54 protein-coding genes and 1 pseudogene (1 of these 55 running past the window's edge) are annotated in these 57,671 nt (G+C 66.7%); 33 read left to right on the forward strand and 22 right to left on the reverse strand.

The genetic code is table 11. The features are described 5' to 3' along the window. Positions 1-468, forward strand: a pseudogene (locus tag ABLE92_RS17160) (transposase); the annotation flags it as partial. A gap of 246 nt (positions 469-714) precedes the next feature. Here ABLE92_RS17160 and ABLE92_RS17165 read toward each other — a convergent pair. After that, the gene (locus ABLE92_RS17165) at positions 715-1,677 is read right to left on the reverse strand and encodes a GlxA family transcriptional regulator (protein ID WP_348805956.1); all 963 of its coding nucleotides are present in this window, start codon (positions 1,675-1,677) and stop codon (positions 715-717) included. A gap of 82 nt (positions 1,678-1,759) precedes the next feature. Here ABLE92_RS17165 and ABLE92_RS17170 point away from each other — a divergent pair, with 82 nt between their 5' ends. The 8 genes from ABLE92_RS17170 to ABLE92_RS17205 all read left to right on the forward strand — a co-directional run bounded on the left by ABLE92_RS17170 (position 1,760) and on the right by ABLE92_RS17205 (position 10,912). Further along, positions 1,760-1,978 (forward strand): hypothetical protein, encoded by a 219-nt coding sequence (locus ABLE92_RS17170; protein ID WP_348805958.1) that lies wholly within the window; start codon positions 1,760-1,762, stop codon positions 1,976-1,978. 43 nt (positions 1,979-2,021) lie between these two features. Further along, a complete protein-coding gene (locus ABLE92_RS17175) occupies positions 2,022-2,696 on the forward strand; it encodes a FadR/GntR family transcriptional regulator (protein ID WP_348805959.1) in 675 nt (224 codons plus the stop codon). Beyond that, positions 2,693-3,934 carry a CynX/NimT family MFS transporter gene (locus tag ABLE92_RS17180; RefSeq protein WP_348805960.1) on the forward strand — a complete coding sequence of 414 codons (1,242 nt, stop codon included), beginning with the start codon at positions 2,693-2,695 and terminating at the stop codon, positions 3,932-3,934. Before ABLE92_RS17175 ends, ABLE92_RS17180 begins: the two co-directional genes overlap by 4 nt. 96 nt (positions 3,935-4,030) lie before the next feature. Next, positions 4,031-6,202: an RNA polymerase recycling motor ATPase HelR gene (gene helR / locus ABLE92_RS17185; RefSeq protein WP_348805961.1), complete on the forward strand. Its 2,172-nt coding sequence runs from the start codon at positions 4,031-4,033 to the stop codon at positions 6,200-6,202. A gap of 131 nt (positions 6,203-6,333) precedes the next feature. Further along, entirely contained in the window at positions 6,334-7,797 is a 1,464-nt protein-coding gene (locus tag ABLE92_RS17190) for an MFS transporter (protein ID WP_348805962.1), read from the forward strand. Between the two features lie 64 nt (positions 7,798-7,861). Continuing rightward, positions 7,862-8,560 carry a response regulator transcription factor gene (locus ABLE92_RS17195; protein WP_348805963.1) on the forward strand — a complete coding sequence of 233 codons (699 nt, stop codon included), beginning with the start codon at positions 7,862-7,864 and terminating at the stop codon, positions 8,558-8,560. After that, complete coding sequence (locus ABLE92_RS17200) at positions 8,553-9,998, forward strand: sensor histidine kinase (RefSeq protein ID WP_348805964.1); 1,446 nt, start codon at positions 8,553-8,555, stop codon at positions 9,996-9,998. Before ABLE92_RS17195 ends, ABLE92_RS17200 begins: the two co-directional genes overlap by 8 nt. Next, the gene (locus ABLE92_RS17205; RefSeq protein WP_348805965.1) at positions 9,995-10,912 is read left to right on the forward strand and encodes a TAXI family TRAP transporter solute-binding subunit; all 918 of its coding nucleotides are present in this window, start codon (positions 9,995-9,997) and stop codon (positions 10,910-10,912) included. The genes ABLE92_RS17200 and ABLE92_RS17205 overlap by 4 nt, the downstream gene beginning before the upstream one ends. 46 nt (positions 10,913-10,958) lie before the next feature. Here the strand turns inward: ABLE92_RS17205 and ABLE92_RS17210 are convergent, their stop codons facing one another. Genes ABLE92_RS17210 through ABLE92_RS17220 form a run of 3 tightly spaced genes read right to left on the reverse strand, consistent with a single transcriptional unit; the run spans position 10,959 to position 13,618 of the window. Next, positions 10,959-12,437: an aldehyde dehydrogenase gene (locus tag ABLE92_RS17210; protein WP_348805966.1), complete on the reverse strand. Its 1,479-nt coding sequence runs from the start codon at positions 12,435-12,437 to the stop codon at positions 10,959-10,961. A 28-nt stretch (positions 12,438-12,465) separates the two neighbouring features. After that, a complete protein-coding gene (locus ABLE92_RS17215; RefSeq protein ID WP_348805967.1) occupies positions 12,466-13,062 on the reverse strand; it encodes a thiamine pyrophosphate-dependent enzyme in 597 nt (198 codons plus the stop codon). Position 13,063: 1 nt separating this feature from the next. Further along, on the reverse strand, positions 13,064-13,618 hold the full coding sequence (locus ABLE92_RS17220; protein ID WP_348805968.1) for a phosphonopyruvate decarboxylase: 555 nt from the start codon (positions 13,616-13,618) through the stop codon (positions 13,064-13,066). An 81-nt stretch (positions 13,619-13,699) separates the two neighbouring features. On the opposite strand from ABLE92_RS17220, the gene ABLE92_RS17225 reads away from it, so the two are divergent. Next, positions 13,700-14,656 carry a LysR substrate-binding domain-containing protein gene (locus ABLE92_RS17225; protein WP_348805969.1) on the forward strand — a complete coding sequence of 319 codons (957 nt, stop codon included), beginning with the start codon at positions 13,700-13,702 and terminating at the stop codon, positions 14,654-14,656. A gap of 962 nt (positions 14,657-15,618) precedes the next feature. Here ABLE92_RS17225 and ABLE92_RS17230 read toward each other — a convergent pair. Then, positions 15,619-15,903: a GIY-YIG nuclease family protein gene (locus tag ABLE92_RS17230; RefSeq protein WP_348805970.1), complete on the reverse strand. Its 285-nt coding sequence runs from the start codon at positions 15,901-15,903 to the stop codon at positions 15,619-15,621. Positions 15,904-15,982: 79 nt separating this feature from the next. Further along, positions 15,983-16,111: a hypothetical protein gene (locus ABLE92_RS17235; protein ID WP_348805971.1), complete on the reverse strand. Its 129-nt coding sequence runs from the start codon at positions 16,109-16,111 to the stop codon at positions 15,983-15,985. Positions 16,112-16,154: 43 nt separating this feature from the next. Between ABLE92_RS17235 and ABLE92_RS17240 the strand changes: the two genes are divergently transcribed. From ABLE92_RS17240 to ABLE92_RS17270, 7 genes are all read left to right on the forward strand, one after another. Next, complete coding sequence (locus ABLE92_RS17240) at positions 16,155-17,315, forward strand: acyl-CoA dehydrogenase family protein (RefSeq protein WP_348805972.1); 1,161 nt, start codon at positions 16,155-16,157, stop codon at positions 17,313-17,315. Positions 17,316-17,362: 47 nt separating this feature from the next. After that, a complete protein-coding gene (locus tag ABLE92_RS17245) occupies positions 17,363-18,571 on the forward strand; it encodes a CaiB/BaiF CoA transferase family protein (RefSeq protein ID WP_348805973.1) in 1,209 nt (402 codons plus the stop codon). Positions 18,572-18,579: 8 nt separating this feature from the next. Then, positions 18,580-19,362, forward strand: a complete 783-nt coding sequence (locus tag ABLE92_RS17250; protein WP_348805974.1) for an alpha/beta fold hydrolase — start codon at positions 18,580-18,582, stop codon at positions 19,360-19,362. Positions 19,363-19,564: 202 nt separating this feature from the next. Further along, complete coding sequence (locus ABLE92_RS17255; RefSeq protein WP_348805975.1) at positions 19,565-20,824, forward strand: HNH endonuclease; 1,260 nt, start codon at positions 19,565-19,567, stop codon at positions 20,822-20,824. A gap of 185 nt (positions 20,825-21,009) precedes the next feature. Beyond that, positions 21,010-21,870, forward strand: coding sequence for an LLM class flavin-dependent oxidoreductase (locus ABLE92_RS17260; protein ID WP_348805976.1), 861 nt, complete (start codon positions 21,010-21,012; stop codon positions 21,868-21,870). A 50-nt stretch (positions 21,871-21,920) separates the two neighbouring features. Then, positions 21,921-22,808 carry an SDR family oxidoreductase gene (locus ABLE92_RS17265; protein WP_348805977.1) on the forward strand — a complete coding sequence of 296 codons (888 nt, stop codon included), beginning with the start codon at positions 21,921-21,923 and terminating at the stop codon, positions 22,806-22,808. Next, a complete protein-coding gene (locus tag ABLE92_RS17270; RefSeq protein WP_348805978.1) occupies positions 22,805-23,224 on the forward strand; it encodes an HIT family protein in 420 nt (139 codons plus the stop codon). The genes ABLE92_RS17265 and ABLE92_RS17270 overlap by 4 nt, the downstream gene beginning before the upstream one ends. A gap of 10 nt (positions 23,225-23,234) precedes the next feature. On the opposite strand, the gene ABLE92_RS17275 is transcribed toward ABLE92_RS17270, so the two are convergent. From ABLE92_RS17275 to ABLE92_RS17315, 9 genes are all read right to left on the reverse strand, one after another. Further along, entirely contained in the window at positions 23,235-23,843 is a 609-nt protein-coding gene (locus ABLE92_RS17275; RefSeq protein ID WP_348805979.1) for a TetR/AcrR family transcriptional regulator, read from the reverse strand. A gap of 14 nt (positions 23,844-23,857) precedes the next feature. Then, the gene (locus tag ABLE92_RS17280; protein WP_348805980.1) at positions 23,858-26,026 is read right to left on the reverse strand and encodes a 3-hydroxyacyl-CoA dehydrogenase NAD-binding domain-containing protein; all 2,169 of its coding nucleotides are present in this window, start codon (positions 26,024-26,026) and stop codon (positions 23,858-23,860) included. Positions 26,027-26,042: 16 nt separating this feature from the next. Then, the gene (locus ABLE92_RS17285) at positions 26,043-27,182 is read right to left on the reverse strand and encodes an acyl-CoA dehydrogenase family protein (RefSeq protein ID WP_348805981.1); all 1,140 of its coding nucleotides are present in this window, start codon (positions 27,180-27,182) and stop codon (positions 26,043-26,045) included. Between the two features lie 105 nt (positions 27,183-27,287). Then, positions 27,288-29,072 (reverse strand): AMP-dependent synthetase/ligase, encoded by a 1,785-nt coding sequence (locus ABLE92_RS17290; protein WP_348805982.1) that lies wholly within the window; start codon positions 29,070-29,072, stop codon positions 27,288-27,290. 88 nt (positions 29,073-29,160) lie between these two features. Next, positions 29,161-29,640, reverse strand: a complete 480-nt coding sequence (locus ABLE92_RS17295) for an SRPBCC family protein (RefSeq protein WP_348805983.1) — start codon at positions 29,638-29,640, stop codon at positions 29,161-29,163. Next, entirely contained in the window at positions 29,637-30,488 is an 852-nt protein-coding gene (locus ABLE92_RS17300; RefSeq protein ID WP_348805984.1) for a short-chain dehydrogenase/reductase, read from the reverse strand. Before ABLE92_RS17300 ends, ABLE92_RS17295 begins: the two co-directional genes overlap by 4 nt. After that, positions 30,485-32,008, reverse strand: a complete 1,524-nt coding sequence (locus ABLE92_RS17305; RefSeq protein ID WP_348805985.1) for a flavin-containing monooxygenase — start codon at positions 32,006-32,008, stop codon at positions 30,485-30,487. The genes ABLE92_RS17300 and ABLE92_RS17305 overlap by 4 nt, the downstream gene beginning before the upstream one ends. Positions 32,009-32,016: 8 nt before the next feature. Beyond that, positions 32,017-33,069 carry a PDR/VanB family oxidoreductase gene (locus tag ABLE92_RS17310; protein WP_348805986.1) on the reverse strand — a complete coding sequence of 351 codons (1,053 nt, stop codon included), beginning with the start codon at positions 33,067-33,069 and terminating at the stop codon, positions 32,017-32,019. Positions 33,070-33,086: 17 nt separating this feature from the next. After that, a complete protein-coding gene (locus ABLE92_RS17315) occupies positions 33,087-33,983 on the reverse strand; it encodes a metal-dependent hydrolase (RefSeq protein ID WP_348805987.1) in 897 nt (298 codons plus the stop codon). Between the two features lie 120 nt (positions 33,984-34,103). On the opposite strand from ABLE92_RS17315, the gene ABLE92_RS17320 reads away from it, so the two are divergent. Together ABLE92_RS17320 and ABLE92_RS17325 are read left to right on the forward strand one after the other, a co-directional pair. Then, positions 34,104-34,703, forward strand: a complete 600-nt coding sequence (locus ABLE92_RS17320) for a TetR/AcrR family transcriptional regulator (protein ID WP_348805988.1) — start codon at positions 34,104-34,106, stop codon at positions 34,701-34,703. A gap of 49 nt (positions 34,704-34,752) precedes the next feature. Next, positions 34,753-35,226, forward strand: coding sequence for a DUF2231 domain-containing protein (locus tag ABLE92_RS17325; protein WP_348805989.1), 474 nt, complete (start codon positions 34,753-34,755; stop codon positions 35,224-35,226). A 17-nt stretch (positions 35,227-35,243) separates the two neighbouring features. Here ABLE92_RS17325 and ABLE92_RS17330 read toward each other — a convergent pair whose 3' ends face one another. Further along, positions 35,244-36,509 (reverse strand): cytochrome P450, encoded by a 1,266-nt coding sequence (locus tag ABLE92_RS17330; protein ID WP_348805990.1) that lies wholly within the window; start codon positions 36,507-36,509, stop codon positions 35,244-35,246. 136 nt (positions 36,510-36,645) lie between these two features. Between ABLE92_RS17330 and ABLE92_RS17335 the strand changes: the two genes are divergently transcribed. Next, entirely contained in the window at positions 36,646-37,317 is a 672-nt protein-coding gene (locus tag ABLE92_RS17335) for a response regulator transcription factor (RefSeq protein WP_348806087.1), read from the forward strand. On the opposite strand, the gene ABLE92_RS17340 is transcribed toward ABLE92_RS17335, so the two are convergent. Beyond that, entirely contained in the window at positions 37,234-38,799 is a 1,566-nt protein-coding gene (locus ABLE92_RS17340; protein WP_348805991.1) for an ATP-binding protein, read from the reverse strand. The genes ABLE92_RS17335 and ABLE92_RS17340 overlap by 84 nt on opposite strands. 147 nt (positions 38,800-38,946) lie before the next feature. Here ABLE92_RS17340 and ABLE92_RS17345 point away from each other — a divergent pair, with 147 nt between their 5' ends. Genes ABLE92_RS17345 through ABLE92_RS17360 form a run of 4 tightly spaced genes read left to right on the forward strand, consistent with a single transcriptional unit; the run spans position 38,947 to position 43,392 of the window. Continuing rightward, entirely contained in the window at positions 38,947-40,653 is a 1,707-nt protein-coding gene (locus tag ABLE92_RS17345) for a thiamine pyrophosphate-binding protein (RefSeq protein ID WP_348805992.1), read from the forward strand. Continuing rightward, complete coding sequence (locus ABLE92_RS17350; protein WP_348805993.1) at positions 40,653-41,318, forward strand: SRPBCC family protein; 666 nt, start codon at positions 40,653-40,655, stop codon at positions 41,316-41,318. The genes ABLE92_RS17345 and ABLE92_RS17350 overlap by 1 nt, the downstream gene beginning before the upstream one ends. Further along, positions 41,315-42,349, forward strand: a complete 1,035-nt coding sequence (locus ABLE92_RS17355) for a 3-oxoacyl-ACP synthase III family protein (protein ID WP_348805994.1) — start codon at positions 41,315-41,317, stop codon at positions 42,347-42,349. Before ABLE92_RS17350 ends, ABLE92_RS17355 begins: the two co-directional genes overlap by 4 nt. Continuing rightward, positions 42,346-43,392 (forward strand): pyridoxal phosphate-dependent aminotransferase, encoded by a 1,047-nt coding sequence (locus ABLE92_RS17360; protein WP_348805995.1) that lies wholly within the window; start codon positions 42,346-42,348, stop codon positions 43,390-43,392. The genes ABLE92_RS17355 and ABLE92_RS17360 overlap by 4 nt, the downstream gene beginning before the upstream one ends. 154 nt (positions 43,393-43,546) lie before the next feature. Here ABLE92_RS17360 and ABLE92_RS17365 read toward each other — a convergent pair whose 3' ends face one another. Together ABLE92_RS17365 and ABLE92_RS17370 are read right to left on the reverse strand one after the other, a co-directional pair. After that, on the reverse strand, positions 43,547-44,800 hold the full coding sequence (locus ABLE92_RS17365; protein WP_348805996.1) for an APC family permease: 1,254 nt from the start codon (positions 44,798-44,800) through the stop codon (positions 43,547-43,549). Positions 44,801-44,837: 37 nt separating this feature from the next. Then, positions 44,838-45,143, reverse strand: a complete 306-nt coding sequence (locus tag ABLE92_RS17370; protein WP_348805997.1) for an ArsR/SmtB family transcription factor — start codon at positions 45,141-45,143, stop codon at positions 44,838-44,840. Between the two features lie 129 nt (positions 45,144-45,272). On the opposite strand from ABLE92_RS17370, the gene ABLE92_RS17375 reads away from it, so the two are divergent. The 6 genes from ABLE92_RS17375 to ABLE92_RS17400 all read left to right on the forward strand — a co-directional run bounded on the left by ABLE92_RS17375 (position 45,273) and on the right by ABLE92_RS17400 (position 51,755). Next, positions 45,273-46,115 carry an NAD-dependent epimerase/dehydratase family protein gene (locus ABLE92_RS17375; RefSeq protein ID WP_348805998.1) on the forward strand — a complete coding sequence of 281 codons (843 nt, stop codon included), beginning with the start codon at positions 45,273-45,275 and terminating at the stop codon, positions 46,113-46,115. Between the two features lie 75 nt (positions 46,116-46,190). Continuing rightward, positions 46,191-46,943 (forward strand): hypothetical protein, encoded by a 753-nt coding sequence (locus ABLE92_RS17380; RefSeq protein ID WP_348805999.1) that lies wholly within the window; start codon positions 46,191-46,193, stop codon positions 46,941-46,943. 119 nt (positions 46,944-47,062) lie between these two features. Continuing rightward, the gene (locus tag ABLE92_RS17385; RefSeq protein WP_348806089.1) at positions 47,063-48,208 is read left to right on the forward strand and encodes an acyl-CoA dehydrogenase family protein; all 1,146 of its coding nucleotides are present in this window, start codon (positions 47,063-47,065) and stop codon (positions 48,206-48,208) included. Continuing rightward, positions 48,205-49,230 (forward strand): acyl-CoA dehydrogenase family protein, encoded by a 1,026-nt coding sequence (locus tag ABLE92_RS17390; RefSeq protein ID WP_348806000.1) that lies wholly within the window; start codon positions 48,205-48,207, stop codon positions 49,228-49,230. Before ABLE92_RS17385 ends, ABLE92_RS17390 begins: the two co-directional genes overlap by 4 nt. Positions 49,231-49,304: 74 nt before the next feature. Next, a complete protein-coding gene (locus ABLE92_RS17395) occupies positions 49,305-50,081 on the forward strand; it encodes a crotonase/enoyl-CoA hydratase family protein (RefSeq protein WP_348806001.1) in 777 nt (258 codons plus the stop codon). Between the two features lie 147 nt (positions 50,082-50,228). Beyond that, positions 50,229-51,755 carry an acyl-CoA synthetase gene (locus ABLE92_RS17400; protein ID WP_348806002.1) on the forward strand — a complete coding sequence of 509 codons (1,527 nt, stop codon included), beginning with the start codon at positions 50,229-50,231 and terminating at the stop codon, positions 51,753-51,755. 5 nt (positions 51,756-51,760) lie between these two features. Here the strand turns inward: ABLE92_RS17400 and ABLE92_RS17405 are convergent, their stop codons facing one another. Further along, positions 51,761-52,207: a MarR family winged helix-turn-helix transcriptional regulator gene (locus ABLE92_RS17405; RefSeq protein WP_348806003.1), complete on the reverse strand. Its 447-nt coding sequence runs from the start codon at positions 52,205-52,207 to the stop codon at positions 51,761-51,763. Positions 52,208-52,311: 104 nt separating this feature from the next. On the opposite strand from ABLE92_RS17405, the gene ABLE92_RS17410 reads away from it, so the two are divergent. The 3 genes from ABLE92_RS17410 to ABLE92_RS17420 are packed head-to-tail and all read left to right on the forward strand — an operon-like array spanning position 52,312 to position 54,635. Beyond that, on the forward strand, positions 52,312-53,229 hold the full coding sequence (locus ABLE92_RS17410) for an SDR family oxidoreductase (protein WP_348806004.1): 918 nt from the start codon (positions 52,312-52,314) through the stop codon (positions 53,227-53,229). Next, entirely contained in the window at positions 53,226-54,122 is an 897-nt protein-coding gene (couO, locus tag ABLE92_RS17415; RefSeq protein WP_348806005.1) for a 4-hydroxyphenyl-beta-ketoacyl-CoA hydrolase, read from the forward strand. The genes ABLE92_RS17410 and couO overlap by 4 nt, the downstream gene beginning before the upstream one ends. Positions 54,123-54,152: 30 nt before the next feature. Further along, positions 54,153-54,635, forward strand: a complete 483-nt coding sequence (locus ABLE92_RS17420) for a MaoC family dehydratase (RefSeq protein ID WP_348806006.1) — start codon at positions 54,153-54,155, stop codon at positions 54,633-54,635. A 405-nt stretch (positions 54,636-55,040) separates the two neighbouring features. On the opposite strand, the gene ABLE92_RS17425 is transcribed toward ABLE92_RS17420, so the two are convergent. Then, on the reverse strand, positions 55,041-55,343 hold the full coding sequence (locus ABLE92_RS17425; RefSeq protein ID WP_348806007.1) for a GIY-YIG nuclease family protein: 303 nt from the start codon (positions 55,341-55,343) through the stop codon (positions 55,041-55,043). Between the two features lie 651 nt (positions 55,344-55,994). Beyond that, positions 55,995-57,671, reverse strand: the end of a protein-coding gene (locus ABLE92_RS17430; protein WP_348806008.1) for a protein kinase domain-containing protein. It continues 1,680 nt past the right edge of the window; 1,677 of the gene's 3,357 nt are visible here — the last part of the coding sequence; its start codon lies off the right edge, out of view; its stop codon occupies positions 55,995-55,997.

Here is a 57,671-nt window from a genome sequence, read left to right on the forward strand (position 1 = left end):
GGTCGACAAGGTGCGGCGCCGTACCGTGGCCACCCACGGAGGCCGGAAGGGTGCGATGTGGGCGGTCCGCAAGACCCATACCGATCAGTCACCCGAGCAGCGTGGCATCGTCGAGCAGCTCCGTGAGGACAACCGCGAGCTGTACGAGGCGTACATGCTCAAAGAGCAACTGCGCGATGCGATCCGCGCCACCGAAGGAAGGCGGTTCGTGTTGCTGACTGGGGCACAGGCATGGGCCCGAGACAGTGACGTCCCGGAAATCGCAGTTCTGGAAGAACGTTGGAGCGTTACAATGCTCGTATCCGGAACGCGTTGCGTCACAACCTGACCAACGCGCGCACTGAGGCCACCAACACCCATCTACGCGCACTGACCAAGCGGGCCTACGGATTCCACACGCCAGAAGCGCTGATAGCGATGGCCGAACTCACCCGCGGCGGCGCCTGCCCCGAACTGCCCTGGCCGTAACCCACCCACAAGAACGTCAGGAGATCCCGAAGCTTCGAATCGATAGTAGGAGCGAATTTCGCGAACTTCACTTTTCCTAGATATCGTGCCACTAATTCGCGATATTAGGAGTGCGTTAGCAAACGCGGCCATTACTGGTTCCAGTGACATTGCTTTGTACCTCCTCCGTCACCTTAGTTCAGTAGTGCGTGGACGATTCCGTGCCACCGGGTCGGATCAACTGATCTCGTGCGGACTGACGGCCGCTCACTCCGACCCGGACGCACCGGCAAATCGTCGACGATAAACCAGCGGCGCCACCCCGACGGCCGAGGTGAAGTGGTGGCGCAGCAACGTCGCCGAGGCGAACCCCGAGCGCCGGGCCACCTCCTCGACGCCGAGATCGGTGGACTCGAGCAGGTTCTTCGAGTGCAGCACCCGTTGTTCGGTGAGCCAGCGTCGCGGTGACATGCCCACCTCGTCGACGAAGCGGCGCGCAAATGTGCGGCCGGACATGTGCATTCGCATCGCGAGGTCGTCGACGGAGACGTCCTCGTCGAGGTGGACGATCATCCAGTCGAGGAGTTCACCGAAGCCCCGGTCGGCGCAGGTGGGTACCGGTGCGTCGACGAACTGGCGTTGCCCGCCGTCGCGGTGCGGCGGGACCACCATGCGTCGGGCGATCGTGTTGGCCACCCGCGGACCCCACGATTCGCGGACCAGGTGCAGCGACGCGTCGATTCCGGCCGCGGTGCCGGCGCTGGTGGTGATCGGCCCGTCGTCGACGAACAGGACGTCGGTGTCGACGCGGGCCTCGGGGAACATTCGGGCCAGCTTGTCCCCGTACCGCCAGTGGGTGGTGCAGCGTCGTCCGTCGAGCAGGCCCGCGGCGCCCGCGGCAAAAGCGCCGGAGCAGACGGTGAGTACCCGGCCGCCGTTGTCGACGACGGCACGCAGCGTCTCGAGGACCTCCTCGGGATAGTCGCCGGAGGTGCTGCCACCGGGGACGGCGACGAGGTCGACGTCTCGGCACTCGTCGAGTGAGTGCGGCGCGACCACCGACACTCCGTGGTCGACGCTCAGTGGGGCGCCGGGCGTCGGCGAGGCGACCCGGAAGTCGAAGGCGGGGACTCCGTCGTCGGTGCGGTCGAGGCCGAAGACCTCGTTGACGACGCCGAACTCGAAGAGCGCCACGCGCCCATAGAGGAGTACACCGACGGATTTCAGCACCGCCCCAGTATGGCAGATTCTTTGTGTACATTGTCCGCACTGCCACTGTTGGCAGGAATCTTACGGGCGCATGCTTTCTGACATGACCATCTTCATCATCGCCCTCGCCCTCCTCGTCACCGTCCCGATCGCCGTCCTCACCTATCGCACACACCGCAAAGTCGATGGCTCACACCGCTTTCCGCTGAGTCACCTCGTCGACTCCCTCACCCGTGACCCGTTTCGGCCCTACGGTCCGGACTCCGACCGGATCGCCGACGAGCTGAGCATCCTGACCCGCTATCACCACGACGGAGCCTGAGCGCTCCGCGCGAGCGTCAAACATGGGATGTTAGCCTGTTTGAGTGTCCCCGCTGATCACGCCACCACCCCGCACCAGCTCGTTGGTCGTCGACCGCATGCACGAACTGATCCGGGACGGCCGGTGGCCGGTGGGTGCCCGCATCCCCGCCGAACCCGAACTCGTCGAGCAATTCGGCGTGGGCCGCAACACCATTCGCGAAGCGGTCCGCGCCCTCGAACACTCCGGACTGCTGATGCCCCGACGCGGCGACGGCACCTATGTGCGCAGCCGCAACGTCCTCGTCGGCGCCCTGGCCCGGTGCGTACCCGGTTCGGAGGCCGACGACCTCCTCTCCACCCGCCGCGCCCTGGAAACCGAGGCGGCCGCGCTCGCCGCCGAACACGCCACCGACGAACAGATCGCGCTCCTGCGTGACCAGCTGACCCGCGCCGTCGACGCCCTGGAATCCGGCCACCTCGACGACTACGCCCGCATCGACATCGACTTCCACGCCACTCTCGTCGCCGCGTCGGGCAACCGGCTGCTCATCGACCTCTACGACGGCATCGGCGAGGTGATGGCACGTAACCACGCCACCATCGCCGGGGCGTCCGGCCTCGACGCACACCCCGCGGGCCACCACGACGTGGTCGACGCGATCGTCGCCCACGACCCGGTCGCGGCCCGCGCGGCCGTGCTCAGCTACCTCGACGTCGCCTTCCGGGGGATCACATGACCGCCGACGGCGGGACCCGCGTCGCATCGACGTCGACGCCGAGCGACCGCGGCGGCCGGCCACTGCTCACCGTCCTGACCGCGGTCGGCATCATGCTGGTCGCCGCGAACCTGCGCCCGGTGGTGGTCGCCGTCGCACCGCTGATCGACGAGATCTCCGCCGAGGAGGGATTCACCAGTGCCACAGCCGGTCTGCTCACCACCCTGCCGGTGCTGTTCTTCGGTCTCAGCGCACCGGTCGCACCCCGCCTCGCGGCACGATTCGGCATCGAACGCACCATCTTCGCCGCACTGCTCGTGCTCATCGTCGGGACGTTGCTGCGCCTCATCCCGGGCGCGCCCGCCCTGTTCGCGGGTTCGGCGGTGATCGGCGCCGCGATCGGCGTCTGCAACGTAGTGCTCCCCGCGCTGATCAAACGCGACTTCGCTCATCGTTCGGGGTTGATGACCGGCCTCTACTCGATGACCCTCTCCGGGGGCGCCGCGGTGGCCGCCGCCATCACCGTGCCGGTGGATACCGCACTCGACGGGAACTGGCGGCTGACACTGGGGTCCTGGGCGGTGCTGACGGCGATCACTGTGATCGTCTGGGCACCCCAGGTCACCCGCCATCGTCCGGAGACCGCGGTGACGGTGGGATCGTTGCGCCGCAACCCGATTGCATGGGCGATCACCGCGTTCATGGGGGCGCAGTCGCTGGTGTTCTACACCTTCACCGCGTGGTTGCCCGCATTCCTGATGAGTGAGGGGTACTCCCGTGCCACCGCCGGAAACGTTCTGGCCGTCGGTCAGGTGGTCGCATTGCTTGCCTCACTCATCATCCCGATCATCGCGGGCCGGTTCACTGACCAACGCGGCATCACCTTCGCGGTCATCGCGGTCTGCGGAATCGGGCTCGTCGGACTGCTGACCGTCGATCACGCTGCCGCGCTGTGGGTTTCGCTGGTGATGTTCGGTCCCGGCGCATCGATCAGTCTCGCCCTGCTGTTCATGGTGCTGCGCAGTTCGTCGCCCGCACAAACCGGTCAGGTCTCCGGCATGGCCCAGTTCGTCGGCTACGTACTGGCCGCCGTCGGCCCGATAGCGGTGGGTGCACTGCATGATTCGACGGGATCGTGGACGGTGGCACTGTCCGTCCTCGCCGTCCCGCTCGTCCTGCAGGCGGCGTCGACGGCGCTCGCGGCACGAAACGTGAAGATGGACCGCTCGGATTCTCCGAGACACGTCACGCGAGGCTGATCGCGGAAAGGTGGGACCGATTCTCTCTCCCACTTCACTGTATAGCGCAGATGGGGCCTTGCGGCAAGACCCCATGGCGCCTTCACAATGGCGCACATGGATTTTCGCGTCACCTCACCCCGTCGTGTCCCGAGCGCCTTTGCACTGTCGAATCCGAACTCCGCCAAGGCCGAGTATCGGCTCCTCGCCGAGGACGAGACGCACCTGGCCGCCATCGCCACACACCTCGATCAAACGATCGGCATGCTCACCGACCGGATCGCGGCACTACGCCGCTCCGCCGGTGGCGGTGGCCGGCGAGCGGTCGATCGCGATATGGAGATCCACGACGCCGAGTTCCGACTTCGCCGGCTGCGTCGATTCCGCGTCGACCTGTGCCTGGGGCGGATGGTGCATTCCGACGGCTCGATCACCTACATCGGGCGCATCGGACTGACCGACAACGAGGGCGCACAACTTCTCATCGACTGGCGCACCCCGGCCGCCCGACCCTTTTTCGCCGCCACACTCGCCGAGCCGATGGGTGTGGCGAGCAGACGCCGATACCGTTGGGGGCGAGGCCACATCGTCGACTACTGGGATGAGGCTCTCGGTACCGACCCGGGCCGGCGACCACTCGCACTGGACGCCGATTCGTCGTTCATCGCAAGCCTCGGGGCCGGTCGCACGTCAAGCATGCGCGACGTACTGGGCACCATCGCCACCGACCAGGACACCATCATCCGGGCCGGCAGCCATGGCGCGCTCGTCGTCGACGGCGGCCCGGGAACGGGGAAAACCGTTGTCGCCCTGCACCGTGCCGCATACCTGCTCTACTCGGACCCGCGACTGGGTGGCCATCGCGGCGGTCTCCTGGTCATCGGTCCGCACGATCCTTACCTGGGCTACGTCGCCGATGTACTGCCCGATCTCGGAGAGGAGGGGGTGCACACCTGCACCCTCCGCGATCTGGTGCCCGCCGGGTCCGAGGCCGTACCGGAAACCGACCCCGCCGTCCGGGCACTGAAATCCTCGATCGATCCCATCCTCACCATCGACCGCGCGGTCCGGTTCTACGAGACGCCTCCCACCGACCCGGCCGAGATCGACACCCCCTGGGGTACGGCCATTCTCGGGCCGCGCGACTGGGCGGAAGCGTTCGACACCCCCGATGCCGCGACTCCACACAACGAAGCGCGGGAGGACATCTGGGAGTCGCTGGTCGCGATCATCCGGGACCTGCTGCCCGACGGCGGTGACATTCCGGAGAACCACCTGCGCACTGCGTTGGCACACAACCACGATCTGAGGGCGGCGGTGACAACCGCGTGGCCGGTGATCGACGCCGCGACACTCGTCGGTGACCTCTGGTCGGTGCCAGCCTATCTGCGGCTGGCCGCGCCGTCACTGGGCTCCGAGGAGATCGGCACGCTGCGACGGGGCACCGTCGACCGCTGGACCATGTCCGATCTCCCCTTCCTCGACGCCGCTCGTCGGCGCCTCGGTGATCCGGAGTTCTCGCAACGACGCCGCCGACGCGAGAGGACCCTGGCCGCCGATCGTGTGCAGATGGACCGGGTGGTCGATGATCTGCTGGCGGCACACAGCCTTGACGACGGCGAGGGATTGACCACCCAACTCCGCAATGACGATCTTCGCGACGCCCTCGTCGACGACCGCGCCGTCGAGGTGGCGCAGATCGACCCGTTGGCCGGGCCGTTCGCGCACATCGTCGTCGACGAGGCCCAGGAACTCACCGATGCCGAATGGTCGATGCTGTTGTCCCGCTGCCCCTCTCGGAGCTTCACGATCGTCGGTGATCGGGCCCAGGCCCGGCGTGGGTTCATCGAGACGTGGACCGAAAGGCTGCAGCGGGTGGGGTTGATCGACGTCACCGTCGCCGGACTGACGGTCAACTACCGCACCCCGGAAGAGATCATGGAGGCGGCCGAACCGGTGATCCGTTCCGCGATCCCCGACGCCAACGTCCCGATCTCCATTCGGGGCAGCGGGATTCCGGTGCGGCTCGGCGACCGCCGGGACCTCGACGAGATCCTGAGTGCCTGGTCGGCCACACACCCGGAGGGCACCGCCTGCGTCATCGGCGATGACACCGCCACGGTCGCCGGGGATCGCATTCGTGCGCTGCCTGCGGTCGACGTCAAAGGTCTGGAGTTCGACCTGGTGGTCCTCGTCGATCCGGAGAACCTCGGATCAGGTGTCACCGGCGCGGTGGACCGTTACGTGGCGATGACCCGCGCCACCTCGGAGCTGGTGATCCTGCGATGAGCTCGACCTGACCTCGCCCGAAGCCGCTTTCCAAAGGGAGTGTTAGGAAGCGCCGATCACGCTTGGCCGCCGCGTGTGATGCCTGCCACTGTCGAAGGTGTTCCCAGCAGCACTTCACAAAGGAGGGCGTGATGGCCAAGCCGTCCGCAGTATCCGACAGGCGCGTCGTCGCCAATGTCTTCCGGGGTTGCATCGGCAACCTCATCGAGTGGTACGACTGGTTCGTCTACGCCGCATTCAGCGTGTTCTTCGCACCCGTGTTCTTCCCGAGCGAGAGCCAGACCGCGCAATTGCTCTCGGCGGCAGTGGTTTTCGCCGTCGGATTCCTGATGCGCCCGCTGGGCGGATACATCCTCGGCCGCTTCGCCGACCGGTATGGCCGGCGCAATGCGTTGAGCCTGTCGGTGATGCTGATGGCCGCCGGATCACTGCTCATCGCGGTCACCCCGGGCTACGCGGCGATCGGGATCGCGGCGCCGGTCATCCTGGTGCTCGCCCGGCTGCTGCAGGGTCTGTCGGTCGGTGGTGAGTTCGGATCGAGCGCCACCTATCTGTCCGAGGTGGCCACCCCCGGCCGTCGCGGCTTCTTCTCCAGCTTCCAGTACGTCTCCATCGTCCTCGGACAACTCTGCGCGCTGGGCATCCAGCTGATCCTGCTGCAGATCCTCACCGCCGAACAGATGGATGCCTGGGGCTGGCGCGTGCCGTTCGTCATCGGCGCGCTGGCCGCGGTCACCGTGATGATCATCCGCCGCGGCATGGACGAGTCCGAGCAGTATCTCGCCGAGAAGGAGCGGGTGGCCCGCCTCGGCACCGACGCCGCGAAGGAGGACGGCGCGCTGCGCACCCTGATGCAGTACCGCAAGCCCTTCGCGATGGTCCTCGCCCTGGCCATCGGTGGCACCGTCTGCTACTACACCTACACCACCTACCTGCAGAAATACATGATCAACACCGCCGGCATGAGCAAGGAGACGGTGGCCTGGATCAGCTTCTGCGCCCTGTTCACCTACATGCTCATGCAGCCGGCCGCCGGCGCCCTGTCCGACCGGATCGGTCGCCGCAAGGTGATGCTGTTCTTCGGCGCCGGCGCCACCCTGCTGACCGTGCCCATCATGACCACCCTCGGCAACGTCACCAACGCATTCGTCGCCTACTGCCTGATGATGGCCGGCCTGACCATCGTCACCGCCTACAGCGCGCTGAGCCCGATCGTGAAGGCGGAACTGTTCCCGACCAAGGTGCGCGCCCTCGGTGTGGGTCTGCCGCACGCCCTGGTCACCGCGTTGTTCGGCGGCACCGCCGAGCCGATCGCCCTGGGACTCAAGCAGGCCGGTCACGAGAGCGCCTTCTTCTACTACGTCTCGGCGTGCGCGGCACTGACCTGGATCGCCGCCTACTTCATGAAGGAGACCCGCGGCGATTCGACCCTCGACTCGAAGGCGCCGACGGGCGAGAGCACCACCGACTTCGCCGTGCCTGCTGATCGTGGCGGCCTCCGCGCCGACGAGGCGCTGATCGACGAGGCGCGGACAGAGGAGGCACTGAGCGGTACCGGCATCTCCGGCCGGGAGGACCCGACCCCGACCCGATGACCCATCCTCATCCGGACCGCCGTTATCCGTCTCCGATCACCATCGGAGGCGGATAATGGCCGTCGTGCGGATAGCGGTGGTCGAAGACGACGACGGGGTGGGATCCGCGATCGTCGCCGGCCTCACCCGATTCGGCCACCACCCGATACGTCTGATCCACGGTGCGGATCTTCTGCTGCGTCACAAGGAGTTCGACTTCGTCCTCCTCGACCTCGGACTGCCCGACCAGGATGGTCTCGACGTCCTGCGGCAGTTGCGCCAGGTCAGCGGGGTACCGGTCATCATCCTCACCGCACGCGGCGACGAACGTTCGGTGGTTCGTGGCCTGCGCCTCGGTGCCGACGACTACCTGGTCAAACCGGCACGTTTCGCCGAACTGACCGCGCGCATCGACACCGTCGCCCGGCGGGCGCCGCGGGCGCGTGAGACACCGCAGCCGCAGACTCTCGCCGGCGGGGGAGTCGCGATCGATCTCGACGCCCGCACCGCGGTCGTCGACGGACGCGACATCGATCTGACCACCAAGGAATTCGACATCCTCGCGGTGCTGGTGCGCAACGCGGGTGCCGCGGTCAGTCGCCAGCAGTTGATGGACCAGGTGTGGGGTGATGCGTTTGTGGCGGTGTCCCGCTCACTGGACGTCCACATGACGGGCCTGCGCTCCAAGCTGAGCCGTCCGGGGCTGATCACCACCGTTCGTGGCTTCGGATACCGTTGGGACGGAATCACTCCCACTGATTCCGAGAACCCCGACGATGCGTAAACGACTGCTCCTGGTGCTGGCGGTCATCGGCGCGATCTCCATCGCCGGTTTCGCCATCCCACTCATCGAGGTGTCCTCCCAGGCACGGACCCGGGAGTTCGTCCAGCAACGCCAAAGTGACACCACCCGACTGGCCGGGCTCGCCAACGAGTATGTGACCACCGGTGATCCGGCCCGCATCGCCGATGAACTACGCGCCTACCACGAGGTCTACGGTGACTCGGTGCTGGTGGTGTCCACCCGCGGCGTGGCCGACACCTCCGTCGGCGATGTCGACCCCGCCATGCGCGCGGCGGTCACCCGGGGACTGCGCAACGAGAAGTCCTCGAGCCTGTCCCGCATCAGCCCGTGGGGCCCGGACGAGGCGATCTTCGTCGCGCCGATCGGCACCGGCGCACAGGTCAACGGCGCCCTTGTCCTGCGATCGTCGACGGCCGTCGCGCGGACCGACGTCGGCCGGTGGTGGTTGATCATCGCCGCCGGCGCTGTCGCCGTGGTCGCCGCCTTCGCCGCGTTGGCACTCGCGTTGAGCCGCTGGGTGTTACGGCCGTTATCGGACCTGTCCGATGCGATGACGGGACTGACCGCCGAGTTGCCGTCGATTCCGGCCTCCGCGGAGCAGATCACCTCCGCCGAGCCGTCCACACCGACCGGACCACCCGAGATCCGTGAGCTGTCGACCACCTTCGATTCCCTCATGTCGACGGTGCTCCGGTCGGTGGAGATGCAGCGACGCCTCGTCGCCGACACGTCGCATCAGCTTCGCAATCCTCTTGCCGCACTTCAGTTCCGTCTCGACATCCTGGAACCGGAGATCCCGGCGTCCGCGGCCGAGGACTTCCGGATGGTCACCGCCGAAACCGAACGGCTGCAGGCGATTCTGGACAAACTGCTCACGCTCGCCAGTGCCGAGACCCCGAGCCTGGCCACCACGCCCGCACAATGGTGCACACTGCACACCGTCCTCACCGAACGCGTCGAGTTCTGGTCGGTCCCCGCCGCCGAACGCGGTGCCACCCTCACCCTGGAGAGCGACGACGACGATCCCGGACTGCAGGTCGCCCTGAGCGACACCGCCCTCTCGGAGGTCATCGATGTGTTGGTGGACAACGCCACCCGGCATGCGGGCGACCGGCCACACATCGTCATCTCGGTCCGTACCCGTGACGCGTCGCCGGCCACGATTGAGATCAGCGTCGCCGACGACGGCCCCGGCGTCACCGAGGAGGACCTTCCCAAGCTCACCGAACGGTTCTTCACCCGTGACCGTGCCCATGGGACCGGGTTGGGACTGGCCATCGTCGACGTGCTGGTCCGCTCCGCCGGTGGTGCTCTGAGCTTCGGTACGTCCCCGTCGGGCGGGCTCGACGTCGGGGTGCGGCTACCCGCGCGATCGGCCGACGCGACGCCGCGGTTGGAGAAGGGCGATCGCTCATGAGACGCCGAGATGTCCTGCGGGCGGCCCTGATACTTCCGTTCGTGGCCACCGCATGCGGGCCGGGCGCGCCGCGCGACTACCGCATCGCCACCGGTGAGCCGGGCGGATTCCAATCGGAGTTCGCCAAGCTCCTCTCGTCGGCGATGGCCGACGGCCCCGTCACCCTGACCCCGATCAACACCGCCGGGTCACTGCGCAACATCGATCTCCTCAAAGTCGGCGAGGTCAATTTCGGTCTGTCCCTGGGGGATGTGGCCGCGGCCACCGGTGACCCGCTGCGCGCGGTCGGCCGGGTCTATGAAAACTACGTTCAGCTCGCGGTGCCCGCCGACAGCACCGTGGCAGGCTTCGCCGATCTGCGCGGCCGACGCGTCAGCCTCGGCGCACGCGGGTCGGGTACCGAATGGACCGGCCTGCGGGTCCTGCAGGCCGCCGGGATGTCGCCCGCCGACATCGAGATCACCCCCGTGTCGCTGACCGATGTGCTGAGTTCCCTGGCCGACGGCACGGTCGCGGCCGCCATGTGGGCCGGTGGCGTGCCCACGCCGTCGGCGGTCCCGCGACCCGGATACGGTCCACCCGAAGGGATTCGGCTCATCCCCCTGACCCGGGAACTCGCGGTCCTGCGCGAACGTTTCGGGCCGCTGTACGAGCCGGTGTCCATTCCGGCCCGCATCTACGGAACGGCCACCGAAACGGCCACCATCGGGGTTCCCAGCGTGCTGTTGACCACGGTGAGCACTCCCGACGAGGCGGTGTCGGCGGTGGTCGACACGCTGATCGACCGGGCCGACGCGCTCATCCCGCCCGGTACCGTCGGAGTGCAGTTCCTCGACACCCAGACCCTGATCCAGACCTACGGCCTCCCACTACATCCCGGTGCGGTGGCGGCCTATCGGCGACACCACCGGTGAGTCGGCCCGGCCTGCCCCTCTGACCCCTGCGGTGGCGGGCCGTAATTCACCTGAGCACAAACGGGTTTCCGGTCGGCGCGCCGATGTTGATCCACACGCTCTTGGTCTCCAGATACTCGCCGACGGCGTCGATGCCGTTCTCCCGGCCCAGGCCCGAGTCCTTGACCCCCCCGAACGGCATCATGTAGCTGACCGCGCGATAGGTGTTGACCCACACGGTGCCCGAGTGGATGGCCTCGGCCATCCGGAACGCACGGCCGATGTCGGAGGTCCACACGCCGGCACCGAGCCCGTACCGCGAGTCGTTGGCGATGGCGATCGCCTCCTTCTCGTCGTCGAACGGGATCACCGCGAGGACCGGACCGAACACTTCCTCCTGCGCCAGCCGGGACGTGTTCTCGACGCCGGTGAACACGGTCGGCTCGACGAACCAGCCGTCCCCGCATTCGGGTCGGGTCGCGGGGACACCACCCAGACGCAACTGCGCCCCTTCGGAGGTGGCGATGTCGATGTAGGACAACACCTTCTGGTACTGGTCGCGCGTGGTCACCGGACCCACCTGGGTGGCCGGGTCGGCGGGATCACCCATCCGGGCGGTGGCTGCCAGCGCGACGACCCGATCAACCACCTCGTCGTGCACCGACGACTGGATCAGCAAACGTGATCCGGCGATGCACGTCTGTCCGGTCGCGGCGAAGATCCCCGACACCGCGCCGTTGACCGCCGCGTCGAGATCGGCGTCGGCGAACACGATATTCGGTGATTTTCCACCGAGTTCCAGACTTACATGCTTGACACCGCGTGCGGCCTGCTCACCGATCCGGCGGCCGGTCGCATCGGAGCCGGTGAAACTGACCTTGCGCACCTGCGGATGATCGACCAGCGGTCCGCCGACCTCGGCACCGAATCCGGTGACCACGTTGACCACTCCGGGCGGGAGTCCGGCATCCTCCAGCAGCGCAACGAATTCCAGAGTCGATGCGCTGGTGTGCTCGGACGGCTTGATCACGACGGTGCACCCGGCGGCCAGTGCGGCGGCCAGCTTCCACGTGAGCAGCAGCAACGGAGAGTTCCACGGTGTGATGATCGCGACCACACCCACCGGTGCGGTTGTGGTGTAGGCGAAGTAGCCCTTCTTGTCGATGGGGACCACGGTGCCCTCGAGTTTGTCGCACAGCCCGCCGTAATAGTGGAACCACTCCGGTATGTAGGCGGTCTGCGCAGACATCTCGGCATACAGTTTTCCGTTGTCGCGCACCTCGGTTCGCGCGAGATCGTCACTGCGCTCGGCGATGGCCTCACCGAGGCATCGAAGCAGTTTGCCCCGCGCACTCGCCGTCATCTCCGGCCAGGGGCCGGTGGTGAGAGCGCGGTGTGCGGCGCCGACCGCGGCGTCGACGTCGTCGGCGTTGCCACGTGCGATCCGTGCCCACGGTTGTCCGACGAACGGATCGTAACTCTCGAAGTACTCACCCGAGGCGGGCTCGCGGCGCGCCCCGTCGATGTGGAGTGGATAGGTCTGCATCGTTGTCTTCTTTCTGGCGGCCGGGGGATCAGAAGGTATCGAAGCCGAGTGCGGCCCGAACCTTGTTCTTGACGGCGACACCATCGCGCGGCGGCAGTGCCCGTGGCGGCTCGGTGACGGTGATGTGCGCCTGAACGAAGGTCAGTTGCTCTCTCCGATTGATCGTCGCCGCAAGGGAATCAACATGATCGAGCGTGTCGATCTCGATGACGTCCGGAATCCCGAAGCCGGCGGCCACCTCCGACAGGCGCGCACCGAGACCGGAGTGGCTGCGCTGCATCCCGGTCTCACCGAAGTGCCCGTTGTCCAGGACCACGATCGTCAGGTTCTCGGGTGCACTCACCGCTGCCGATCCCAATGATCCGATGCCCATCAGCATTTCGCCGTCACCGGTGATGACGACGACCGATTCCTGTGGCTGTGCCAGCGCGAGTCCGAGTCCGACCGGAACCGCGCCGCCCATCGCGCCCCAGAGGTAGAAGTTGCGGTCGCGTTCGCCGGCGGCGAAGACGTCATACGATGCCGACCCGAGTCCGCTGACGATCAGCGCGTCCGGGATGGCATCGATGAGCGCCGAGACGAACTCGCGGCGGTCGAGGCGGGGGTCAATGGTGGTGATGCCCATGTCAGTTGCGCTCCCACTTCTTGCGGCCGATGAGGCTCTGGCCCAACAGGACCGCGGTACGTTCGCCGGCCAGGAAGGTGGCATCGAATGCGGCCTGGACGATTTCGGCGACCTCGTCGGGCCGGTCCGCGCGCAGGACGGTGATGCCACCCAGGCGCAACGCCTGTTCGGTGGTCGAGCCCATCGGGATCTGCCACGGATTGAACTCGGCGTACTCACCGCGCATCGTCACCAGCGTGAGGAAGGGGAAGCGGCACATCTGTAGCAGTGAGAACATGTTGACGCAGTTGCCCACTCCGCTGCTCTGCATCAGCAATGCGGCCCGTTGCCCACCCAGCCATGCACCGCTGACCACGCCGACGCCCTCCTCCTCGGTGGTCAGGACCACGTCGGTGATGTCGGGGTCGGCGATCGCGGCCCGGATCGCATACGAGTGCCCGGCGTCGGGGACATAGGCGATCTGGGAGATGCCACCGGCTTTGAGGACTGTGAAGACGTCCCGCTGCCAGCCCGGCGCGGTCTCGGACTGAGCGCGTTCGGCAAGCGCACTGGACATGGTGTCCACCTTTCGTCGTTGTACTAGCATTCTCATCCGTGATAGATCGAGAGTGGTAATAGCCATTCGCGATGAACCGTCATGCCAGATGGGAATGGAAACGACATGGAGATCCGACAACTCCAAGCACTGATCGCCGTCGCCGACACCGGCAGCGTCACGGCGGCGGCCAAGGTGCTCCACATCGTCCAGCCCGCGGTGACCAAGCAGATCCAGACGCTCGAGTCTGAGCTCGGCGTCGAACTGTTCAGTCGGAGCCGCGCGGGGATGACGATCAACCCCAACGGACAACAGGTTCTCGATCGCGCGCGCCGGGTACTGCGGGAACTGGATCGCGCCCGTGACGATGTGCGCTCGGGCGACAGCAGCGAACTGCGGGGCCAGGTCACCATCGGGCTTCTGCCGTCGACGGCGTTACTGCTCGCCCCACGCCTGGTGGCCGCGGCGGCGGACCGATATCCCGGCATCCGGCTGCGCATCTCGGTCGGCTACGCAGGCCACCTCGCCACGTGGCTCGACGCCGGCGACGTCGACGTGGCACTGCTCTTCGAGCAACCGTCCACCGCGATGTTCCGCATCGACCCGATCCTGCGCGAGGAACTGTGGGCCGTGGCCCCATCATCGGCACACCTACGGTCCGACGATCCGATCGCACTGAAAGATGTTCTCTCGCAACCATTGATCTTGCCCGCACCGCCACATGGGCTTCGCAGCATCATCGAAACAGTAGCCGCGGAGACCGGTCTCACCATCACCATCCCGGTGGAGACCAACGATTCCGCCATTCAACGTCGACTCGTGGCCGACGGCTACGGCTGGACGGTACTACCTCCGACGATGGTGACACCCGAGACCGCACCACACGACGACATCTCCACCGCCCCGATCGTCGGAGCACCCCTCATGCGAACCATCGGCACGGCACTGGCCCGTCAGCCCGACTCATCTCGAGCCGGAGCCGCCATCAACGCCCTGCTACGCGAAACCGTCACCACCGCAGCCACTTCCGGAGCATGGCCGTCCGCCCACCTGCTGTAGGCCACCACCCCCGTCGGCCGAGTGCCGCGAGTTCCCCCGCCGGCCGAGTGCCGCGAGCTTCCTCCGCCGGCCGAGTGCCGCGAGCCTCCCCCGCTGGCCGAGTGCCGCGAGCTTGCGAGCGGTGTATCCGCCGGGCCGAGCTTGTCGAGGTCGAGGCCACCCCACCGCAAGCCGACAGCGCCACCTCACCAAAGTGTCCTCGATACACTCGCTCCTTCGTCGCGAGCACTCGGACAGCGGTGGGAAGCCGGCCGAGTGCCGCGAGCGGTGTATCCGCCGGGCCGAGCGTGTCGAGGTCGAGGCCACCCCACCGCAAGACGACAGCCCCACCCAACCCCCGCTGGCCGAGTGCCGCGAGCTTGCGAGCGGTGTATCCGCCGGGCCGAGCTTGTCGAGGTCGAGGCCACCCCACCGCAAGACGACAGCGCCACCTCACCGAAGTGTCCTCGATACACCCGCTCCTTCGTCGCGAGCACTCGGACAGCGGTGGGAAGCCGGCCGAGTGCCGCGAGCGGTGTATCCGCCGGGCCGAGCGTGTCGAGGTCGAGGCCACCCCACCGCAAGACGACAGCCCCACCCAACCCCCGCTGGCCGAGTGCCGCGAGCTTGCGAGCGGTGTATCCGCCGGGCCGAGCTTGTCGAGGTCGAGGCCACCCCACCGCAAGACGACAGCGCCACCTCACCGAAGTGTCCTCGATACACCCGCTCCTTCGTCGCGAGCACTCGGACAGCGGTGGGAAGCCGGCCGAGTGCCGCGAGCGGTGTATCCGCCGGGCCGAGCTTGTCGAGGTCGAGGCCACCCCACCGCAAGACGACAGCGCCACCTCACCGAAGTGTCCTCGATACACTCGCTCCTTCGTCGCGAGCACTCGGACAGCGGTGGGAACCGCCGCCCCCTGCGTCCGAACCCTGCAAGCACTCGGACAGCGGTGGGAACCTCGCACCCTGACGGCGGAGTGATCTCACCGAAAGCGCTTCCTCGCCAAGCCGGGCAAGAGTTCGAACTGGTTGTTGATCAGCGCGAGCCGCTTTGCTTTTGACCAACCGTGGAGTTTGCGCTCCAACATGTAGGCCTCCCGAACCGATTCGCACTCAAGGCAATACACGAGACGTACCGGCAGGCGGCTGCTCGTGTAGCGCGCCCCCTTACCCGACATGTGCTGCTCCATGCGGTTGGCGATGTTGCGCGTACTGCCGACATACAAAGTGCCGTCCGAGCATTCGAGGATGTAGAGGTATCCGCCCATGCGCCAATGGTGAGCCCTCGCAGACTTGGCGTTGCCACCTCGCCCACAACTCGGCAGTGACGACGACCGGATCCAGCAATCATCCACAGATGAAGGGCAGTTGCGCGTTGATGGGTAGTCCCGCTGCCGGCTTGCGGTAAGTGGCCTCGACCTCGACAAGCCCGGCCACACCGCACGCAGCCTCCCCCAAGGGGTTGCGTCCACTCACCCATCTCTATAGACTATTTTCTACAGACCGAAGGGAAGAGCTCATGGCCATCACGTTGTCCGTAGAAGAAGAAGCCATCGTCAAGACCGTTCGCGACTTCGTGAACAAGCAGGTCCGTCCGGCCGCCCGGGATCTCGAGCATTCGAACACCTACCCCGAAGAGCTCATCGAGACGATGAAGGAGATGGGCATCTACGGGTTGGCCATCCCCGAGCCGTACGGATTCGCCCAGGTCTCGATGCCCTGCTACGCCCAGGTCACCGAGGAGTTGGCGCGCGGCTGGATGAGCCTGGCCGGAGCGATGGGCGGCCACACCGTCGTCGCCAAGCTGCTGCTGACCTTCGGCACCGAGGAGCAGAAGCAGAAGTACCTGCCCCGCATGGCCACCGGCGAACTCCGCGCGACGATGGCACTGACCGAACCGGGCGGCGGCTCTGACCTGCAGAACATGCGCACCGTCGCCAAGAAGGACGGCGACAACTACGTCATCAACGGTTCCAAGACCTGGATCTCCAACGCCCGCAAGTCCGGCCTCGTTGCACTCCTGTGCAAGACCGATCCCGCCGCGGAACCCGCACACAAGGGCGTCTCCATCCTGCTGGTCGAGAAGGTCGACGGATTCACCGTCTCCAAGGACCTGCCGAAACTCGGCTACAAGGGCGTGGAGAGCTGTGAGCTCAACTTCGACAACGCGACCGTCCCCACCGACGCCCTGCTCGGCGGTGTCGAGGGTAAGGGTTTCGCGCAGATGATGAAGGGACTGGAGACCGGCCGCATCCAGGTGGCGGCCCGCGCCACCGGCGTCGCGCGCGCCGCGTTCGACGACGCGCTGCAGTACGCCCAGGACCGCGAAAGCTTCGGGCAACCGATCTGGAAGCATCAGGCCGTCGGCAACATGCTCGCCATGATGGGCACCAAACTCGCTGCCGCACGCGGCCTTCTGCTCGACGCCGCCGAACGGGTCGACACCGGGAAACGCTGCGACATGGAAGCCGGCATGGCCAAACTCTTCTGCTCGGAGACCGCGATGGAGATCGCACTGGACGCCGTTCGCATCCACGGCGGGTACGGCTACTCCACCGAGTACGACGTCGAACGCTACTTCCGCGACGCACCGCTGATGATCGTCGGCGAAGGCACCAACGAGATCCAACAGAACGTCATCGCCAAGCAACTGGTCAAACGGGGCGGCCTCGACATCTGATCTCGCTTCTGCCCCAATCGCATTCCCGGCCACCGGAGGTCACATCCATGCTCCCGCTCCGCGGAGTGACCGTGCTGTCACTCGAGCACGCCGTCGCAGCGCCGTTCGCCACCCGACAACTCGCCGACCTCGGCGCCCGCGTGATCAAGGTCGAACGGCCGGGTTCGGGTGACTTCGCCCGGGCCTACGATCAGTCGGTGAACGGGTTGGCGAGCTACTTCGTCTGGCTCAACCGCTCCAAGGAATCGGTGGCCATCGACGTGAAAACACCTGAGGGACGCGACTTCCTGCACCGCATCGCCGACGAGGCCGACGTCATCGTGCAGAATCTCGGTCCCGGTGCCGCGGCACGTCTGGGTCTGGGCGCCGACGAGATCCGCGCCAAGGACCCCAGCAAGATCGTCCTGTCGATCACCGGGTGGGGCAGCACCGGTCCGTGGGCCGACCGCAAGGCCTACGATCTTCTGGTGCAATGCGAAACCGGATTGGTCTCGTTGACGGGAACTCCCGACGAGATGGCCAAGGTCGGAGTCTCCGTCGCCGACATCGCCGCCGGGATGTACGGGTTCTCCGGAGTCCTGGCCGCGCTCTACCAGCGAGCCACCACCGGTGACGGCGCCACACTCGAGGTCTCCCTGTTCGAGTCGCTGGCCGAATGGGTCGGTCAGCCGATGCATTTCACCGCCGGGGCGGGCCGTCAGCCGGGACGCTTCGGGGCACAACACGCGACGATCGCACCGTACGGGCCGTTCACCGCGGCCGACGACCACGTGTTCCTTCTCGCCATCCAGAACGAACCGGAATGGAAACGGTTGTGCGAGGATGTCTTCGACGATCCGGCATTGGCCACCGACGAGCGGTTCACCTCCAACACACTGCGTGTGGCCCATCGTGACGCCCTCAACGAACGCGTCATCGCCCATGTCGCCGCCCTCGACACCGACACCCTTGCACAGCGACTGACCAAGGCGCGCATCGCCTTTGCCGGGGTGAACACCGTTGCCGAGTTCCTCGACCATCCGGTCCTCGCCGAACGGGACCGATGGCGCACCGTCGATACCGAGGCCGGTCCGATCCGCGCACTCCTGCCACCGATTCAGATGGGCACCGAGTCACGCATGGGTGCGGTGCCGGCACTCGGTGAGCACACCGCAGCGGTGGCACGGGAATTCGGCCTCGATGACGCCGCAGTCGCCGAACTCGGTGGGGATCGAACACATCAGGCCGTCGGGACCGACAGCGCGACAGTGGGATGACGGTGTCCATGCGCGAATACCACGAGGTCACCCGCACCCGTGATCGCGCACGCCTCGACGTCCAGGTTCGCGGCAGCGGTCCCGCACTGCTGCTGCTCCCCGGACAGGCCAACAACCATCACTGGTGGGATCGTGTCCGCGACGATTTCACCGGCGAGTACACCACGGTGACCTTCGACTACCGCGGTACCGGTCACAGCACGTCCGGTGAGAGTCGCTTCACCACAAAACTTTTCGCCGACGATGCGCTGACGGTGATGGATTCGCTGGCGATCAACCGATTCGCGGTCTACGGCACCTCGATGGGTGGCCGCACCGCTCAATGGCTCGCGGCCCGGGCACCCCACCGGGTCCGGGGACTCGTGCTCGGGTGCACCACGCCAGGCGGAACCCACGCCGTCGAACGCAGCGCCGAGGTCCGGGAGGCACTCGCCGGACCCGACGCCGAGAACGCTCTACTCGACTACATGTACACGCCCGGGTGGCGCGACGAACATCCCGGACCATACTTCGTTCTCGGCGACGACTTGATGTCCGAGGCCGACCGGCGTGCGCACCTGTTCGCCAGCAACCGCCACGACGCCTGGGATGTCCTTCCCGATATCGACTGCCCCACAATGATTCTGCACGGCAGCGACGACCTGATGGCACCGGTGGACAACGTCGCACTCCTCGCCGACCGAATCCCGAACGCCCGCAGTCACATCTTCGACGGTGCCCGCCATGCCTACTTCGACGAATGCCGGGACGTCGCAGACCCGTTGGTGTCTGAGTTTCTCGCCTCGACCTGACAGAACCGCCGGTGCCGCGCGGGGTCGTCGACGGTCATCGACGGGTCCGTGTGACTTCTGTTCACCGCAGTGCACCACAGGGGAACCTGTTCACTGAAGGTGCGAAATGCGTTGGAACTGTTATATTCCCACCCGAATTCTCTCTGTATCGAACTGGTGATCGTCTATAGTAGATAGCAGCGACACTCACACAGGGGGACGAATGAGCGACCACGATCTCGCCGAGATTCTCGACGTCATCATCGACAACCTCACCGAACCGAGCATCGACCAGAAGTCGCTGACCGACCGGCACGCCACCGAGGTGATGACCCAACTGCGCCTCATCCGCAACCTCGTCGACCACCTGTGCGTGGTGTTCACCGGACACCTCGAACAACTCCACGTCGCCACCCGCCAAGGACGGAAACTCCGAGAACTGTTGATCTGCATGGGATATCCGCCCGCCGTCGCACAGCGCTACCTCAGACTAGCCGCCGCCACCGACATCCCCCGCGTCACCGCAAGCACCGCACTCGGCTCCCTCAGCTCCGAACACGCCGACGCCATCATCCGCGGACTGACCCACATCGCCCACCGCTCCCCCGAAGACGTCACCTCCGACATGCGGCACGACCACACCATCACCCTGCTCTCCCACGCCGGAGCCGGAATGGCGCCCTCCGAGATTCAGAAGTACGCCCGACAACTCGGCAACCACCTCGCCGCCGACGCCGACGGCGGCCTCCCCGCCGCCGAGGACCGCAGCGTCAACGAACTGTCCCTGCACCATGATGCGGACGGACGACTCGCCGTGAAAGCCGACCTGGATGTCACCGTCGGAGAGAAACTGTGCACCGCGATCGACGTGCTGTCCGCCCCCGTACCCCAACCCGACGGCAGCAACGATCCCCGCTCCACCGAACGCCGCCAAGCCGACGCCCTCGAAACCCTCCTCGACGCCGCCGTCCGCGGCCTGGCCGATGACACCATCCCCACCACCGCCCGCCTCGAGGTCCTCATGATCCGCTCCGCCGACGACCCGGCCGCAGCGTCACTGCCGCACTCCGGGCCCGTCACCGAATCCACCGCCGACATGCTCAGCTGTGACAGTGCCGTCACCGACATCACCACCAACGGTGACGGCGTCCCACTGAACGTCGGCCGCCGCAAACGGTTCTTCACCAACGCCCAACGCAAGGCCTACATCGTCCGTGACGACGGCTGCATCAAATGCGGGGCACCCGCCTCCCGCTGCCACGCCCACCACATCCAGGCGTGGAGCGAGGGCGGCGCCACCGACCTCGACAACGGATGCCTGCTCTGCCCGTCGTGTCACGACGACATCCACCACGGCGGATGGGCCGTCATCATGGGCGCCGACCGACACCCATGGCTCATCCCACCAGCCACCGTCGACCCCAAACAACGACCCCAGCCCGCCTACAACCGCCGCACCATGCGACTCGACGACGCCGCCTGAGAACCACGCAACCATCTCAGCGCGAGAAGTAACCTCGTAACCCGGCCCACGCCAACAGCTTTCGTTCTTTGACAACTCCACAGAGAAACAACGCGGGTTCGCATCCGACGATGAGCAGCACACCACTGCGGCACTCGGATCCGAACCCAGCCGGCCCCGCTGATAGCGCGCCCTAGACTGAGCCCATGCGCGTGGGTATCTGCATTCTTGCCGACCTGACCTGGGCCGAGTCGCGACCGCTGTGGCTTCGCGCCGAAGAGATGGGTTTCGCTCACGCCTGGACCTACGATCACCTGGTCTGGGGCGGACTCGCCGATTCCCGGTGGTTCTCCTGCATGCCGATCCTCAGTGCGGCGGCCGCGGTCACCACCCGGATCGACCTCGGCGCCTTCGTCGTCTCCCCCAATTTCCGCCACCCCGTGTCGTTCAGCCGCGAGGTGCAGACGCTCATCGACATCTCCGACGGCCGATTCCTCCTCGGCCTCGGTGCGGGCGGAACACCGGACGACACCATCCTCGGCGCCGACCGCCTGCCGCCCCGTCAACGTGTCGACCGTCTGCAGGAGTTCACCCGGCTCCTCGGCCGCACTCTGGACGAGGACCACGTCTCTGCCGACGGTGAGTACTACCGGGCCCGCGACATGCGTCTCGTCGGCGGTTCGGTCCGGCGGCGGGTGCCACTGCTCCTCGCCGGCAACGGTCCGCGCTCGGTACGGTTCGCCGCCCGCCACGGCGACGGCTGGGTGACCACCGGTGCGCCGTCGGACTCGCTGGACGACTGGTTCGCCGGGATCTCGAGATCCTGCGCCGTTCTCGAGGACACGCTGAGCGAGGCCGGACGCACCGATTTCCCCCGTTACCTCAGCCTGGATTCCTCGCCCCGCTCCAGCATGGAGAGCGTCGCACTGTTCGACGACATGGTGGGACGCGCCCGAGAGCTCGGGTTCACCGATGTCATCGTCCACTGGCCGCGACCCGAGGCACCCTATCGAGCGTCACCGCACGTCCTCGAGGAGCTCGCCGCCCGCGGATTCACCGGCCGCTGACCGACCAACGTTCCTGTGTGCCTGCGCACCCGTGTGCCAGACTGGCACCCATGGCATCCCCACGCTCGACGTCGCTGTCCGGACAGGTGATCGCGGTGACCGGTGGTGCCGCGGGCATCGGGCGCGAGATCGCCCGGCAACTCGCCGAGGGCGGCGCGCATGTCGCGATCGGCGATCGCGATCTCGATGCGGCCCGCGAGACCGAACGTGAACTGGCCGGAAACGTCACGGCTTTCGAGCTCGACGTCACCGACACGCACTCCTTCGAGACGTTCCTGACTTCCGTCGAATCGGGACTCGGGCCCATCGACGTGCTGGTGAACAATGCGGGCGTGATGTGGGTCGGTCCGTTCGACACCGAGACCGATGCGGCCACCGACCGCATGCTCGCGGTCAACCTGCACGGCGTCATCCGCGGGGTTCGACTCACCGCTCCGATGATGCGGGACCGCGGGCACGGACACATCGTCACCATCGCATCGGCGGCGTCCAAGCTGGCACCCCCGGGTGAGGCCACTTATACCGCAACGAAACACGGCGTGCTCGGTTATCTCACCGCGGTTCGCGAGGAACTGCGGGGCACCGGCGTCACGCTGACGGCGATCATGCCGACCGTCGTCGACACCCCCTTGGCGGCCGGCACCGCGACGGGTTCGGCGTCGATGCTGCAACCGTCGGATGTGGCCGCCGCCGTCTGCTCGGCAATCGAGAAGCCCCGCTTCGAGGTGACCATCCCGTCCTACGTCGGTCCGGCCGTCCGAGCGGCCGGCCTACTGCCCCAACGGATTCGCGATGTGCTGATGCGCCGTATGGTTCCCGATCAGGTGGCCGCGGTCCGCGGGTCGACGAGCCGCGCGGCCTATGAGAACAGGGCCATCGGCCAACCCAAACGCGCGGAGGAACCTGCGAACACCCGCGACCCCGAGGACCGCAAGTGACGTGCATCTTCTGCGCCATCGTGACCGGTGACGCCCCGAGTGCCACCATCGCCGAGGATGACTCGACGCTGGCCTTCCTGGATATCAATCCGGCAACCGAGGGCCATCTGCTCGTCATCCCGAAGCGGCACAGCACCGATTTACTGGATATCAGCACCGACGACCTGACTGCGGTGACACTGACGGCCCAACGAATCGCGCGTGTCGCCATCGAGGTACTCGGTGCCGACGGAGTAAACCTGCTCAATTGCTGTGGCGCCGATGCGTGGCAGACCGTCTTCCATTTTCATCTCCACGTCGTCCCCCGATACGCAGACCCGGCACGTGATCGGTTGACGTTACCGTGGCGACCGGGTCAGGGCAGCGACCCCGATGTACTCGTCACGCTTGGTCGGCGGCTGTCGGCTGCCCTGTAATGCAGCACACTCACATCTCGTCGGCCATCACCATTTCGGCTATCCGAACCAGGGTTTCGGTGAGCAGCACACGGACCTGCTTGTCGCTCAACGCCTCTCGATACAGCCACTCACGTGCCGCGGCCCTCACCAAACCACCGAAGGCGCGGATCGCGGCCATCGCGGCCTCGTGACGCGCACCCTTCCCCTCGAAGCCGATCGCATCCAGCGCCCGCTGTGCCGCCCGGTCGTCGGCCTCGTCGAGGATCGCGCGGATCTCCTCGTCGTCGCCGACGCCGTCGGCGCCGACCGCCAGCCACGTGGCGCCGTGCCTGCCGAGCACCAGCATCAGCCAGTCCACCGACGCCGCGATGCGGGCATCGAGGTCGCCGGTGGGCAGCCGCACATTCTCCAGTTCGGGAACGATCATCATCTCCCGGACCACCGCGAGATACAGGTCACGTTTGGTACCGAAGTAGTGATTCAGCAGACCACGCGCCACACCGGCATCACGCGCCACTTCCGCCATCTGTACCGCGGCGTAGGACTGCTTGCCGAAGGCGGCGATGGCGGATTCCAGGATGGCCTGACGTCGGTCATCGGGATCGAGTCGGCGCCAGCGGGGTTCGGATGCGGTCACAACCCCCGATGATCTCACACCACGTCGAGGCCCTCCGCGGCTCGGGAGCGCAGTGCATCGGGGACGACGAACCGATCACCGTACCGTTCCCGCAGCTCGTCGGCGCGCGCCACGAATCCCGCCACACCCCCGTCGTACTGGTTGATGTACTGCACCGCGCCGCCCGTCCAGGCCGGGTATCCGATACCCATGATCGACCCGATGTTGGCCTCGGCCACCGTGCCGATCACACCTTCGTCGAGGCAGCGGAAGGCCTCGAGCGCTGCGGCGACCAGCATCCGTTCCTTGGCGTCGTCGAAGGGAATCTCGACATCCGGGCGGTGGTACTCCTGCGCCAGCCGGGGCCACAGACCCAAACGTGCCCCCGACGGGCCGTCATAGTCGTAGAAGCCACGCCCCTCCAGGCGGCCCGGCCGATCGAACTCCCCGAGCATCCGGTCGACCAGCGGATACGACGCACTCGGGACGAACTCGACGCCGCGCTCGGCGGCATCGGCGATGAAGCCCGCACGGATCTTGGCGATCGTCTTCATGTTGATCTCATCGAAGAGCGTGAGCGCACCGGCCGGGAACCCGGCCTGCAGCGCGGCCTGTTCAGCGGCGGCCGGCGCCATACCCTCGGCCACCAGCGACAGCGCCTCGTCGACGAACTTGGCGATCACCCGGTTGGCGTAGAACCCGTAGACATCCCGCACGACGATCGGGGTCTTGCGGATCTGGCGCGCGAAATCCAGTGCCCGCGCCAATGTCTCATCGGAGGTGTTCTCGCCGACCACGATCTCCACGAGCGGCATCTTGTCCACCGGGGAGAAGAAGTGCAGGCCGATCACGTCGGCCGGACGCGCCACCGCGGTGGCCATCTCGGCGATCGGGAGTGCGGAGGTGTTCGACGCCAACAGGGCATCGTCGGCGACGTGGCCGGCCACCTCGGCGAGCACCTTCTTCTTGAGTTCCACATCCTCGAAGACGGCCTCGACGACGAGGTCGGCGCCGGCCACATCGGCGATGTCCGCGGTCGCGAGGATCCGGCCGAGCACGGCGTCGCGGCGCGCCTCGTCGATACGTCCCTTGGCCAGCGCCGTGTCGAGGAGGCGTCGGGAGTAGTCCTTGCCGCGTTCGGCGGCCTCGATCGTGACGTCGCGGAGAACGACGTCGACACCGGCTTGTGCTGTGACGTAGGCGATTGCGGCACCCATCATCCCGGCGCCGAGCACCGCGACCCGCTGCGCATTCCGTCGCGGATACCCGGCCGGACGTGACGCACCCTTGTTGACCGCGTTGAGATCGAAGAACATCGCCTTGATCATGTTGGTCGACACCTGACCGCAGATGAGGTTGGCGCAGTATCGGGTTTCGATGACGAACGCGGTATCGATGTCCACCGATGCACCCTCCACCGCAGTGGCGAGCACGGCGATCGGCGCGGGCATCGGTGCACCCTTGGTCTGCTTGCGCAGAGTGGCGGCGAAGGCGGGAAGCTGTGCGGCCAGGGCGGGCGAGGACGGGGTGCCGCCAGGAATGCGGTAGCCCTTGCGATCCCAGGGTTGCACGGCATCCGGATTGGACAGAATCCAGTCACGCGCACCGGCGAGCATGTCCTCGCGGGTGTCGACGACGGAGTCGATCACGCCCGCCGCCAACGCCTTTGCCGGGGACATGCGCTGCCCCTGACCGACAACGTTCATCAGGGCGTTGACCACGCCCAGCATGCGTACGACACGGGTGACACCACCGGCACCGGGCAGCACACCGAGGGTGACCTCGGGAAGTCCGAGCAGTGATCCTCTGCTGTTCAACGCGATCCGATGGTGGGCCGCCAGTGCGACCTCGAAACCTCCGCCGAGGGCGGTGCCGTTGATGGCCGCGACGACCGGCCGCCCGAGGGTTTCCAACCGCCGGAACGACTCCTTGAAATGGTCGAGGCCGGAAGAGATCTCGACGACATCGTCGGGTCCCGCCGACATCAGTTTGTTCAGGTCGCCACCGGCGAAGAAGGTGTCCTTGCCCGAGGTGACGATCACGCCGGTGATCGAATCCTTCTCCCGTTCCAGGCGTTCCACGGTGCTGCGCAACTGTGTGGCCATGTCGTCGGTCATGGTGTTGGTGGGCTGCGACGGGTCGTCGATGGTCAGCGTGACGATGCCGTCGGCGTCGGCGGACCAGCCGAAGATATCTGTGCTCATGGCGGTGTCCCCCTTGTCAGAGATTGCGTGCGATGAGGTCTTTCATGACCTCGTTGGCTCCGGCGTAGATCTTGGCGATACGCCCGTCGACGAACAACTGCGCGATCGGGTACTCCTCCATGTAGCCGTATCCGCCGTGCAGCTGCAGGCAGCGGTCGACCACCTGCGTCTGCTGCTCCGAGCACCACAGCTTGATCATCGCCGCCCGCTTCACATCGAGTTCGCCGCGCACGTGCCGAGCGATCGCGTCGTCGACGAAGGCACGCATCACCTCGAGTGTCGTTGCCACATCGGCGAGTTCGAACTTGGTGTTCTGCAGGGCGAACAACGGCTTGCCGAATGCCTCACGTTCCCGGACGTAGGCCAGGGTGTGCTCGTAGGCGGCCTCGACCACCCCGAGGGCGGCGACTCCGACGATGAGGCGTTCCTGCGGCAACTGCTGCATCAGCTGGACGAAGCCGGCTCCTTCGACGCCACCGAGCAGGTTCGCCGCGGGCACCCGCAGGCCGTCGAAGAACAGTTCGGTGGTGTCCTGCCCCTTCTGCCCGATCTTCTTGAGTTTGCGTCCGCGTTCGAAACCGGCAGGGCCGTCGGCAACCTCGGCGACGAGCAGCGACACCCCCGCGGCCCCCTTGGTGGGGTCGGTCTTGGCAGCGATGATGATGAGGTCACAGGTGGCGCCGTTGGAGATGAAGGTCTTGGCGCCGGTGATGACGTACTCGTCGCCGTCGCGGATCGCGCGGGTGGCGATGGATTGCAGATCCGATCCGGTGCCCGGCTCGGTCATCGCGATGGCACCGATCCACTCACCCGATGCCAACTTCGGCAGCCACCGCTGCTTCTGCTCCTCGGTGGCATACGAATTCAGGTAATGCGGCACGATGCCCGAGTGCACCCCGAGTTGCATCGACAGGTCGCCACATCGGCCCTGCTCCCGGAAGACCACCGACTCGTGTGCGAAAGTTCCACCGCCACCGCCGTATTGCTCCGGGATCGAGATGCTCAGCAACCCCAGTTCGCCGGCGCGGCGGTAGAGTGCACGGTCGGGTTCGCCCGCGGCGGCGAACTCCTCACGTCGCGGCGCCACCTCCTTGGTGAAGAACTCGCGTGCGAGCGCGGTGAGATCTCCGAGTTCGGTGGTCAGATCGTCGGTCATGGAGGCTCTTTCGGGTGGTTGGGGGTGGACTGGTCAGTGGAACGACGCGGGCGCCGGGCACTGAGTGTTGAGTGCTGAGTGCTGACTTACCGCATTCGCCGGTCCCTACCGCTGGTAGAGATCTTCGATCTGCTCGGCGTACTTCTTGGCGATCGGCGACCGCTTGAGTTTCATCGTCGGGGTCAGTTCGTCGCCGCCGGGAATCCAGTAGGTGGGCAGCACCCGCCACGAACGGATGCTCTCCACGCGTGACAGACGGCTGTTGGCCTGATCGACGGCGTCGGAGATCGCCTCGACGAGATCGGGGTGAACCGAGAGGGATTCGGGATCGACGTCGACCCCGCGCTGCGCCGCGAACACCGCGGCGGCATCCGGGTCGAGGGTGATCAGCGCCGAGACGAACGGACGGTTGTCACCGATTGCCGCGACCGAACCGACGAGCGGGCTCACCGCCTTCAGTGCCCCCTCGATGTTGCTGGGCGACATATTCTTTCCGCCGGAGTTGATGATCAGCTCCTTCTTGCGGTCGATGATCTTCAGGTAGCCCCGATCATCAAGGGTCCCGATGTCTCCGGTGTGGATCCAGCCGTCGGCATCGAGGGTGTCGGCGGTCCGCGTCGGGTCGTTGCGGTAGCCGCGCATCACACCACCGCCCCGAACCAGGACTTCGCCGTCGGCGGCGAGGATGACCTCGGTGCCGGGGATCGCGCGACCCACCGAGCCGTACATGGGAGCGGTGATCGGATTCACCGTGGTGACGGCCGAGGTCTCCGACATCCCCCACGCCTCCATCACCGGAACACCGAGTGCCAGCATGAATTCCAGTGCACCCACATCGATCGGTGCTGCCCCCGACACTGCGGCGGTCAGGTCATTCATGCCCAACTTCGCCCGCAGCTTCGACAGCACCAATCGATCGGCGACCTCAGCGGCCACCGTGTCCACCGGATTCAGTTTCGTGCCGGCGACGATGGCGGCGGCCTTCTTCCTGCCCGCCGCCAGCGCCCAGCGCGCCAACGATCCCTTGACACCGGATTCACCGGCAATGGTGACCTCGACGTTGCCCTTGATCTTGTACCAGAGCATCGGCACCGCCACGAAGAAGGTGGGGCGCACCTGACCGAGGGTCTCCACCAACGCCTTCGGGTTGTCCAGATCGGTCACCGTGATGCCGAAATGCATCGGCGCGTACTGACAGATCCAGCGATTGATCAGGTGGGCATCCGGCAGGTAGGAGATCACCCGGCCGTTGGTGAGGTCCCCGATCACGTCGGTGATCACCTCGAGCTGATAGAGCAGATTTGCGTGGGTGAGCTCGACTCCCTTGGGGTTTCCCGTGGTGCCGCTGGTGTAGATGAGTGTCAGCACGTCGTCGCGGGTGCCGACGCGCCACTTCGAGTCGAAGTCGAAGTCGGCGTCCCCGCGCGCGATCAGGTCGGCGAGGGCGATCAGTCCGGGACCACCGTCGGTGGCGTCCGCACCGTCGGTCCCGTCGACGACGACGACCGTCTGCACGGATGTGCCGCGCGCGGCCTCGAGGACCCGTGGCAGGAACTGGGTTTCGGTGATGACGACATGGGGCTCGGCGTTGTTGAACAGGTAGGCGATCTGGGGTGCGGCGTTGGTGTTGTACACCGAGAAGGTCACCGCGCCGAGGTGCATCGCGGCCGCGTCGACGATATGGAACTCGATGCGGTTGGTGAGCATGATGCCCACCACGTCACCGCGGGTCACCCCCTGCGCCGCGAGTCCCGCCGCAACCTCACGGACACGACGTCCGTACTGCGCCCACGTCACGGACTGCGTGCCGTCCGCACTGCGGATGGCCACCTTGTTCGGCACCTCGGTCACCCGACGCTGGAAATGCGAGCAGAGGGTCTCGGTCGTCATCACTGTCCTCCTCGTGGCGCACTGTTGGCGTGCTGCCAATTATTCTGACGTTGTGTTGTCTGGCTGTCAATAAGCGGGTGCCAGCGGGCTACCCAACCACTTTGTGGTGCAATCCTTTTGCGAGTTGTCGCACCGCGGCGCCGAGTCCCGCACTCACGGGACGTCCCGCGGCACGTAGCGGCGCCGGCACGTCGATCGCCACCGTCCAGTCGAGGCGGGTGGAGCCGACCTGCTCGGTCAGCACATAGTCCTCGGCGAACGCCCTGATGCCGGGGCCGGTGGTGCGGGTCGCGGCAAAGGTCATGCGGGAGTTCTCATCCCAGCGGTAGAACCGCTCCTGCACCGACAGCACCTTGGCGATGGCGACGGTCCGGACCGCCCCCACGCCACGCTCCCCGGCCCAGCTCGCGGCGGTCACCAACGGACTCCACGACACCACGGCGTCGTCGGCGGCGAGCACCTCCCACACCTGCTCCGGTGTGGCCTCGATGTCGAGCGTCACCGTGGTGCACACGGGTGCACTGGCGAAGAACGGGTCGCCGACGATGTTGAGTTCCCGCCACTTCATGGCCGGTCCGCCGATTCGAGCGTGGTGATGATCGAGTGAATGGACTTGTCCCGCACCAACTGTGCGTCGAGAACCGGATTGATCAGGCCGCGCAGCAGCGAGTAGGCGGTCCACTGACGCGGCGCGATCGTGCGCGCCTTACGCTCGGCGGAGGCGGTGACGATGACCTCTGCGGCCTGCTCGACGCTGATCCGCTTGTTCAGCGGCCACGGCAGCTGCGCGCCGATCTCCTTGCCGAGCGGATCGTCGTCGAGTGTTGCCCGGGTCATTCCGGTCTCGACGATGCCGAAGTACGCCAGCCCGGCCGACGCACCGTGCGGTGCCAGCTCGATGCGCAGTGCGCGGCCGAGTTGTTCGACCGCGGATTTGCTGATCATGTAGGCCGATCCGCCCATCCCCGGCGCGAAGGCCGCGCAGGAGGCGACGAGTTCGATGTGGCCGCGGCGCTGCGTGATCGGTTCGATGGTGGCCTTGATGGTGTTGAAGGCGCCGATCAGATTGATGTCGATGACGCGCCGGAAGTCCTCGGGTGCGATGTCGCGCAGCGTTGCCGGCGGCGGGGTGACGCCGGCGTTGGCCACCGCGATGTCCAGGTGCCCGAAGCGGCCGATGCCCTTCTCGACGGCGATCTGCAGTGAATCGAGTTCTCGCACATCGGCATGCACCGCGAGGGCGTGCTCATTGCCGAGCTTGTCGACGGCCGCGGACAGCCCGGCCGCGTCGACGTCGGTGAGCACCACGTCGGCACCGGCGGCGACGAAACGCCTCGCTGTCGCGAGTCCGATACCCGCGGCGGCCCCGGTGATCAGGGCGACCGACCCCGGAAGGGCCAGAGGTGAGGCGCTCATCCGATCAACTCCTGTTCGTGCGCGACGGGTTCCACCAGTCGCAACCCGTCGATCCTGCGAATGGTGAAGTCCGCCAACCGGATGTGCTTCATCCGGCGCCGGAAGCCGACGACGAATCCGGGCCAGAAGGTGTAGTTGCGACCGGAGGGGCTGAGGTAGTAGCTCGAGCATCCGCCGGTGTTCCACACCGAGTGCGCCAGCCCTTCGTCGACCTCGCGAACGAACCGTTCCTGCGCCTCCGGCAGCACGTCGATGCTGCGGATGCCTTGGTCTCTCATCTGCTTCAGTGCGTCGACGAGGTAGTCGACCTGTGCCTCGATGGTGACCACCTGAGACGTGTAGACCACCGAGTTCGGTCCCAGGATCTGAAAGAAGTTCGGGAAGCCCGCGACGCTGGTCCCCATGTAGGCGACCATCTCACCGCCCTCCCAGGTCGCAGAAAGGCTACGGTCGTCGGCGCCGTGGATGCGCCGGAACCCCTCGTTGCCGGCGAGTTTGAAGCCGGTGCCCAGCACGATCGTGTCCACCTCGTGCAGGACGCCGTCGGCGGTCTCGATGCCCGTCGGGGTGACCCGGACGATGCCGTCGGTGATGACCTCGGCGTTGGCGGCGGCCAGGGCCGGATAGAACGTGTTGGAGAAGGTGGGACGTTTGCATCCGAAGGCGTATCGCGGCGTCAGCTTGGCGCGCAGTTCCGGGTCGGCGACCTGACGCCGCAGGTGCAGGCGGGCGACCGCGGCCATCGGCGCCAGCAAGCCGGGACGCTTGACGAGTCCGGGCACCATCATCTCCTGCGCCAGGCCGCAACTCTCGCGCAGTGCGCGCATGGTGACCGGGTGGCGCCGGAACATGGTGCGCACCCCCTGACTCACCGGCCGGTCGGGGTGCGGCATGATCCAGGTGGGCGTCCGTTGAAAGAGGCTCAGCTGCTTGACCTTCGGCTGCAACTGCGGCACGAACTGGACCGCCGAGGCACCCGTTCCGATGACGGCGACCCGCTTGCCCTCCGGCGACCAGGAGTGGTCCCACTGCGCCGAATGGAACACCTCACCGGCGAAATCGTCGAGTCCGTCGATGGCGGATACCGACGGTTCGCTGAACGGACCGGTGGCGCCGACCAGCACGTCGGCGGTGAATTCCTGCCCGGCCGCGGTCAGGCGCCACACCTGCGCGAGGTCATCCCAGCCGGCGTGGGTGACGTCATGGCCGAAACGAATGCGTGAGGTGATCCCGAAGTCGTCGGCGCAGCGCGCGATGTAGGCCTGGATCTCCTCCTGCAGCGGATACAGGCGCGTCCAGTCCGGGTTCGGGGCGAAGGAGAACGAGTACAACGCCGACGGGATGTCGCACTGGGCACCGGGATAGGTGTTGGCCTGCCAGGTGCCGCCGACCTCGTCGGCACGTTCGAACAGCAGGAAGTCGTCAAAACCCTCCTGGGTCAGGCGAATTGCGGCACCGATACCACCGAAGCCGGTACCGATGATCGCGACATGGACGTGGTGTGGGGCTGTGTCTGCCACGGTTCCTCCTAGAGATCGACGACCACGTGGTCGTCGGCTGCGCGTGACACGCAGATCATCATCGAGTCGTCTCGTTCGTCGCCGATCAGCACGCGATCGTGGTGGGCGACGGCGCCGTCGAGCACCTTGACGCGGCATGCACCGCAGAATCCCTGCTGGCACGAGTACCGCACGTCAGGTTTGACCCGCCGGATCGCCGCGAGTGCGGTCTCGTCGGCGGCCACCTCGACCGATCCGCCGGAGGCGAAGTCGATCCGGAAGGCGGTGCCGTCGACGACCGGGGGCGGGGCGAATCGTTCACTGTGCAGTTCGCGGCCGGGGGCCTCGGTCACGATGAGCCGGCGGGCGCTCTCGAGCATCGCCGACGGACCGCACAGGTAGATGGGGGCGGCGGGGCCGTCGATGTCGAGGATCTCGCGCATGTCCGGCACACCGTGCTCGTCGTCGGTGCGGATCTGCACGCGGGCGGCGTCGAGGGCCAGCAGTTCGTCGATGAACGGCATGCTGTCCCGGTTGCGCCCGGTGTAGATGAGCGTCCAGTCGAGTCCCTTGGCGTGGGCCTCGCGGAGCATCGGCAGGATCGGGGTGATGCCGATGCCGCCGGCGACGAACCGGCACCCGCGCTGTGCGGCGAAGTTGAAGGCGTTGCGCGGGCCGCGGATGTGCAGGGTGTCCCCGGTTCGCAGCAGATGCATCTCGGCGGAGCCGAGTCCATCGGGGATGCGGCGCACCGCGATTCGGTAGGTGGCGGTGTCGGCAGGATCACCGGTCAACGAGTAGTGCCGTTGGCGGCCGGACGCGGTGAAGACGTCGATGTGGGCGCCCGGCGTCCACCGGGGCAGTGCGGTGCGATCGGGCCGGGCGAGGGTGATCAGCCGCACCCCGTCGGCTGCTCTCCGACTGTCGATGACGTCGAGCCGCAGGTCGAATCCGACGTGACGGGTGGGATTGGGTGGTGAAAGGCGCTCGGCGTATGCACTTTCGGCGAACAGACGTGAGTAGCCGCGGGCGAGCCCACCGATGGCGGCGAGGATCCGGGTCGGATTCTCGACATCGGTCATGGGGGGCGGGAGGTAGTTCACTGTTCTGCCGCCCGCGCCGCCGGGGAGATCGCGAGATACCGCACGGCCTTGTCGATGTCGCCCATCGAGGAGGGATGGAAACCCGGCTGCAGGTAGTAGTAGATCTGCTCGAACAGGAAGCTGATGCCCGGAATGAGGTGGGCCCGTGCGGCCTTCGCGAAGGCGATCGGCCACGGACGGCGGCGCTTGACGGTGGTGTCGTTGCGGTACAGGTAGGCCGCCGTCGAGAACCACAGTGCGGCAAGGCCGGTGCAGGCGATCAGTGCGGTGCGGGCTCGGCGCAGGTAGCCGCCGTCGACGTACTGGAATGCGTCGAAGGCGACATTGCGGTGTTCGAGTTCCTCCGCACCATGCCAGCGGAGGAGGTCGAGCATGGTGGGATCGACTCCGACACGGTCGAATTCGGCGTTGTCGAGCAACCATTCGCCGACCACCGCGGTGAAGTGTTCGGCGGCGGCGTAGACGCCGAGGCGTTCGGACAGCCACGCCCGTTTGGCGCGCTTGTTGGTGATGCCGTGATCGCCGAAGATCTTGGCCACCGCGTACTCGATCCGGCGCATCACCGGGGTGATCTCGACGTCGTTGGCGCGCAGGTAGTTTCGGAAGCCCTCGTGCGATGCGGCGTGGGTGGCCTCCTGCCCGACGAAGCCGACGACCTCCTCACGGAGACGTTCGTCGTCGATCAGCGGCAGTGCCTGCGCGAACACGTCGGCCATGGCCCGCTCCCCCTCGGGCAGCACGAGATGCATGACGTTCCAGAAGTGCGTGGCATAGGGCTCGCCGGGGATGTACTCCAGCGGCACTCCGGTCCAGTCGAACGAGACCGGTCGGGCGTTGATCGCCAGTGCCTCCTCGCCGTACTCCCGGGTCTGTGCGCCCTGCGCGTGTGCCATGAGCGTTCTCCTGTTCGTCACGTCCGTACCGGTGTCGGGGTGGTCCACGTCACCTCGTTGAAATGAAGATACGTTTTGCCACTCATTGTTTCAACCCCCGAGGTCGACTAGACTTCCGACATGTCTGTTTCCGGCCTCTTCACCGCGTCGCCGGGCGCCACCGAGGCCGATCCGATCCTCGACGCGGCGCTGGCGGTCTTCGCCGACATCGGCATCCGACGCGCCACCATCGACGACATCGCCAAGCGCGCAAAGGTCGGACGGGTGACCGTGTACCGCAAGGTCGGCGGCAAGAACGAGATCCTCGTCGCAGTGATGATCCGCGAATCCGGCCGGCTGTTCGACCAGGTCAGAGCCGCAGCCGAGCGGGCCGACAGCTACGCCGACCGCGTCGTCAACGCGTTCGCGACGACGGTGACGGCCATCCGCGAGAACCCGGTCTGGAATCGGATCCTCGAACTCGAACCCGGCAACGTGCTCGACCAACTGACTCTCAACGGCTCGTTCCTCCTCGCCGGTGCGGTCGAGGCCACCGCCGACGTGCTGCGCTCACCGGACGCCGAACTCGACGACGAGGAGGTCCTGGCCCGCGCCGAGATCCTGGTGCGGATCACCCACTCGATCCTGCTGACGCCGAACGTCCGGCTGCCGTTGTCGACCTATGCCGAGGTCGAGGAGTTCGCGCGGAAGCACCTGCTGACCATCGCGCAACCGCGGTAGCCGAGCGCTTCTCAGCGTCCGTTCAGCTCGGTCCGGCGACACTTCCGGGGTGGACACCATCTCCGGCCTGCCGCTGCATCCTCTTCTGGTACATCTCGCCGTCGTCGCGATCCCACTTGCGGCCCTCCTGGGCATCATCGGCGCAGCGTGGCCGTCCGCTCGCCGCGTGCTCGGCGTCGTGCCCCCGATCGTCGCACTCGTCGCCGTCATCATCACGCCCCTCACCACATCGGCCGGCGAAGCGTTGGAGAAGCGGGTACCGGAATCGGCCGAACTGCACCGACACACCGACCTCGGCGGGGAGATGATCGCGTGGGTCGCACCCTTGTTCGTCGCGGTCGTCCTGCTATGGGCCCTGCACTCCGACGCCATCATGCGGCTACTACCGATAACTCTGTCGCCCAATGTATTCCGCGTGATCGACATCGTCCTGCGCGTGGCGGTGATCGTCACCGCGATCGGCTCGATCGTGATGGTCTACCTGGTCGGGGACTCCGGCGCACGGGCGGTGTGGCTCAACTGAGAATCACCCGGCACGGGTCACCGCGGCCGTACGTCGGCGAGGAAGCCGACGTTCTCCGTCAGCGCCACGTCATCACGCTCGTAGGCATCCGACGAGACAGTCCAGTCATAGGCCTCGAGCAGGTGATGCACCACAATCGCCGACTCGAGGTAGGCGAAGTGCATGCCCATACAGTTGTGCCGACCGCCCCCGAACGGCATCCAGGCCATGGGGTGGTCTCGTCGATCCCGCTCTCCGATGAACCGCCCGGGGTCGAAACGTGCCGGATCAGGCCAGATATCGGGCCGGCGATGATTGGCCCCGATGGGAACGATCACGAAAGCCCCTGCAGGGATGAGGTGTCCGCACAGCTCTGTGTCCTTGATCGCGGCACGGGGCACAACCGGGACCGGTGGCCGCAGGCGCACCGACTCGCGAAACACCGCGTCCGTGGCCACCGCGGACCGCAGCTCACCAAGACCCGGACGAGTGCCCAGGTCGATCGCCTCGTCGCGAAGCTCGTCGCGCCACCGCCGATGACGGCCGAGCCGATAGACCATTGATGTCATCGCGATCGTCGCCGTGTCATGGGCGGCGAAGAGCATGAATCGCATATGGTCGACGATCTCGGCATCCGAGAGACGTCCGGCACCGTCGATGTCGGCGCTGCACAACGCCGACATCAGGTCCGCCCCGGGCCGGCGGCGCCGATCGGACACCACATCCGCCATGTAGTCGTCGAGGACGGTCTTCGCCTGCTGGGCGCGGTGCCAGCGCGTGCCCGGTATCGGGAGCCGCACCAATGCGCCGGCCGCCTCGATCAACTCGACGAACGCCCGGTTCATCCGATCGACGTCGGCGCGTGGCAAACGTGCACCCAGGAATATCTCCAGCGCGAGATCCAGCGCGATCGCTTTGAGGGGGATGCGCATGTCCACGCCATCTCCCGTGGGAAAGTTCGCCATCGCCGACGACACGAGGGGGTGCAGTCGCTGCGCGTAACCGTCGAGCCGAGTCCGGGTGAAGGCGGTCTGTAGGATTCGGCGATGCCGGCGATGCTCGTCGGCGTCCATCAGCAGGATTCCCCGCTCGAACAGCGAACCCAGCGCGAAGCCGTAGACCGGCTCGTTCGCGAAGGCTTCATCGCGGTCTCCGACGAGTTCGGCGGCGGCGGCCGGACCCTGAGCTACGACGACATCACGACCGAGCACGGTGACAAACGCGATGTCGCCGTGTGCGCGGCGGAGGTCCTGGGCCAGGCCCGTCGGATCCGAGCGCAGGCGCAACGCACCGAACAGGGGCACAGCGCGTGGGCCGGTGACCGCGCGTAGGGTCGACTGAGGGTCTGGGGATGCGAGAATACGGTGGTGCATGGAGTCCTTCCGGCCGCATGCGACGTCTCACGCGAGGATGCGGTCATGATGGGAGGTGAGCGGGTACGTGCGGGTCTTGGTGGTCGACGACGACACACACGCGGCAGAGACGATCAAGCGCGTGCTCATCAGTGACGGCTGGAGCGTCGTGATCGCCCACGACGGACTCGAGGGATACCGTCGTGCTTCGGACGAGGATTTCGATGCCGTTGTTCTCGACATCATGCTGCCCGGACGGAACGGGTATGAGGTGGTGCGTGACCTGCGTGCGGCCGGGAATTGGGTTCCGGTGGTGATGTTATCGGCCAAGGACGGTGAATACGATCAGGCCGAGGCCCTTGATTTCGGAGCTGATGACTACCTGGTCAAACCATTCTCCGTGGTCGTGCTCAAGGCCCATCTGCGGGCGGTGATGCGTCGTGGCCGCAAGGAACGTCCGGCCATCCTGCGGGCCGGGGGGCTCGCACTCGATCCGGCCGAACGCCGCGTCACGCGGGACGGCACCGACATCGCGCTGACCCCCCGCGAGTACGCGGTTCTGGAGCTACTGATCCGCAACGCGGACACGGTGATATCCAAACAGACCATCCTCCAATCGATCTGGGATGAGAACTACGACGGCGACCACAACATCGTCGAGGTCTACATCGGCTACCTACGAAAACGAATCGATACTCCTTTCGGTGTCGGTTCCATCGAGACCGTTCGAGGGGCCGGGTACTGTCTGCGCAGCGTCTGACGACCCGGCCGCCGCCCGATCCGTGGTCGGGTGTTCACGAGCGCCGTCGTCGTCGTCGCCCGCCGGCGCACGGCGGAACCGCAGTTCGATCGCGGCACCGGTGATGACACCCACCGAGCCGGCATCACCGAGCGCCGACACGTCGGCGTCGTCGAGCACCGACACGCTGCCGCCGTGGGCGACCATGATCTCCTGCACGATCGCCAGGCCCAGACCTGTCCCGGACCCCGAACGACGATCGGTGCCGAGCCGGGCGAAGCGTTCGAACACCCGCCGACGGTCGTCGCCGTCGATTCCCGGGCCGTCGTCGCCCACGACGATGCGTGCCACCTCGTCGTCGGCGAACATCAGGATCCACAGTGTCGACCGCGCATTCCGGATCGCGTTGTCGACGAGGTTGCGCAACGCCCTGGCGACCATGACCGGATCACCGAGGACGCGAGCGGCGATGACGCGGGTGCGGACGTCGACAGACCCCATCGCGCGGACGCGCTGCGCTTCGGACAGGACAGCGTCGTCGAGATCGACATCGACCCGCGTGACGGTGAGACCGTTCTCGTCGGCTCGGGCGAGCAACAGCAGGTCGGAGACAATGCGCTGCATCTGGCGGGCTTCGGGCAACAGGATCGTGCGGACCGTCTCCGGATCCAGGGCTGTCCCGGTCTCGTCGGCCAGGTCGAGCAGTCCGAGCACCGTGGTCAACGGACTGCGCAGCTCATGGGAGGCATCCCCGACGAACCGCAGTTGTGCGCCACGATTGACCTGCAACCGCGCGAGCATGCTGTTCATGGTCGTTGCCAGGGTGCGGATCTCGTCGTCGGCGTCCGGTACCGGCACTCGGCGGTCGAGGCGGCTGGCGTTGATCGCGTTGACCTGCCTGGTGATTCGGGACACCGGTCGCAGAGTGCGGCCGACCAGCAGATAGACCGCCAGCGCCGCCAGCGCCACGATGATCGGCAGCTCTACGCCGATGATCGCGGCGGTGATCCACTCGCTGCGCCGCACGTTGTTGGTGCGGTCGACCGCGATCACCGCGTAGTATCGGCCCCCGAACTCGGCACCGAGAGCCGTCGCGCAATACTCTCCGTCGAATCCCCTGATCGACAGGTCGTCGCGGTAGGAATAGATGCCGTCGTCGAGGAGGAAGTCGGCGACCGGAATATCCGGCGCTCCTGGCGACGCCCGCAACACCCGGCCCTCGCGGTCGACCACCTGCACGAAGTCGACCCCGGCACCGGGGGCCAGATCGTCCGGATCGACCCCGTCCACGCCGGTCCTGGCCACCGCGGTGGCCACCTGATAGGCCTGTCGGCTCGTCGCTCGGTACATCGCCTCGGTGTTGGCGCGATGCAGCATCAGAAGCGACACCACTCCCGCGATGCCCAGCGCCACCGTCACCACGACGGCTGCGGCGACCGTCGAACGCGCTCGAACCCCTCGCCGCGAGCCGAGTCCGTAACGCCGACGACTCTTCTCGCCCACGGACCTCACCTGCCTAGGACGGTGTCATCCCCGCCGAGACGTGACAAGCGCGGACCGCCATGGCACCCATCGTATGGCGCGAGGCCCCGAGCCGACCACCGTCGGGTTTCAGTGGCCCTTCAGGTGCAGGGGAGGACAGTGGTGTACATGGACACCTCCACCATGTCCGTCGCTCATCGGATTCTGCAGGATGCTCGTCAGCGAGGTACTCGGCTGGCCTTCGGAGTGCACGGCGCCAACATCGAGGACATCTACGCCGCCGCCGCGGACATCGACCTGCCGACCGTGGTGGCCAAGCACGAATTCGCCGCAGGTGCGATGGCCGACGGGCTCACACGCGTCACCGGAGTTCCCGGCCTGGTGCTGACCACGTCCGGAGGTGGCGCCATGAACGTGATCGGAGCGCTGGCCGAATGCTATGACAGCCGGGTTCCGATTCTTGCCGTGATTGGCAGTGCACCAACGGCATTGGTGTCCCGAGGTGCGTTTCAGGACATGCTCTCACCACCGGACACGATCGATCTGGAGCGGCTCGTGGGCGCCGTCACCGGCCACTGCAGCGTCATCGATTCCGCCGCAGCGCTGCAACCGGCGCTGAACGCGGCCGCGGCATGTCTGGCCGCAGACCTCCCGGCCGCTCTGGTGATCCCCAAAGACGTTCAGCAACAACCGCTGCCATCGCCCTCGCCTCGTCACACCGACAGTATCGTCACCGTCGCCCCGACAACGACTGCCGGATCCGAACACGCCATGCTCGCCGAATTCGCCGCCGAACTCGCGGACACGGTGCGCCGTGGTGATCGCGTCGTCATCTGGGTTGGCGAGGAGGCCTCCCGTCGCCAGGTCGGCCATCTCGTCCGCACCCTCGCCGACCGACTCGGAGCGAACGTCCTCGCCGCGCCGGGCGGTATGGACGCGACCGGCACCGACGGTACACACGGCCCCGGCATCACCGGGGTCATGGGACACCCGTCCGCGGTGACCGCGATGGCCGGCGCGGCGAGGTGCGTGGCCATCGGGTGCCGGATGAGCATCACCGATCGCGCAGGCCTGGACGACGTACTTGCTCGTATTCCGGTGACACACCTGGGCTCTCACCCTCCTCGTCTGCCGGGATGCACCCATCTCGGTGTCGCGTCGCTACCGGCGGCCCTTCGGACACTGGAGGTCGAGCTGGCCGATCTCGGTGTTGCGGCAACCGCCCCCGCCGCAACCGGCCGTGAGTTCCTCGAGGTCCCGAATCCACCCGCGCCCGACCATGACCGAGCGTCGATGTCGCTGCGTGATGTGGTGGCCTCGGCGTCGGGCGAACTGCCCGACGATGCGCTGATCTTCGCCGACGCCGGCAACATCGGCGCCACCGTCGTCCACCACCTCACACTGCGGGCGCAGCAGCGTTTCGGTGTCGCACTCGGCATGGGTGGCATGGGTCATGCGATCGCCGCCGCCATCGGCGTCGCCGTCGCCGAGGCGGCGGGTTCGCGACGACGCTGCGTCGCGTTCGCCGGTGATGGGGCGTTCTTCATGCACGGCATGGAGTTTCATACCGCCGTCGAACACGGTGCACCGGTGACATTGATCGTCGCCAACAACGACGCACACGGTATGTGCGTCACCCGAGAGGGATTGTTTTTCCCGAACACCATCAGCAGCAATAGATTTCGTCACACCGACATCGGCTCCGGCCTCGCCGCGATGTTCAACGGAATCGATGTCCGATGCCCCACCGACCCCGGCGAGCTGCGAGTGGACTGTAAGCAACTGTTCGCCGCCGATGGGCCCAACTGCCTTGTTGTCGAGACCGATTGCGATGAGGTACCTCCGTTTCTCCCCTTCCTCCCGAAAGGTCCGTGATGACCGCAACCCTTCCCGCCCTGTCCGATCTGGGCGCACGAGCCACCGACCTGGACGGCCTCACCCGAATCGAATCCCACCCACGCGAGGTGGCCACCCCTGTCATCCTCGAGCGACTGCGGTCGGTGTACCCGCACGACACGGTCTACGGGCAGTTCTGTCCCGTTCAGGGTTACGTCGACGCTCCACCACGCGAACTCTACGAATGGCTCGCCGACACCCGATCCCTGGAGGAATGGACATACAGCCTGCGTGGCTTCGCCGAGACCGACGAGCCCGGGCTATGGGTCGCCCAGGATCGCCTCGGAGACGCCACCGACATCTACACGCGCACCGTTGCCAATCCCGACGCGATGACCGTCGACTATCACTGCGCCTGGGATCAAGGGACGCACCTGTGGATGATCTACCTCATGCGGGTCGTCGACGCTCAGGTCGTGCTCAACCGTCCCGGATCGGTGGTGCTGTGGAACAACTGCCACCACCCGTTCTATGACGAGAACCCTTATCCGGAAACAGCTCCCGCGTCACGACCGGTCTGGGTGGGCGACTTCTGGGACATGTTCTCTGCCGGCCATCAGCTCGAACTCGACAACCTCACCGCCATCGCCGAATACCGGCACAACCACGGACTGCCCCTCACCCCCGATTGGATGCGATCATGATGCCGACCTCCATCTCGTCCGTTGTCATGCTGCACGATGTGGCCGGGTACTTGCCCGAGAACCGGGTGCCGGCAAAGTATTTCGCCGAGTTCGCCGAAGACGACTCCCTCGCCCACAACGTGATGTTCGCCGCGCCCGCGTTCCGCCATCACGCCGCCCGGGATGAGACATCTGCGGATATGATGCTCTCCGCAGCACGCGTTCTCACCGATCGCCACGGGGCCGATCACCTCGACGACGTCACCATCGTCCTGACCCACAGTCAACTCCCCGAGGTCCCCGTCCGTGGCTGCGGTGGCGAAGTGGCCCACCGTCTGGGCATTCGCCCGCATACCGTCCTCGATGTGCACAATGGCGGTTGTGCGGCCTTCGTGCACATGCTCGACCTCGCCGGCGCACTGTTGACGGCGGCAGGAGGCGGAAAAGCGTTGCTGGCGTTGGCACAGAACAGCGCATCGCAGATATTCACCCAGGAGCAGGTGCGCGGTACCGCGCAGGCTGCCATCCCGGGTGACGGCGCGGCAGCCGCAGTGGTCTCACTCGACGGCCGTGGTTCACCGGTACTCGCCACCATGTGCCATTCGTATGGCGCCTACGCGGGTGACATGACCTCGGTCGCCCACCCCGAGCGCAAGTACTGGGAGGCCGGTGAAGGCCAGATACACATCGGATTCACCGAGGCCAAGATCGCCAAGGTGCTCGCCCGCGGAAACCGGATGGTGCCGGAGGTGGCGATCGAGGTGGCCGACCTGATCGGTATCGATCCGCCGCAGCTGGATTGGCTGATCACCAATCAGCCGAACCGGATCTTCCTGCGCAATTGGCGTGAGGCGATGGAGCTTCCGGCGCAGCGACACCCCGATACCTTTGACGAGTGCGGGAATCTCTTCGCGGTGGGAATCCCGATCACCCTGGACACCGCGATCACCGACGGCCGGATCCGTGACGGTGATGTGGTGATGATGTCGGCCTTCGCCCACGCCGGCGACTTCGCCGGTGCGGCGGCCATCCGATTCGGGGGCCGGCCATGACCGCGGCCGAACTCCCGGCGCCGGTATCCCGTCGAGCGCGCCCGCCCGCGGGCCTGGACCTGAACGAGTCGTGCTATCCCCCGCTTCCGGCCGTTGCCGCGGTGCTGCGGGACGAGTGCGCCATCGCACATCGCTACCCGGAGTTCTTTCCGGATTCGACTAGGCGGCAGGTCGCCGGTCACCTGGCGGTGCGTCCCGAGCAGGTGGTCATAGGCGCCGGCGCTACCGGCGTCGTCGGCATGTGTTTCGCCTTGGCGCGCGCAGCGATCGATCAACCTGGGCCGCAACCCGTGTCGGTGGTGTCGGCATCACCCACGTTCGACGGCTATCCCATCGTCGCCGAGATGTCCGGGCTGCGGTTCGTCGGGGTCGCGCTTCGGCGCGGCGCCGTCGACCTGGAATCGATGGCTCACGCGGTGGGGCCGGACACCGGTGTCGTGGTGGTGTGTTCGCCGCATAATCCCACCGGTTCGGTGCTCGACGTATCCGCGATCACCGAATTCGTGGCGGCCCTCCCGCCACATGTGATCGCGATCCTGGACGAGGCCTACATCGAATTCAGTGAGCATCCGACCGATCCGGCATACCTGGTCGGCCGGCATCCGAACCTGGTGGTGATACGTACCTTCTCCAAGGCCTACGGACTGGCCGGGCTCCGTGTGGGTTACGGGGTGGCGCAGGCCGATCTGGCCCGCCGGCTGCGCGCATTCGAGGTACCGTTCGGCATCTGCGCTCCCGCGATCGCTGCAGTGCCGGTGGCCCTTGCCGCGCAACGGGAACTGATGCAACGGGTTTGGGCCATGCGCACCGAACGCCAGATCCTCGCACGACGTCTGCGTCGATACGGCGCCCGACCACTGCACAGCGACGCGAACTTCCTTTTCGTCCCCGGCCGAGAGGGTGTGGCGTTGGGTTCGCTTCTGATCACCAGCGGCATACCGGTCAAGGTGTGCGGCGCTCACGGCGTACGCATCACTGTCGGCAGTCGCGCCGACACCGACAGGATCGTCGCAGCACTTCGAGGACTCACCGCTGCGGTCTGATGCAGCGCATCGCACAAGCCGACCAGCCCGCATCACGACCATCGATCCCACCGACATCTCCTGCGGTTGAGAACAGTGCCGAACCACCTGTGACGTGGTCACGGGCGGATCCCCTAGCCCTCGGTTTCGCAAAGTCGTTGTCCTGCTACGGTTTTTATTCGCGCCGTCGCAGCAGGTAGGCCATCCCTCCGACCACAGCGACGGCCGCGCCGCCGATCACGGAATCAATCGGCAGCACAGCCGCCAACATGATGCATCCGATGAACCCCACGACCGGGACGATCCTCGGTGGCCGATTCTCCGACCGCGAGAGCGTCCACGCCGACGCATTTGCGAGGGCGTAATAGAGCAACACGCCGAATGACGAAAAACCAATGGCGGTACGAACATCGGCGGCCGCCGCGACCACCGCGACCACCGCACCCACCACGATCTCGGCACGATGCGGAATGTGTCGCCGCGGATGCACCGCGGCCAGGGTCCGGGGTAGGTGGCCGTTGCGCGCCATGGCCAGAACGGTTCGCGAAATCCCCAGGATCATCGCCACCAACGCGCCGATCGCGGCCACCGCGGCGGCGACTCGCACCACCGGTTCCATCCAGGCCATTCCCGCCGTGCGGACGAGGGCCACCAACGGTGCTGACTCGTGCGCCAATGTCTGCGGACCGAGCACCGCGACAGCGGTCACCGCCACGGCGGCGTAGACGGCGAGGGTGATGCCGAGAGCGCCGAGGATCGCACGCGGAATGGCCCGGGTAGGGTTACGCACCTCCTCCCCGAGAGTGGCGATCCGCGCATATCCCGCGAACGCGAAGAACAAAATCGCGGCCGCCTGCAACACCCCGAGCACTCCGATGTCCGAGCCGATCGCCAGGCTGCCGGGGTCCGCCGATCCCGAACCCACAGACGTGACGATGACGAGGGTGAGCACGGCCAGGGTGAACGCGACGATCAGCCGGCTCACCCACGCCGACTTCTGCACTCCCAGATAGTTGAGGGCGGTGATGGCAACGACGGTGGCGGCCGCGACCGCATGGGCCTGCCCGGGCCAGAGGTAGACCCCGACCGTCAGGGCCATCGCCGCACCCGAGGCGGTCTTGCCCACCACGAACATCCATCCGGCCTGGTATCCCCAGAAGTCGCCGAGCCGCTCCCGGCCGTACACATAGGTCCCGCCCGATGTCGGGTGGCGGGCCGCGAGCCGCGCCGACGAGGTGGCGTTGCAGTAGGCGACGAGCGCGGCGACCACCAGTCCGATGAGCAGACCCGACCCTGCCGCGGCGGCCGCCGGCGCGAGGGCGACGAAGATCCCGGCGCCGATCATCGAACCGAGGCCGATGACGATTGCGTCCCCGACGCCGAGTTCTCGGCGAAGGCGGGCGGGAGGAGTCGGCGGGGGTGACGACACAGCCGTAATCCTAGATCGACGGCACGGGGACGACCGTTCAGTCCTCCGCCGCGAGAATCGCGTCGAGAAGTCCGGGTATCCGCTCGTCGATCACGTCGCGTCGCAGGCTACTCATGATCGAGGTGCCCTGGTACTCCTGGCTGATGATCCCGGCTTCCCTCAGCACCCGGAAGTGATGGGTCTGGGTGGACTTGCCCACCGGTAACGCAAAGCAACTGCAACTCTGTGCATCGCGGTTGGTCATCAACTGCCGCACGATCTTTCGGCGGACCGGATCGGCCAGCGCACGGAGCACGTCGTCGATGGTGACGTCGGCGGCGTCCGGGTGGTCGAGAACCCTCACCCACTTCCCCTTTCCGGCACTGTTCGTGGTGCTTCGCCGTACTCTACTACGCCACCCCTGGTAATACGACGAATACCGTAGTACGTTGTTGATCGTAGTACGACACCCATCAAATCTCGGAGGTATGCGATGAAGGTTCTCCTCACCGGCGCCAGTGGCTACATCGGCTCCGCGGTCCTCAACGAACTGATCGCCGACGGGCACGACGTGCTCGCCCCGGTCCGCAGCGAACGGTCGTCCGACGTGGTGGCGACCGCCGGCGGCGAACCGGTCATCGGCGACGTCACCGACACCACCTGGCTCGCCGAACAACTGTCGGCGTCCGACGCCGCCATCCACACCGCCGCGCCCGGCGATGCCACCAGCGCCGCATTCGACGGGGCAATCACCGACGCGGTGATCGCCGCCTTCTCCGGCACCGCCAAGCCGTACCTGCACACCTCCGGCGTGTGGATCCACGGAAATGGTGACGCGCTCACCGAAACCAGTCCCCTCGACCCGCCGACACTGGTCTCGTGGCGTCCCGCAGTGGAGTCACGCCTACTGAGTTCGGCTGTGGCGGTGTCCCTCCCGGCACCGGCAGTTGTCGTCGGCCAGGGCAAGGGCATCACCGGCCTGCTTCGTCCGCAACCCGGCGAGCGTGAGGTGAGGCTGATCGGCGACGGGACCCAGCACTGGACCCTGGTGCACGTCGAGGATCTGGCCCGGCTCTACATCACCCTGCTGGCGCTTGATTCTCCGGCGGGCCACGTCCTCGGGGTATCCGGAACCAACCCCACCGTTCGTGACATCGCAACCGTGCAGAGCGCCGGGGCCGAACTGGTACCCGAAGGTGCCGACGACACCGCCGGACGCCTCGGCGGGCTGTTCGCCGAGGCACTGCTGCTCGATCAACAGGCCGACGGCGAGAAGGCGCGGTCGCTCGGATGGACACCCAAGAACACCTCGCTGGAGGATCTCGTTCTCGGCTGATCAGCGGACGCCGTTCCCAGGAACCCGACATCGTGATGCCAGTGTGCGCCCAGCGGTCGCTCGCATCCTGAGTACATGCGACTGGTCATGGGAATTGCACTGCACGACGATCACCTCGTCGTCGCCGCCGGCACTGCCGCGGACATCGCAGGGGCGAACCCCCGGCCGCCGCACCTGACCACCCGCCCCGCGCAACTGTGGTGGCCCGCGGGCGCGACACCGCGACTGCCGCGGACGACGGACCATCCAGGCGATCTCTTCGGCCACTATCTCGATCGCCTCACCGAGGTCACACCGATCCGTACCGCCGCCCGGCAGAACCGTCCGGCCCATCAACTGGTGGTCGCCACCGTGGCCCTGACGATCGAGCAGGCCGAACGCGCCGGTGGCGGGCATGTGGGTGCGGTGACGATCGCCCATCCCGCATCCTGGTCGCCCGAACAGATCGGTACGTTGCGTCGGGCGGTCGGGATCAGCCGGTTGTCGCGAACCCGCAGCATCACCGTCGTCTCCGAACGCCTGGCCATCTCGCGGTGCATCCGCTGGTCGGGGCATATGGGCATCACGGGTTCGGTGGCCGACCACCCCGTCTTCGTGAGCGCGTGGGGTGCGGCGATGCTGGCCGCCACCACCGTCTGCCGATTGCCGGCACCACGCCCGTCGGCGGCGAGAACCTTGCCACGCGCCCCGCATCGCGGACGCACCACCACTCACCCGATTCCCCGCACCCTCGCGAGCGCGACGTCCTCGCGCGCGGCGGTGTCGGCGACAGCACCACGACCGCATGTGGGCACCCGGGATCGCTGGAAGTCCCAGTGCCAACACTGATCTGCGGCTCGGCCTGACGTGCCGCTCGGCGCCGATCTGCAACTCGGCGACGTCACACCGACATCGGTGTTGGCGGGATCGCTGTAGCGTCCGGTCCAGGTATGACAGAGTGGATCGCGATGGCCACCCCACGACTCGTTCCGCCGATCACCGCCGACTCCGCGGACCTGACGTCATTGCGCTCGGAGGTGCGGGAGTTCCTCTCGCACAACCGAACCGGTGATGCTCCCACGAGTGTGGACAGTTGGCTCACCGGCTGGGATGAGGATTTCACCCGGCGCCTGGCCGAACGCGGATGGCTCGGGATGACGGTGCCCGTCTCCTACGGCGGTCACGGGCGTGGACATCTCGAACGCTTTGTCGTGACCGAGGAGTTACTGGCCGCGGGTGCACCGGTCGCCGCGCACTGGATCGCTGATCGACAGATCGTGCCGTCGTTGCTCAAGTACGGTACCGAGGACCAGAAGCGACACTTCCTGCCACGCATCGCGGCCGGACAGTGCTTCTTCGGGATCGGGATGAGTGAACCGGATTCCGGATCGGACCTCGCGAGTGTCCGGACATCGGCGACCCGAGTCGACGGCGGATGGTCGGTGACCGGGACCAAGGTCTGGACGTCGGGAGCGCACCGTGCCGATGCGTTCATCTGCCTGGCCCGCACCGCACCTGTCGACCCGGCCGACCGGCATGCGGGCCTGTCGCAGTTCATCGTCGATCTGCGCGCCGACGGCGTCGAGATCCGCCCCATCCGGTCGATGACCGGCGCGCACCACTTCAACGAGGTCCACCTCGACTCCGTGATCATTCCCGACGCGATGGTGTTCGGGACGATCGGCGCGGGCTGGACACAGGTGACCTCCGAGTTGGCCTTCGAACGCAGTGGCCCCGAACGATTCCTGTCGACGTTCCAACTCCTGTCCGAATGCACCGACGCCATGGGCACCGGCGAGTTACCCGCCGACGCCGAGGTCGGTCGGTACGTCGCGCGAGTGACCGCGCTGCATCTGATGTCGAGTGCCGTGGCCGATGCACTCACTCGCGGTGAACCCGCCGACACCGCGGCTGCCGTGGTGAAGGTTCTCGGCACCACCACCGAGGGCGACATCGCCGACTTCGCCGATGTGTCGACCGGCGACGATGACCCGCCCGATCACCTCCACGCACTCATCGACGCGGCCGTTGCCCAGCGCCCGGGGTTCACGTTGCGCGGTGGCACCAACGAAATCCTGCGGGGCGTCATCGCACGCGGCCTGGGCCTGCGATGACCGCCCCGGGAACCGTCGACGCCGCCCTGGCCGAGATGATGTCGGCGGTGTTCGCCGACCACGCGCAGCGGCGCGGTGCCACCGCCGACGTGGGCTGGGACAGTGCGTTGTGGCGTCGACTCGATGAACTCGGTCTGGCACGGCTGACCGGGAGCGACGACTCCGGTGGCAGCGGCGCAGGCTGGGCCGAGGCCGCAGAACTGTTGAGAAGCGCAGCGCGGCATGCTGTTTCGGTACCGCTGGTTGAGCACGACCTGCTCGCCGGGTGGGTGTTGGAAACGGCCGGACTCGACGTCGGGGCGCACCGTCGGACAGCGTGCGTCGTCGACGCATGCGGCGTGGCCCACGGTGTCGGATGGGCAGGCGAGGCGCAACGCATCGTTGTCATCTGGCAGTCCGCCGACGGGCTGCGGGCGGCCGACATTCCCACCGAATCGGCACGGATCACCCCCGGCCGCAACGTCGCCGGCGAGCCCCGCGACACCGTGCAGGTCGACCTCGGCACCCTCTCCGGTGCCGTCGTCGACGACGGCCTGCTTCAGACGTTCCGGCTCCGCGGCGCGCTCGCCCGGTCGGTGCAGATCTGCGCCGCCACCGAACGCATCCTCGAGTTGTCCATCGACCACGTCTCGACGCGAAGCCAGTTCGGTCGTCCGCTGGCACGGTTTCAGGCCGTTGCGCACCTCGTCGCGGACATCGCGATCCAGGTATCGGCCGCGCGGGCGGCCACCGAGGCAGCGCTGAGGGTCGCGGCGGACGACGCCTGGACCGATCCCCGATCGGAGTTCCTTGTCGCCGTGTCCCGTTCGTGTGTGAGTCAGGCCGTCTCGGTGGTCGTCCGCAATGCGCATCAGGTGCACGGCGCCATCGGCACCACCGCAGAGCATCCGCTGCACAGGTACTCGTTACCCGCCATGGCCTGGCGGTCGGAGTTCGGTTCACCCCGCTTCTGGGATCAGGTGGTCACCGATCACGCCCTGCGAGCCGGCCGTGCGGGCCTGTGGCCCTTGATCACCGGCTGAGCCGGGAGCCCTTGCCGTGTGCATGTGATCGTCGTGTGCATGTGGTATTTCCACCGAGAGAAAGGCACCCAGTCATGGGACCCCAACTGAACATCGAGATCTCTGACGCGATCGCGACCTGGACGATCGACAAGCCCGAGGTGGGCAACGCGATCACCGACATCGAGTTCGGCGAGGCCTTCGAGTCGGCCGTGGACGCCGCCAACGCCGACCTGGACGTCCGCGCCATCATCCTGACCGGGGCGGGCAAGATTTTCTCCGCCGGCGGCAACGTGAAGGAGATGGCCGATCGGACCGGGATGTTCGGTGTGGACGAGCGTGAGCAGCGTCGCGCCTACGTCGCCGGTATCCAACGCCTGCCGCGAGCGTTGGCACGCCTGGAAGTGCCGATCATCGCCGCCGTCAACGGGGCTGCGGTCGGCGCCGGATGCGACCTGGCGATGATGTGCGACATCCGGATAGCGTCCGAACGCGCCTCCTTCGCCGAGAGTTTCGTGCAGGTCGGCCTCATCCCCGGCGACGGTGGCACCTGGTTCCTGCCGCGGGCGATCGGCTACGAGCGTGCCGCCGAGATGACCTTCACCGGCGATCGGGTCGACGCCGCGACGGCCGCCGACTGGGGCATGGTCAGTCGGGTCGTGGGCCACGACGCGCTGCTCGAGGAGGCGCGCGCCCTCGCCGCCCGCATCACCAAGAATCCGCCCGAGGCCTTGCGGATGGCCAAGCGGCTGCTCCAGGAATCACGCACCAGCCCAATGGAATCCGTACTCGGCATGGCCGCGGCGATGCAGCCGCTGGCACATCTGTCGCCGGAGCACGCCGAGCGCGTCGCACGATGGAAGACCACCTGATCACGCTCGGAACGCCCTGATCGACACGCCCCGATGAGTCAGACAGTACCCTTCCACCGAGTAACCATTGACATTATCAATCATTGTCTTTTATGGTGATGTACGCAACACTCGGTCTTCGAGAGGGAAACGATGCACAACCAGGGCGTGGGCACATGGCCACAGCGGACGGCACGGCAGTCACCGGACAGCGTCGCCATCGTCTTCCGTGATCGGGAGACCAGCTACGCCGACCTCGACGAGCGGATCACCCGCCTCGCCCATGCGTTGGAAGACCTCGGGGTCCGACGAGGTGACCGTGTCGCACTGCTGTCGGCCAACCATCCGTCCTACCTCGAGGCGTTGTTCGCAACCGGGCTGCTCGGCGCGATCCTCGTACCCCTCAACGCGCGCCTGACGACTCCCGAGGTGTCCTACGCACTCACCGACTCCGGCGCCCGCGTGCTCATCCACTCCGCCGCACTCGCCGACATCGCGATCACCGCGTCGAGAGAGTCGGGGACCGACACCCGGATGGTGGTCGACGGCGAACCCGCTGGCGGCGCAATCGGTTACGAGTCGGCGATCTCCGCTGCCAGTGACGCGCGCATCGATCGCGCCGTCGCCCACGAGGATCCGTGCTTCATCATGTACACCTCGGGAACGACCGGGAACCCCAAGGGCGTGGTCCTCACCCATGGTTCGGTGACCTTCGCGGCGATGAACCCGATCATCGATCTCGATCTGCGCAACGACGAGGTCTCCCTGGTGGTGGCACCTCTCTTCCACACTGCCGCACTGAATTTCATCTCCCTGCCAACCGTCCTCAAGGGTGGCACCGTGGTGATCGAGGAGGGGTTCGAACCCGGTCGCGTGCTGCGCGTGATCGCCGAACGCAAGGTCACCTACGGCTTCGGTGTGCCGACGATGCTCGACGCGATGAGTGCGCATCCGGACTTCGCCGCCGCCGAGTTGGGGTCCATCCGTCGGTGGATCGTGGCCGCCGCACCCGTTCCGCCACGCACCCTGAACACCTACACCGCACGTGGTGTCGCACTGTGCCAGGCCTACGGACTCACCGAAACCGGTCCGGGGGCACTCGTTCTGACGCCGTCGAACACCGCCCGCAAACTCGGAAGTGCCGGACTTCCACACTTTTTCACCGATGTACGGGTCGTCGACGCCGACGGCGAGGAGGCCGCCCCCGGCGAGCGCGGCGAGATTCAGATCCACGGGCCGAACGTGATGGCCGGCTACTGGAACCGACCGGACGCGACCGCCGCCGCCTTCACCGACGACGGATGGTTCCGATCCGGTGACGTCGGCATCCGCGACGACGAGGGATTCATCACGATCGTCGACCGGCTCAAGGACATGATCATCTCCGGCGGAGAGAACATCTATCCGGCCGAGATCGAGGCCGTCATTCTCTCTATGCCCGGCGTCGCTGCCTGCGGGGTGTTCGGGGTCCCACACGAGAAGTGGGGCGAGGTCGGCTGCGCCGCAATCACTCTGGAGGACGGGTACGCGCTCACCTATGAGCAGCTCGAGGCCTACCTGATCGAGCGACTGGCTCGCTACAAGATCCCCAAGTCGATGGTGCTGCTCGACGAGATCCCCCGCAACGCCACCGGGAAGATCCGCAAGGATCGCCTACGTGCCCGGTACGCCAGCCCGGATGTCGCGCATGCGTGAGGCCCTCATCGTCGGATGGCACTCTCGTCGAAGGTGATGCGGCGCAATGCCATTCGGACCGTCTCGAGCGTGCCCGCGTCGACGTCACCGAGGTACTCGGCCACCACATCCGCACCGCGCTCACGCGCCTGCGCACACAGCGCCACCCCGGCGTAGGTGGCGACGATGAGCTTGTTGCGCCGGTCGGTCGGGTCGGTCGTGCGCTGTACCAGCTCGCGGCCCTCGAGTTCGTCGACGAGGGCCACGATCTGGCTCGGATCGAGCCCGACGTCGTTGGCCAGCCGTCGCTGGGCGATGCCCTCGGGCTGGTCGCAGACCGCGGCCAGGACGCTGTAGGCCCGCACCTTCAGGCCGAGCGGGGCGAGTACACGATTGGTCGCCTTGGTCAGTACCGCGTTCGCGCGGGCGACCAGAAACCCGAGGTCATCGTCGAGTCGTCGTGGTGATGTCATCGGCCCTCCTCCTGGAGGCACCCTATCACTCACGCAATCATTGACTTTTTAAACGATTGACGCTTTAATTTAATTATTGGTTCCGAAGCCTGAGGAGGCATCACATGGATCTCACCGGAAAAGTCGCCGTCGTCACCGGCAGCGGACAGGGACTCGGCCTCGCCTACGCCCGCGAACTCGCCCGTCGCGGCGCCGCGGTCGTCGTCAACGACGTCTCCGCCGACACCGCCGCGTCGGCTGTCGCCGCCATCACCGCCGACGGCGGGCGCGCCGTCGCCGTGGTCGCGCCCGTCGGCAGCACCGAGACCGCCCGGCAGCTCGTGACGACCGCCGTCGAGCAGTTCGGCCGCCTCGACATCATGGTCACCAACGCCGGCATCCTGCGCGACAAGGTGCTGTGGAAGATGACCGACGACGACTTCGACGCGGTGATCAACGTGCACCTCAAGGGCACCTTCACGTGTGTCCGGGAGGCGGTGAACCGTTTCCGCGACCAGGGCGAGGGCGGTCGGGTCGTCTGCATCGGCTCCCCCGCCGGGCAGCGCGGCAACTTCGGGCAGACCAACTACGCGGCCGCGAAGGCCGGCATCGTCGGCATGGTCCGCACCTGGGCGATGGAGCTGAAGAGGGCCGGGATCACCGCCAACGCCGTCTGTCCCGTCGCGGTGACCGCGATGACCAAGACCATCCCCGTGTTTAAGCCGTTCATCGACGAGGCCGAGGAGACCGGTTCGCTTCCCGACGTCATCCGTCGCGAGGTCGGCATGGGTACCCCCGAGGACGTCGCGGGTGTCATCGCCTTCCTCGCCTCCGATGCGGCGGCCGACATCACCGGTCAGGCCATCTCCATCGGCGGCGACCGGTTGGCTCTCTGGTCACATCCAGAGCTCACCGAAACGTCTTACCATGATGGCGGATTCAGCGCCGACGACGTCGCCGCGGTGTGGCCCGGCACCTTCGCGAATCATCTCGAGACCGTGGGCGAAGAGTTCCCCGCCGAGGTTCTGGCGGCCGCGAAATGACCGGCACGCGTTACGAGTACGGGATCGACTTCGATGTGATCGATGCGATCGACATCCACACCCACGTCGAGATCGACGGCTGCGGTCACCATTCCGTCGACGACGAGTTGATGGCGGCGTCGGCGAAGTACTTCAAGTCCGGCGAGGAACGCACCCCCACCATCGAGACGATGGCGGCGCTCTACCGGGAACGCAACATCGCGGCGGTCGTCTTCACCGTCGACGCCACCTCCGCCAGTGGGCATGTGCCCAACAGTGTGGAGGAAATCGCGGAGAAGGCAGCACAATTCAACGACGTGCTCATCCCGTTCGGCTCCGTCGACCCATTGCAGGGCAAGGCCGCGATCAAACGAGTCCATCGGCTGGTCGACGAGTTCGGTGTGCGCGGCTTCAAGTTCCATCCGAGCATGCAGGGTTTCGAACCCAACGACCGGCAGTTCTATCCGCTGTACGAGGCGATCGTCGAAGCCGGTGTGCCGGCGTTGTTCCACACCGGTCAGACCGGCATCGGCGCGGGACTGCCCGGCGGACACGGCATCAAGCTGCGTTACTCGGATCCGATGTTGCTCGACGACGTCGCGGCCGACTTCCCCGACCTGACCATCGTGATGGCTCACCCTGCGGTGCCGTGGGTCGATCAGCAGATCTCGATCGCCACCCACAAGGCGAATGTGTACATCGATCTGTCCGGATGGTCACCGAAGTACTTCCCGACACAGTTGGTGCGCGCAGCCAATTCGATGCTGCGCCACAAGGTCCTGTTCGGTTCCGACTTCCCGGTGATCGGGGTCGACCGGTGGCGCAAGGACTTCGAGAACCTCGACATGAAGCCGGAGGTTCTGCCGCTGATCTTCAAGGAGAACGCGATGACCGTTCTCGGCATCAAGCACTGACACCTTCCCCCAGTCCCACAGGAGTATCCGATGACCACCGCAACACCCACCACCACCCACCTGGGCACCCTCGCCGAACTCGACGACCTCGTCGGCACCGTGATCGGCGTCAGCTCATGGCAGCCCGTCGAGCAGGAACGCATCAACACCTTCGCCGACGCCACCGACGATCACCAGTGGATTCACATCGACCCCGAACGTGCCTCAGCCGAGAGCCCCTTCGGCGGCCCGATCGCCCACGGCTACCTCACTCTGTCGCTGTTCATCCCGATGTGGGCGGAGGTGCTCACCATCGACAGCGTCACCATGGCAGTCAACTACGGCCTCAACAAGGTTCGCTTCACCAATCCCGTCCCCGCCGGCGCTCGGGTGCGCCTGCAGGCCACCCTCAAGCAGGTCGATCACCTTCCCAAGGGCGGGGTGCAGATCACCGTCGACGGCATCATCGAACTGGAGAACAGCGACCGGCCCGCCGTCGTCCTCGAGGGTGTGTACCGGTACTTCGAGGGCTGAGGGTCTGGTTCGACCGGCGGTCCACCCACCTTCCGCCGGTCGAACCGCCCGCCTTCCGCCGGTCGAGCATCCCCTTCCGTCGATCGCGCAGCCCGCTTTCCGCCGGTCGAGCGTACCCTTCCGCCGGTCGAGCGTCCCCTTCCGCCAGCCCAGCCGCCCCATCCGCCGGTCGAGCGTCCCCTTCCGCCAGCCCAGCCGCCCCTTCCGCCGGTCGAGCCGGGCGGAGCGCCAGCGGAGCCCGAGTCGAGACCCCGCAACACGACGCTGGAACCTACTCACCGTGCGCCCCATCCGCCGGCTCAGCCGCCCCATCCGCCGGTCGAGCCGGTGAGGAGCGCAAGCCGCCGCGTTGAGCTCCGTCGAAACGACGAGCCGAGTCGAGACCCCGCAACACGACGCTGGAACCTACTCGCCTTTCAACCGTCGAGCAGAACGACGACGCGACAAACCCGGCAACAAGTCGTAGCGGCCATCGATCAACGCCTTGCGCTTCGCACGTGACCATTTCTGCACGCGCTTTTCCCAGCCGTAGGCCTCGGCGACGGTCTCGAACTCGGCAAGGTACACCAACCGCACCGGAAGGCGACGCCTCGTGTACTCCGCGCCCTTGCCCGAATTATGCTGGGCGAAGCGATGTTCGATGTTGCGCGTGCTGCCGACGTAGTAGCTGTCGTCCGAGCATTCGAGGATGTACATGTATCCCGGCATGCGTTGGATATTGCCGTATGGTCGGAGTCGGCGAGTTTCTCTATCCACAGGTGCAGTCCGCGATCGGTCGGGTGGAGGTTCCAGCACCGCGTCACGAGGTCTCGACGCGGACTCAGCTTCGCTTCGCCCGGCTCGACCGACGGGACGAGGCCCGACACCAGCCACAAACGCGAAGTCAATTCCAGCACCGCGTAACGAGGTCTCGACGCGGACTCAGCTTCGCTTCGCCCGGCTCGACCGACGGGACGAGGCCCAGCACCAGCTACGGACGCGAAGTCAGTTCCAGCGCCATGTTGCGAGGTCTCGACGCGGACTCAGCTTCGCTTCGCCCGGCTCGACCGACGGGACGAGGCCCAGCACCAGCCACAAACGCGAAGTCAATTCCAGCGCCATGTTGCGAGGTCTCGACGCGGACTCAGCTTCGCTTCGCCCGGCTCGACCGACGGGACGAGGCCCGACACCAGCCACAAACGCGAAGTCAATTCCAGCACCGCGTAACGAGGTCTCGACCCGGACTCAGCTTCGCTTCGCCCGGCTCGACCGGCGGGGGTGCGGCCCGGCTCGACCGGCGGGGTGCAACCCGGCTCGACCGACGGATGGGCGACTCGACCAACGGAGTGGAGCCCGGCTCGACCGGGGAGAGTGAACCCGCTACAAATGCCCGCCGGCGGCTGATCGTGCCGCCGTCACCACCGCGGAGATTCCGACGCCACCGTCGGCGGCGAAACGCACCATTCCCGCCTCGTCGCAGGCCCGAAGCACCTCTGCCACTTCGTGTTCGGCATCGTCGGTGCGGCCTGCCGCGGCGAGGGCAAGGGCATGCAGGCGTCGTGCTTGCAGGAGCGCGCGTCGTCGACGTGTTCCGGTGAGCCGCTCGACCCATTCGCCCGACCACCGGCAGGCGAGTTCGGGATCGTCGGAATCTGTGAGCAACAGGCGGATTGCGGATTCCTCTTCGGCCTGTGCGACGATCCGCTGCCAGCCGGTGGAATGTTGGTCACGATCCTCAAAGCTCACCCGGGGACGCAGTTCACGATGGGTGGGCACCTCGAGCGCGATCATCTCACTCTCGACGAAGGCACGCAGGCGCCGGGCGTCGAGCCGATCGGCGACCACCGCCGCATCCTCCAGGAATGCGGCAGCGGCGTCGGGGTCGCCGCGCTGCACCGCCAACCGGGCCGCGGTCACGTAGCGAGCGCGGATCATGTCGATGATGCCCTCGTCGGGCTCGAGGATCAGGCTCTCGTCGAGCAGCACGCCGGCTTCTTCCGAATCGCCTCGCTGATACAGCAATTGGGCGAGCAGTCCGGCGGCCAGGCGGTACGCCTGCGACCGTCCCACCCCCGGACGTTGGGAGACCTCGAGGGCGGTCCGAAGGCAGTACTCGGCGTGATCGAGTTCGAGTTCCTCGATGTAGGCCAACCCGTCCAGCGCATTGCCATACATGACGGCGTACGCGCCGGTGTTGCGCTCGTGATACGGCATCGCCCACGCCTGCCGCCGGTGCGCCTCATCGAAATCGAAACGCAGCGTCGCGCTCATGATGGCGACGTCGGCGGCCGACGACACCACAAACGGCGACTGCTCATCGGGCCGCGCAAGACATTCGGCCACCAGCTCGTCGATCCGGTCGATCCGGTCAGCGGTCGCGTCGGTACACGCCAGGGCGATGTCGGCCTCCATCCGCATCCGCGCGACCTCGGCACCGCCCGACGCCACGGCATCGAGACCTGCGGTGACGCGACCGAGGGCCATCCCCGCCCGGTCCGTATGGTGCAGAAGGATATTCGACCACGCCACCGTCAACTGCAGGCGCGGATTGGTCACCACCGCACTCGGTGGAAGTTTGTCGATGAGCCCGATCACCGTCGACACCTGCGAATGCTCGAGCAGGGTCCGGCCGTCCGACTCGACGAGTTCGACTGCGCGTCGGGTGTCACCGGCCTCGAGCGCATGATCGACCGCCTCGGCGAGCATGCCGTGTTCGGCGAACCACTCCGACGCGCTGCGGTGCAGCAGGATCACCGAATCGGGCTCGTCCCGTTCGAGTCGTCGTCGCAGGAACTCCACGAACAACGGGTGATAGCGGAACCACTCGCCGTCGGGGTCGATCCTGCGCAGGAACAGATCTCGGGACTCCACGTTCTCGAGCAGTGCCTGACCCCGCGGCTGCCCACTCAACACGCCGGCCAGTCCGGCGCAGATCCGGTCCGGCAGCGAGGTGGTCAGCAAGAAGTGCAGGATGTCGGGTTCCAGTGTGCTCAACACGTTCTCGGCGAGGAAGTCGCCGATGGCACGGTGGCGTCCGGAGATGTGGGAGATCAACTC

Source organism: Gordonia oleivorans, from assembly GCF_040044975.1.
Lineage (GTDB): Bacteria > Actinomycetota > Actinomycetes > Mycobacteriales > Mycobacteriaceae > Gordonia > Gordonia oleivorans.

Excerpts from the sequence above, each read along its gene's own strand:
- ABLE92_RS17170 (WP_348805958.1), top strand. The coding sequence starts at position 1,760 with ATGACCATCTTCATCATCGCCCTCGCCCTCCTCGTCACCGTCCCGATC.
- ABLE92_RS17180 (WP_348805960.1), top strand. The coding sequence starts at position 2,693 with ATGACCGCCGACGGCGGGACCCGCGTCGCATCGACGTCGACGCCGAGC.
- helR (WP_348805961.1), top strand. The coding sequence starts at position 4,031 with ATGGATTTTCGCGTCACCTCACCCCGTCGTGTCCCGAGCGCCTTTGCA.
- ABLE92_RS17190 (WP_348805962.1), top strand. The coding sequence starts at position 6,334 with ATGGCCAAGCCGTCCGCAGTATCCGACAGGCGCGTCGTCGCCAATGTC.
- ABLE92_RS17200 (WP_348805964.1), top strand. The coding sequence starts at position 8,553 with ATGCGTAAACGACTGCTCCTGGTGCTGGCGGTCATCGGCGCGATCTCC.
- ABLE92_RS17205 (WP_348805965.1), top strand. The coding sequence starts at position 9,995 with ATGAGACGCCGAGATGTCCTGCGGGCGGCCCTGATACTTCCGTTCGTG.
- ABLE92_RS17210 (WP_348805966.1), bottom strand. The coding sequence starts at position 12,437 with ATGCAGACCTATCCACTCCACATCGACGGGGCGCGCCGCGAGCCCGCC.
- ABLE92_RS17215 (WP_348805967.1), bottom strand. The coding sequence starts at position 13,062 with ATGGGCATCACCACCATTGACCCCCGCCTCGACCGCCGCGAGTTCGTC.
- ABLE92_RS17220 (WP_348805968.1), bottom strand. The coding sequence starts at position 13,618 with ATGTCCAGTGCGCTTGCCGAACGCGCTCAGTCCGAGACCGCGCCGGGC.
- ABLE92_RS17225 (WP_348805969.1), top strand. The coding sequence starts at position 13,700 with ATGCCAGATGGGAATGGAAACGACATGGAGATCCGACAACTCCAAGCA.
- ABLE92_RS17230 (WP_348805970.1), bottom strand. The coding sequence starts at position 15,903 with ATGGGCGGATACCTCTACATCCTCGAATGCTCGGACGGCACTTTGTAT.
- ABLE92_RS17240 (WP_348805972.1), top strand. The coding sequence starts at position 16,155 with ATGGCCATCACGTTGTCCGTAGAAGAAGAAGCCATCGTCAAGACCGTT.
- ABLE92_RS17245 (WP_348805973.1), top strand. The coding sequence starts at position 17,363 with ATGCTCCCGCTCCGCGGAGTGACCGTGCTGTCACTCGAGCACGCCGTC.
- ABLE92_RS17250 (WP_348805974.1), top strand. The coding sequence starts at position 18,580 with ATGCGCGAATACCACGAGGTCACCCGCACCCGTGATCGCGCACGCCTC.
- ABLE92_RS17255 (WP_348805975.1), top strand. The coding sequence starts at position 19,565 with ATGAGCGACCACGATCTCGCCGAGATTCTCGACGTCATCATCGACAAC.
- ABLE92_RS17260 (WP_348805976.1), top strand. The coding sequence starts at position 21,010 with ATGCGCGTGGGTATCTGCATTCTTGCCGACCTGACCTGGGCCGAGTCG.
- ABLE92_RS17265 (WP_348805977.1), top strand. The coding sequence starts at position 21,921 with ATGGCATCCCCACGCTCGACGTCGCTGTCCGGACAGGTGATCGCGGTG.
- ABLE92_RS17280 (WP_348805980.1), bottom strand. The coding sequence starts at position 26,026 with ATGAGCACAGATATCTTCGGCTGGTCCGCCGACGCCGACGGCATCGTC.
- ABLE92_RS17285 (WP_348805981.1), bottom strand. The coding sequence starts at position 27,182 with ATGACCGACGATCTGACCACCGAACTCGGAGATCTCACCGCGCTCGCA.
- ABLE92_RS17290 (WP_348805982.1), bottom strand. The coding sequence starts at position 29,072 with ATGACGACCGAGACCCTCTGCTCGCATTTCCAGCGTCGGGTGACCGAG.
- ABLE92_RS17295 (WP_348805983.1), bottom strand. The coding sequence starts at position 29,640 with ATGAAGTGGCGGGAACTCAACATCGTCGGCGACCCGTTCTTCGCCAGT.
- ABLE92_RS17300 (WP_348805984.1), bottom strand. The coding sequence starts at position 30,488 with ATGAGCGCCTCACCTCTGGCCCTTCCGGGGTCGGTCGCCCTGATCACC.
- ABLE92_RS17310 (WP_348805986.1), bottom strand. The coding sequence starts at position 33,069 with ATGACCGATGTCGAGAATCCGACCCGGATCCTCGCCGCCATCGGTGGG.
- ABLE92_RS17315 (WP_348805987.1), bottom strand. The coding sequence starts at position 33,983 with ATGGCACACGCGCAGGGCGCACAGACCCGGGAGTACGGCGAGGAGGCA.
- ABLE92_RS17320 (WP_348805988.1), top strand. The coding sequence starts at position 34,104 with ATGTCTGTTTCCGGCCTCTTCACCGCGTCGCCGGGCGCCACCGAGGCC.
- ABLE92_RS17345 (WP_348805992.1), top strand. The coding sequence starts at position 38,947 with ATGGACACCTCCACCATGTCCGTCGCTCATCGGATTCTGCAGGATGCT.
- ABLE92_RS17350 (WP_348805993.1), top strand. The coding sequence starts at position 40,653 with ATGACCGCAACCCTTCCCGCCCTGTCCGATCTGGGCGCACGAGCCACC.
- ABLE92_RS17355 (WP_348805994.1), top strand. The coding sequence starts at position 41,315 with ATGATGCCGACCTCCATCTCGTCCGTTGTCATGCTGCACGATGTGGCC.
- ABLE92_RS17360 (WP_348805995.1), top strand. The coding sequence starts at position 42,346 with ATGACCGCGGCCGAACTCCCGGCGCCGGTATCCCGTCGAGCGCGCCCG.
- ABLE92_RS17375 (WP_348805998.1), top strand. The coding sequence starts at position 45,273 with ATGAAGGTTCTCCTCACCGGCGCCAGTGGCTACATCGGCTCCGCGGTC.
- ABLE92_RS17380 (WP_348805999.1), top strand. The coding sequence starts at position 46,191 with ATGCGACTGGTCATGGGAATTGCACTGCACGACGATCACCTCGTCGTC.
- ABLE92_RS17385 (WP_348806089.1), top strand. The coding sequence starts at position 47,063 with ATGGCCACCCCACGACTCGTTCCGCCGATCACCGCCGACTCCGCGGAC.
- ABLE92_RS17390 (WP_348806000.1), top strand. The coding sequence starts at position 48,205 with ATGACCGCCCCGGGAACCGTCGACGCCGCCCTGGCCGAGATGATGTCG.
- ABLE92_RS17395 (WP_348806001.1), top strand. The coding sequence starts at position 49,305 with ATGGGACCCCAACTGAACATCGAGATCTCTGACGCGATCGCGACCTGG.
- ABLE92_RS17405 (WP_348806003.1), bottom strand. The coding sequence starts at position 52,207 with ATGACATCACCACGACGACTCGACGATGACCTCGGGTTTCTGGTCGCC.
- ABLE92_RS17410 (WP_348806004.1), top strand. The coding sequence starts at position 52,312 with ATGGATCTCACCGGAAAAGTCGCCGTCGTCACCGGCAGCGGACAGGGA.
- couO (WP_348806005.1), top strand. The coding sequence starts at position 53,226 with ATGACCGGCACGCGTTACGAGTACGGGATCGACTTCGATGTGATCGAT.
- ABLE92_RS17420 (WP_348806006.1), top strand. The coding sequence starts at position 54,153 with ATGACCACCGCAACACCCACCACCACCCACCTGGGCACCCTCGCCGAA.
- ABLE92_RS17425 (WP_348806007.1), bottom strand. The coding sequence starts at position 55,343 with ATGCCGGGATACATGTACATCCTCGAATGCTCGGACGACAGCTACTAC.